Source organism: Endozoicomonas sp. SESOKO1 (assembly GCF_024606265.1).
Lineage (GTDB): Bacteria > Pseudomonadota > Gammaproteobacteria > Pseudomonadales > Endozoicomonadaceae > Endozoicomonas.
The window spans coordinates 1-57671 of record NZ_JAHHPP010000055.1; the positions used below are offsets into that span (position 1 = coordinate 1).

The 57671-nt window shown below is 47.8% G+C and carries 48 protein-coding genes, 1 tRNA gene and 1 CRISPR repeat array (1 of these 50 running past the window's edge); of the genes, 16 read left to right on the plus strand and 33 right to left on the minus strand.

Annotated elements, in window-relative coordinates; all coding sequences use genetic code 11:
* The first annotated feature begins 9 nt into the window (after positions 1 to 9).
* Positions 10 to 4370: a CRISPR direct-repeat array (repeat unit 29 nt; unit sequence CGGTTCATCCCTGCGGGCGCAGGGAACAC).
* A gap of 94 nt (positions 4371 to 4464) precedes the next feature.
* From cas2e to cas3, 8 genes are read right to left on the minus strand one after another with little or no spacing between them, the layout of a single operon-like run.
* Entirely contained in the window at positions 4465 to 4755 is a 291-nt protein-coding gene (gene cas2e / locus KDK13_RS03250) for a type I-E CRISPR-associated endoribonuclease Cas2e (protein WP_257283435.1), read from the minus strand.
* A gap of 2 nt (positions 4756 to 4757) precedes the next feature.
* A complete protein-coding gene (gene cas1e, locus KDK13_RS03255; protein ID WP_257283437.1) occupies positions 4758 to 5678 on the minus strand; it encodes a type I-E CRISPR-associated endonuclease Cas1e in 921 nt (306 codons plus the stop codon).
* A 45-nt stretch (positions 5679 to 5723) separates the two neighbouring features.
* A complete protein-coding gene (gene cas6e / locus KDK13_RS03260) occupies positions 5724 to 6563 on the minus strand; it encodes a type I-E CRISPR-associated protein Cas6/Cse3/CasE (RefSeq protein WP_257283439.1) in 840 nt (279 codons plus the stop codon).
* Positions 6563 to 7354, minus strand: a complete 792-nt coding sequence (cas5e, locus tag KDK13_RS03265; protein WP_257283440.1) for a type I-E CRISPR-associated protein Cas5/CasD — start codon at positions 7352 to 7354, stop codon at positions 6563 to 6565. The genes cas6e and cas5e overlap by 1 nt, the downstream gene beginning before the upstream one ends.
* Positions 7355 to 7364: 10 nt before the next feature.
* Positions 7365 to 8531 (minus strand): type I-E CRISPR-associated protein Cas7/Cse4/CasC, encoded by a 1167-nt coding sequence (gene cas7e, locus KDK13_RS03270; RefSeq protein ID WP_257283441.1) that lies wholly within the window; start codon positions 8529 to 8531, stop codon positions 7365 to 7367.
* Between the two features lie 20 nt (positions 8532 to 8551).
* The gene (gene casB, locus KDK13_RS03275; protein ID WP_257283442.1) at positions 8552 to 9097 is read right to left on the minus strand and encodes a type I-E CRISPR-associated protein Cse2/CasB; all 546 of its coding nucleotides are present in this window, start codon (positions 9095 to 9097) and stop codon (positions 8552 to 8554) included.
* Positions 9097 to 10710, minus strand: a complete 1614-nt coding sequence (casA, locus tag KDK13_RS03280) for a type I-E CRISPR-associated protein Cse1/CasA (protein WP_257283443.1) — start codon at positions 10708 to 10710, stop codon at positions 9097 to 9099. Before casA ends, casB begins: the two co-directional genes overlap by 1 nt.
* Positions 10697 to 13399 carry a CRISPR-associated helicase Cas3' gene (gene cas3 / locus KDK13_RS03285; protein WP_257283445.1) on the minus strand — a complete coding sequence of 901 codons (2703 nt, stop codon included), beginning with the start codon at positions 13397 to 13399 and terminating at the stop codon, positions 10697 to 10699. The genes casA and cas3 overlap by 14 nt, the downstream gene beginning before the upstream one ends.
* A 208-nt stretch (positions 13400 to 13607) precedes the next feature.
* Between cas3 and KDK13_RS03290 the strand changes: the two genes are divergently transcribed.
* Entirely contained in the window at positions 13608 to 15761 is a 2154-nt protein-coding gene (locus tag KDK13_RS03290; protein WP_257283446.1) for an ankyrin repeat domain-containing protein, read from the plus strand.
* 4 nt (positions 15762 to 15765) lie between these two features.
* Positions 15766 to 16809, plus strand: a complete 1044-nt coding sequence (locus KDK13_RS03295; RefSeq protein ID WP_257283447.1) for an ankyrin repeat domain-containing protein — start codon at positions 15766 to 15768, stop codon at positions 16807 to 16809.
* Positions 16810 to 16931: 122 nt separating this feature from the next.
* Here KDK13_RS03295 and KDK13_RS03300 read toward each other — a convergent pair whose 3' ends face one another.
* Together KDK13_RS03300 and KDK13_RS03305 are read right to left on the minus strand one after the other, a co-directional pair.
* Entirely contained in the window at positions 16932 to 17642 is a 711-nt protein-coding gene (locus tag KDK13_RS03300) for a hypothetical protein (RefSeq protein ID WP_257283448.1), read from the minus strand.
* A gap of 138 nt (positions 17643 to 17780) precedes the next feature.
* Positions 17781 to 19301: a fumarate hydratase gene (locus KDK13_RS03305; protein ID WP_257283449.1), complete on the minus strand. Its 1521-nt coding sequence runs from the start codon at positions 19299 to 19301 to the stop codon at positions 17781 to 17783.
* A gap of 303 nt (positions 19302 to 19604) precedes the next feature.
* Between KDK13_RS03305 and KDK13_RS03310 the strand changes: the two genes are divergently transcribed.
* A complete protein-coding gene (locus KDK13_RS03310; RefSeq protein ID WP_257283450.1) occupies positions 19605 to 20147 on the plus strand; it encodes a 2Fe-2S iron-sulfur cluster-binding protein in 543 nt (180 codons plus the stop codon).
* A 1-nt stretch (position 20148) separates the two neighbouring features.
* Here the strand turns inward: KDK13_RS03310 and KDK13_RS03315 are convergent, their stop codons facing one another.
* Positions 20149 to 21783, minus strand: coding sequence for a hypothetical protein (locus KDK13_RS03315; protein WP_257283451.1), 1635 nt, complete (start codon positions 21781 to 21783; stop codon positions 20149 to 20151).
* A 242-nt stretch (positions 21784 to 22025) separates the two neighbouring features.
* Between KDK13_RS03315 and KDK13_RS03320 the strand changes: the two genes are divergently transcribed.
* On the plus strand, positions 22026 to 22340 hold the full coding sequence (locus KDK13_RS03320) for a BolA family transcriptional regulator (protein WP_257283453.1): 315 nt from the start codon (positions 22026 to 22028) through the stop codon (positions 22338 to 22340).
* Between the two features lie 27 nt (positions 22341 to 22367).
* Here the strand turns inward: KDK13_RS03320 and KDK13_RS03325 are convergent, their stop codons facing one another.
* Both KDK13_RS03325 and rlmKL read right to left on the minus strand, forming a co-directional pair.
* Complete coding sequence (locus KDK13_RS03325) at positions 22368 to 22991, minus strand: phosphoadenosine phosphosulfate reductase family protein (protein WP_257283454.1); 624 nt, start codon at positions 22989 to 22991, stop codon at positions 22368 to 22370.
* 131 nt (positions 22992 to 23122) lie between these two features.
* Entirely contained in the window at positions 23123 to 25294 is a 2172-nt protein-coding gene (rlmKL, locus tag KDK13_RS03330; RefSeq protein ID WP_257283456.1) for a bifunctional 23S rRNA (guanine(2069)-N(7))-methyltransferase RlmK/23S rRNA (guanine(2445)-N(2))-methyltransferase RlmL, read from the minus strand.
* Positions 25295 to 25569: 275 nt separating this feature from the next.
* Between rlmKL and rmf the strand changes: the two genes are divergently transcribed.
* On the plus strand, positions 25570 to 25803 hold the full coding sequence (rmf, locus tag KDK13_RS03335; RefSeq protein WP_373692200.1) for a ribosome modulation factor: 234 nt from the start codon (positions 25570 to 25572) through the stop codon (positions 25801 to 25803).
* A gap of 104 nt (positions 25804 to 25907) precedes the next feature.
* Here the strand turns inward: rmf and KDK13_RS03340 are convergent, their stop codons facing one another.
* Complete coding sequence (locus KDK13_RS03340; protein ID WP_257283457.1) at positions 25908 to 26930, minus strand: quinone-dependent dihydroorotate dehydrogenase; 1023 nt, start codon at positions 26928 to 26930, stop codon at positions 25908 to 25910.
* A 275-nt stretch (positions 26931 to 27205) separates the two neighbouring features.
* Between KDK13_RS03340 and KDK13_RS03345 the strand changes: the two genes are divergently transcribed.
* Complete coding sequence (locus KDK13_RS03345) at positions 27206 to 31570, plus strand: hypothetical protein (RefSeq protein WP_257283459.1); 4365 nt, start codon at positions 27206 to 27208, stop codon at positions 31568 to 31570.
* Here the strand turns inward: KDK13_RS03345 and sstT are convergent.
* Positions 31456 to 32700, minus strand: a complete 1245-nt coding sequence (gene sstT / locus KDK13_RS03350; protein WP_257283461.1) for a serine/threonine transporter SstT — start codon at positions 32698 to 32700, stop codon at positions 31456 to 31458. The genes KDK13_RS03345 and sstT overlap by 115 nt on opposite strands.
* A 1248-nt stretch (positions 32701 to 33948) precedes the next feature.
* Between sstT and KDK13_RS03355 the strand changes: the two genes are divergently transcribed.
* On the plus strand, positions 33949 to 34362 hold the full coding sequence (locus KDK13_RS03355; protein ID WP_257283462.1) for a hypothetical protein: 414 nt from the start codon (positions 33949 to 33951) through the stop codon (positions 34360 to 34362).
* Between the two features lie 838 nt (positions 34363 to 35200).
* Here KDK13_RS03355 and KDK13_RS03360 read toward each other — a convergent pair.
* The 10 genes from KDK13_RS03360 to KDK13_RS03400 form a co-directional block, all read right to left on the minus strand.
* On the minus strand, positions 35201 to 37726 hold the full coding sequence (locus tag KDK13_RS03360; RefSeq protein ID WP_257283463.1) for a hypothetical protein: 2526 nt from the start codon (positions 37724 to 37726) through the stop codon (positions 35201 to 35203).
* A gap of 12 nt (positions 37727 to 37738) precedes the next feature.
* On the minus strand, positions 37739 to 38863 hold the full coding sequence (locus tag KDK13_RS03365; protein WP_257283465.1) for a hypothetical protein: 1125 nt from the start codon (positions 38861 to 38863) through the stop codon (positions 37739 to 37741).
* 925 nt (positions 38864 to 39788) lie between these two features.
* Positions 39789 to 40280 (minus strand): hypothetical protein, encoded by a 492-nt coding sequence (locus KDK13_RS03370; RefSeq protein ID WP_257283467.1) that lies wholly within the window; start codon positions 40278 to 40280, stop codon positions 39789 to 39791.
* Positions 40281 to 40452: 172 nt separating this feature from the next.
* A complete protein-coding gene (locus tag KDK13_RS03375; protein ID WP_257283468.1) occupies positions 40453 to 40725 on the minus strand; it encodes a hypothetical protein in 273 nt (90 codons plus the stop codon).
* Positions 40718 to 41308, minus strand: coding sequence for a hypothetical protein (locus tag KDK13_RS03380; RefSeq protein ID WP_257283469.1), 591 nt, complete (start codon positions 41306 to 41308; stop codon positions 40718 to 40720). Before KDK13_RS03380 ends, KDK13_RS03375 begins: the two co-directional genes overlap by 8 nt.
* Entirely contained in the window at positions 41308 to 41640 is a 333-nt protein-coding gene (locus KDK13_RS03385; RefSeq protein ID WP_257283470.1) for a hypothetical protein, read from the minus strand. The genes KDK13_RS03380 and KDK13_RS03385 overlap by 1 nt, the downstream gene beginning before the upstream one ends.
* A 194-nt stretch (positions 41641 to 41834) precedes the next feature.
* Positions 41835 to 41981 (minus strand): helix-turn-helix domain-containing protein, encoded by a 147-nt coding sequence (locus tag KDK13_RS19120; RefSeq protein ID WP_373692201.1) that lies wholly within the window; start codon positions 41979 to 41981, stop codon positions 41835 to 41837.
* A gap of 121 nt (positions 41982 to 42102) precedes the next feature.
* Positions 42103 to 42363, minus strand: a complete 261-nt coding sequence (locus KDK13_RS03390) for a hypothetical protein (protein WP_257283472.1) — start codon at positions 42361 to 42363, stop codon at positions 42103 to 42105.
* 71 nt (positions 42364 to 42434) lie between these two features.
* On the minus strand, positions 42435 to 43457 hold the full coding sequence (locus KDK13_RS03395) for a Rha family transcriptional regulator (protein WP_257283473.1): 1023 nt from the start codon (positions 43455 to 43457) through the stop codon (positions 42435 to 42437).
* Between the two features lie 82 nt (positions 43458 to 43539).
* Positions 43540 to 44079: a hypothetical protein gene (locus KDK13_RS03400; protein WP_257283475.1), complete on the minus strand. Its 540-nt coding sequence runs from the start codon at positions 44077 to 44079 to the stop codon at positions 43540 to 43542.
* A gap of 1846 nt (positions 44080 to 45925) precedes the next feature.
* On the opposite strand from KDK13_RS03400, the gene KDK13_RS03405 reads away from it, so the two are divergent.
* From KDK13_RS03405 to KDK13_RS03420, 4 genes are all read left to right on the plus strand, one after another.
* Positions 45926 to 46369 carry a hypothetical protein gene (locus KDK13_RS03405; protein ID WP_257283477.1) on the plus strand — a complete coding sequence of 148 codons (444 nt, stop codon included), beginning with the start codon at positions 45926 to 45928 and terminating at the stop codon, positions 46367 to 46369.
* The gene (locus KDK13_RS03410; RefSeq protein WP_257283479.1) at positions 46366 to 46587 is read left to right on the plus strand and encodes a hypothetical protein; all 222 of its coding nucleotides are present in this window, start codon (positions 46366 to 46368) and stop codon (positions 46585 to 46587) included. The genes KDK13_RS03405 and KDK13_RS03410 overlap by 4 nt, the downstream gene beginning before the upstream one ends.
* Positions 46588 to 46602: 15 nt before the next feature.
* On the plus strand, positions 46603 to 46941 hold the full coding sequence (locus tag KDK13_RS03415) for a hypothetical protein (RefSeq protein WP_257283481.1): 339 nt from the start codon (positions 46603 to 46605) through the stop codon (positions 46939 to 46941).
* A gap of 267 nt (positions 46942 to 47208) precedes the next feature.
* On the plus strand, positions 47209 to 47382 hold the full coding sequence (locus KDK13_RS03420; protein WP_257283482.1) for a hypothetical protein: 174 nt from the start codon (positions 47209 to 47211) through the stop codon (positions 47380 to 47382).
* A 28-nt stretch (positions 47383 to 47410) separates the two neighbouring features.
* Here the strand turns inward: KDK13_RS03420 and KDK13_RS03425 are convergent, their stop codons facing one another.
* The 7 genes from KDK13_RS03425 to KDK13_RS03455 all read right to left on the minus strand — a co-directional run bounded on the left by KDK13_RS03425 (position 47411) and on the right by KDK13_RS03455 (position 52300).
* Positions 47411 to 48370 carry a site-specific integrase gene (locus KDK13_RS03425; RefSeq protein WP_257283483.1) on the minus strand — a complete coding sequence of 320 codons (960 nt, stop codon included), beginning with the start codon at positions 48368 to 48370 and terminating at the stop codon, positions 47411 to 47413.
* Positions 48371 to 48441: 71 nt separating this feature from the next.
* A tRNA-Arg gene (locus KDK13_RS03430) sits at positions 48442 to 48518 on the minus strand.
* A gap of 123 nt (positions 48519 to 48641) precedes the next feature.
* Positions 48642 to 48854 (minus strand): flagellar biosynthesis anti-sigma factor FlgM, encoded by a 213-nt coding sequence (locus KDK13_RS03435; protein ID WP_257283484.1) that lies wholly within the window; start codon positions 48852 to 48854, stop codon positions 48642 to 48644.
* A gap of 255 nt (positions 48855 to 49109) precedes the next feature.
* Positions 49110 to 49532 (minus strand): hypothetical protein, encoded by a 423-nt coding sequence (locus KDK13_RS03440; RefSeq protein ID WP_257283485.1) that lies wholly within the window; start codon positions 49530 to 49532, stop codon positions 49110 to 49112.
* A gap of 349 nt (positions 49533 to 49881) precedes the next feature.
* Complete coding sequence (locus tag KDK13_RS03445) at positions 49882 to 51045, minus strand: ABC transporter permease (RefSeq protein ID WP_257283486.1); 1164 nt, start codon at positions 51043 to 51045, stop codon at positions 49882 to 49884.
* Positions 51033 to 51752 carry an ATP-binding cassette domain-containing protein gene (locus KDK13_RS03450; RefSeq protein WP_257283487.1) on the minus strand — a complete coding sequence of 240 codons (720 nt, stop codon included), beginning with the start codon at positions 51750 to 51752 and terminating at the stop codon, positions 51033 to 51035. The genes KDK13_RS03445 and KDK13_RS03450 overlap by 13 nt, the downstream gene beginning before the upstream one ends.
* Positions 51749 to 52300 (minus strand): DUF2796 domain-containing protein, encoded by a 552-nt coding sequence (locus KDK13_RS03455; RefSeq protein WP_257283488.1) that lies wholly within the window; start codon positions 52298 to 52300, stop codon positions 51749 to 51751. Before KDK13_RS03455 ends, KDK13_RS03450 begins: the two co-directional genes overlap by 4 nt.
* Positions 52301 to 52670: 370 nt before the next feature.
* Here KDK13_RS03455 and KDK13_RS03460 point away from each other — a divergent pair, with 370 nt between their 5' ends.
* From KDK13_RS03460 to KDK13_RS03470, 3 genes are all read left to right on the plus strand, one after another.
* Positions 52671 to 53600, plus strand: coding sequence for an OmpA family protein (locus tag KDK13_RS03460; RefSeq protein ID WP_306670987.1), 930 nt, complete (start codon positions 52671 to 52673; stop codon positions 53598 to 53600).
* A gap of 415 nt (positions 53601 to 54015) precedes the next feature.
* Positions 54016 to 54897 (plus strand): DMT family transporter, encoded by an 882-nt coding sequence (locus KDK13_RS03465; protein ID WP_257283489.1) that lies wholly within the window; start codon positions 54016 to 54018, stop codon positions 54895 to 54897.
* 5 nt (positions 54898 to 54902) lie between these two features.
* Positions 54903 to 55640, plus strand: a complete 738-nt coding sequence (locus KDK13_RS03470; protein WP_257283491.1) for a tRNA1(Val) (adenine(37)-N6)-methyltransferase — start codon at positions 54903 to 54905, stop codon at positions 55638 to 55640.
* Between the two features lie 23 nt (positions 55641 to 55663).
* Here KDK13_RS03470 and KDK13_RS03475 read toward each other — a convergent pair whose 3' ends face one another.
* Positions 55664 to 56740, minus strand: a complete 1077-nt coding sequence (locus KDK13_RS03475; protein ID WP_257283493.1) for a class I SAM-dependent methyltransferase — start codon at positions 56738 to 56740, stop codon at positions 55664 to 55666.
* A 180-nt stretch (positions 56741 to 56920) separates the two neighbouring features.
* Here KDK13_RS03475 and yciA point away from each other — a divergent pair, with 180 nt between their 5' ends.
* Together yciA and udk are read left to right on the plus strand one after the other, a co-directional pair.
* Positions 56921 to 57304 carry an acyl-CoA thioester hydrolase YciA gene (gene yciA / locus KDK13_RS03480; protein ID WP_257283494.1) on the plus strand — a complete coding sequence of 128 codons (384 nt, stop codon included), beginning with the start codon at positions 56921 to 56923 and terminating at the stop codon, positions 57302 to 57304.
* A gap of 16 nt (positions 57305 to 57320) precedes the next feature.
* Positions 57321 to 57671, plus strand: partial view of a uridine kinase gene (udk, locus tag KDK13_RS03485; protein WP_257283496.1) — the 5' portion only. It continues 270 nt past the right edge of the window; the window shows 351 of its 621 coding nt (coding positions 1-351); it begins with the start codon at positions 57321 to 57323; its stop codon lies beyond the right edge, outside the window.

Below are 57671 nucleotides of genomic sequence, written 5' to 3' on the forward strand. Positions count from 1 at the left end.
CTCGGTAACTTAGTGTTCCCTGCGGGCGCAGGGAACACGCAACCAGCCAGCCAGCGCAATTATGGCCTCTCGGTTCATCCCTGCGGGCGCAGGGAACACGATGAACCGCTGTCCGGGGATATTGATTCCATCGGTTCATCCCTGCGGGCGCAGGGAACACAGGTATGGAACCATGCGAGTGCTAGACGACTACGGTTCATCCCTGCGGGCGCAGGGAACACAATATTATCCGGCAGGTCATAACGGTCATCCGCGGTTCATCCCTGCGGGCGCAGGGAACACTTAGGGTATTTACGGCTAATGCTGGTGACCTGCGGTTCATCCCTGCGGGCGCAGGGAACACTAAGTTACCGAGCAACTGGGCAACGCCTGACTCGGTTCATCCCTGCGGGCGCAGGGAACACGTACTGGAAAGACCCGCTCATCAATCAGTGAACGGTTCATCCCTGCGGGCGCAGGGAACACTGGATAAGATGCTGAGTGCTGATAAAGTACTGCGGTTCATCCCTGCGGGCGCAGGGAACACTCAGGCCTGAGAAGAACTGGTTTGAATATACCCGGTTCATCCCTGCGGGCGCAGGGAACACTAAACAGCGATGCTACCAGTTACAGAAGCAGGCGGTTCATCCCTGCGGGCGCAGGGAACACAGCAAAGTTCAGGCTCAGGAGCTGATGGATTACGGTTCATCCCTGCGGGCGCAGGGAACACTCAACTTCAGACAGTTTTTCGAACTCTTCCAGCGGTTCATCCCTGCGGGCGCAGGGAACACGGCCGACAATACAGGCCAGCTCACCATCTACCCGGTTCATCCCTGCGGGCGCAGGGAACACTCTTTAAAGTTCTCTGAAGAACCTCTCTCATGCGGTTCATCCCTGCGGGCGCAGGGAACACCTGCTCATACAGTCTTTGAATCGTGCTGAAAACGGTTCATCCCTGCGGGCGCAGGGAACACTCATCCCTCAATGTTAAGTTCTAGCCGATAGACGGTTCATCCCTGCGGGCGCAGGGAACACAGACCAGAAAGCCCCGGTGATCAAAACCGGTTCGGTTCATCCCTGCGGGCGCAGGGAACACGATTATGCAGAACCTGGAAGATGAAGAGCTGGCGGTTCATCCCTGCGGGCGCAGGGAACACCTCAACACCTCTATGCCACCACCAGGCACGCGCGGTTCATCCCTGCGGGCGCAGGGAACACTTCATTGATGGCGGTCAGGTGCAGCGCGGTTTCGGTTCATCCCTGCGGGCGCAGGGAACACTATGACGATGTGGACCTGACGCCACAGGATGTCGGTTCATCCCTGCGGGCGCAGGGAACACTTTTCTCAGGGTTTTGTGGTACTGCTCTCTGTCGGTTCATCCCTGCGGGCGCAGGGAACACGGAAAGGTATTTAAAGCCCCGTTTGGTGATGGCGGTTCATCCCTGCGGGCGCAGGGAACACTGGCCAGCCACTTCATGGCCTCAGCCTGAGCCCGGTTCATCCCTGCGGGCGCAGGGAACACATAGCGAGCAGTCCGATAGGACTGGAAAAAAACGGTTCATCCCTGCGGGCGCAGGGAACACAGAAAGCCCACAGGCAACGGGCAATGGAAGCACGGTTCATCCCTGCGGGCGCAGGGAACACGACTGACAGACCGCAGCTGGGATGATGGGTTTGCGGTTCATCCCTGCGGGCGCAGGGAACACATTGAGTCGGCGCTGGTATTCCAGGGCATTCTCGGTTCATCCCTGCGGGCGCAGGGAACACTTTAATCACTGTCAATATTGAGCCGGAGTACCCGGTTCATCCCTGCGGGCGCAGGGAACACGACGCCGTTCACCAATACGCCGACGACGTGCTCGGTTCATCCCTGCGGGCGCAGGGAACACACGGCGACGGCGTTAACAAGCCTAAAGGTTTCCGGTTCATCCCTGCGGGCGCAGGGAACACGCTGGTGGTGTTGCGGGATAAGATGGGCATACCGGTTCATCCCTGCGGGCGCAGGGAACACTCGGCAAAGTAGCCCATGGCTGCAACGATGACCGGTTCATCCCTGCGGGCGCAGGGAACACTTGAAACCAACGGGGATTATCAACCTGATAGCCGGTTCATCCCTGCGGGCGCAGGGAACACCGGCATGGCAATCACGGTATCCAGTGCCTTATCGGTTCATCCCTGCGGGCGCAGGGAACACTTCAAATCCCACAAGCGTTACCCAGGCATCGGCGGTTCATCCCTGCGGGCGCAGGGAACACACCACCAATTGATTCAGCGGCAATCATAAATGCGGTTCATCCCTGCGGGCGCAGGGAACACTGGCCTCTATTGCCGAACAGGTTAATTCCATTCGGTTCATCCCTGCGGGCGCAGGGAACACCACAATGGCAAAGGCCAGCTTTCCTATGATTGCGGTTCATCCCTGCGGGCGCAGGGAACACGGTCCCGCCTTCCGGGCAAACCTGAACGATTGCGGTTCATCCCTGCGGGCGCAGGGAACACGATCTGGAAGTTTACGACGTTCAGGAGGTTTGCGGTTCATCCCTGCGGGCGCAGGGAACACGGTTACTGAATGCATTTTGCTCTCTGTCAATCCGGTTCATCCCTGCGGGCGCAGGGAACACGGCGGTGAGTTTGTAATTGACGACACTGATGCCGGTTCATCCCTGCGGGCGCAGGGAACACTCTATGCCGGGTGTCCTATCTCATATAAAACCCGGTTCATCCCTGCGGGCGCAGGGAACACTACCGTATGGGGATTCTGATAAGGGAGATTGTCGGTTCATCCCTGCGGGCGCAGGGAACACGCCGTAATAAACCAGGGTGAGCGTAAACTCTACGGTTCATCCCTGCGGGCGCAGGGAACACGCGCTAATGAACGGCGGTGGCCTGCTATTAACCGGTTCATCCCTGCGGGCGCAGGGAACACTGATTCCTGAAGTTGTTATTTATGACCAATATCGGTTCATCCCTGCGGGCGCAGGGAACACGATAAGGCCATTAAACCGAAAAAGGTGAAAGCCGGTTCATCCCTGCGGGCGCAGGGAACACTCCCACATGATCAACGATCTGGAAAAGGCCACCGGTTCATCCCTGCGGGCGCAGGGAACACAAACCTCAATCATGTGAGCTCCTGGTAATCGTCGGTTCATCCCTGCGGGCGCAGGGAACACACTTTTTATGGTAAATGACGACGAAATAAAACCGGTTCATCCCTGCGGGCGCAGGGAACACCTTCACAAATTCCCGCATATACTCCCTCAAAACGGTTCATCCCTGCGGGCGCAGGGAACACTTACGGGGAACCGCCACAGTGGACTCATAATCCGGTTCATCCCTGCGGGCGCAGGGAACACGATGGTTTTCTGCACCCACTGGTACTCGGTTGCGGTTCATCCCTGCGGGCGCAGGGAACACTGTACTCGCGCTGTTGTCATTGTTATTTCCCTCGGTTCATCCCTGCGGGCGCAGGGAACACTGCTTTGGTGAGGACTTTGGCCGCTCTGGTGACGGTTCATCCCTGCGGGCGCAGGGAACACCAGTTCCTGGTGCCATTGTTCGTTGATGTACGCGGTTCATCCCTGCGGGCGCAGGGAACACCGGGAGATGTGGCAGCAGGAGCACCAGGTGGCCGGTTCATCCCTGCGGGCGCAGGGAACACTGGCAACCGTTGGTAATTGTGTCGATGGATCACGGTTCATCCCTGCGGGCGCAGGGAACACGGGGGAATATTCGAGGGTCCTCCATTGGTTGCCGGTTCATCCCTGCGGGCGCAGGGAACACTGAAGAAACTGGCAGGAAAAATCACTGAAAAGCGGTTCATCCCTGCGGGCGCAGGGAACACCAACCCAAACACTGTTTCTCCCGGGATAAAAACGGTTCATCCCTGCGGGCGCAGGGAACACAACCACTGCGTAAAGGTGAAGAATTGTTAATCCGGTTCATCCCTGCGGGCGCAGGGAACACGTTCATCTAATACGCCGAGAATCTCTGACCAGCGGTTCATCCCTGCGGGCGCAGGGAACACTCAATAGGTAGAGTCTGACCGTCTTTTGTTTGCGGTTCATCCCTGCGGGCGCAGGGAACACTACCCATTCTCCATCGACCCCAGAACGAAATCCGGTTCATCCCTGCGGGCGCAGGGAACACTTGAGTTGGTCAACGATGTTCATTCTGTTCACCGGTTCATCCCTGCGGGCGCAGGGAACACCTCGGGGCAGAGATTGAAGCTCTGACTAACAACGGTTCATCCCTGCGGGCGCAGGGAACACGGTTTTTTGTTTTTGTCTAATACAAATGCTCGCGGTTCATCCCTGCGGGCGCAGGGAACACGCAACAGCATTTGCTATTAATCCAATTTTTAGCGGTTCATCCCTGCGGGCGCAGGGAACACTCTTAAAAAACAATCTTATATATCAACAAATTACCAACGTCAAAAATTCCACCAGATTTCTGTTGTTACATTTCTCCTTGTTAAAGAACCAGAATCAGGCATCTTCCGGCTGAAAAAGCACCAGCCTGAGACCATCGTCATCAATCGGGATACGGCGATTTTTTCCATAGGTCTGAAAATCAAAACCGGATTCATTATTGATGGCCCAGGCCATGGCCACATTGCCCTGTCCTGCCAATGCGTTGACCTGTTCCCAGATCATTTCCCGAATTCGTTGGGAAACATTGCCCACATAAACCCCGGCACGGATTTCCAGCAACCAAACCGCCAGGCGTCCGCGTAAACGGGGTGGAACGTTTTCCGTCACCACTACCAGCATACTCATGATCAGGCACTCCTGTGTCCTTCATCCCCAACCGATAGTGGCTCAGGAATGGCTGGCGGTTGGGCATCTTCCGGCGGTGGCGGTGGCTCAATCTCACCGGCCGCCAGAATCTCTTCAATGGTGGGAATAATCTTTTTCAATAACCGGGTTTGCCGGAAACTGTCACGACAAGCTATGCGAACATCCCGGTCGGGCTGAGCAGTACCTTTGGCCGCTATCTGAAAAGCCACCGGTACCACTGTTTCAAACTTAAACAGATCGGCAATGTCGTATACAAAGGCCAGTGGTTTGCCGGAATGGATAAAACCAATGGCCGGTGCATAACCCGCCGCCAGCACCGCTGCCTCAGTCACACCGTAAAGGCAGGCCGTGGCAGCACTCAGGCATTGGTTGATGGTATCCCCCGCTGCCCAGTCCTTCGGGTCATATTTACGACCATGCCACTCTACCCCATACTGCTTTGCCATCAATTGATAGGTCTTGCGCACCCGGGCACCTTCAATGCCCCGCAACTGATCCACTGAACGGCGGGACGGTGCCGGTTCACCAAAGCGAAACTCAAACATCTTGCGCACGACTTTCAGTCGCAACTCCTCATCCAGTGCCAGTTTGGCCTGGTAAAGCAGTTTGTCGGAACGGGCCCCGCCCGGTTGCCCGGCGGAATAGAGCCGGACGCCTGACTCCCCTACCCAGATCAGCAGGGTTCCGGTCACCGCCGCCAATTTGACGGCTGCATGGGAAACCCGGGTACCGGGCTCCAGCATAATGCAGACAACAGACCCCACCGGTATATGCTTGCGATCTCCCTTCACGTCATCCACAACCACAAAAGCACCGTCCTTGACGTCTATGCGCCCCATGGCTACAAATACCATGGATACCCGGTCTTTGATGGGAATGGGTTTTAACGGGATAAACGACATATTTATTCCTTATGGCCACCCGGGCAGATAACGGTATCAAACCAGCTAAATACGGCGAATCATCAGCAAGCCACAACCAAAGCCTTTGGAAGGCCCCAGACCACTGGCCAGAACATTGAGGAAATCAGTGGTATTGGTAACCGTCAGTACCCCTTCATAGTCCATGGCACTGAAACCTGAATTGCGATGGTTACCCGGTTTCATCAGGGCATGCCACTGATACCCCGTGGCCTGAACAGCGTCAATGGCATAACCATGGTGCTCCCCCCGCTTGATCAGCCAGTTTTCCGCCGCTTCGGCAACAGATTGTTCCTGCTCCCGGAAAAACCGGTGCTTCGCTTCAGCCAATCCACCCGGGTCTTTTTCCGATAATCTGGCAAACAGTTTTTCAACCAGGTATTTTTTCTCAAACCGCTTTTTCACCGTCTTCCGGTTGTGCTGATCAGCACTGAATACATCCGATTCCTGCAGCACACCTTCCACCAGGCAGGCATTTAACAGGTGCTGGTATTTGGCATCCATCACCACATCATGGCGACTGGCGTTTTTCCGGCCTTCTTCGCGACGTGATACCGTTGGATTGGCTCTTAGTCGAAACGCCAATTTGTCCCCGACCTGCAATTGTGGGGAAAAAGGCTTGCTCTCAACGGTAAACAGTGTTGAATCCTGCTTTGGCCGCTGGCTGGACAGTACATAATACAGGGGCAGGCTTCGTCGAGTGCCCAGTTGCTCCCGGCTGTTTTCTTCCCGAAACAGGTGACGGGAGCCCTGGTCAAACAGTTTCCACAATAGCTGGTGAACACCATAACTGTTTTTCCGAAGCAGGCCCGCCAGCTCCGGTTCAGCGGCAAAAGCACCAGTCAGCTGAATACGCGACAGATACATTACACCTTCTCCTTATCACTCAATTCAGCCAACGGCCTGAGCCACAGATTTTCCTGCCGTGGTTGGAACTGCCAGCGGGTACGGGACAGGGGCTGGTCATGACGAACCAGCTGCTGCACAGCCTGTGGTGGTATCTGTAGCGACTGGCCGGTGAATTCAGCGAGGGAACCCTGCCAGTAGAAATGACATACGGCATCCGGTTTCAGGTAACGCTGTTCACTTACCCAGTCAGGCTGACCGATCAGTAACGGTTTGGGCTGATAGTTATTGAGCGCCGTGTAGAAACCATCACCAGCGATAATTTCCGCCTGCAGGGGAGCCGCCAGTGGGCAGGCCTTACGGCCAAGGTAAAGCTGATACTTTGGCCGTTGCAGTGCCTCCTGCAGTTGGCCTAAAGACCAGCAGGCCCCGGCCCTGGCGGATACCGCAACGATGGCCTGGGCATCGGTGCGGTATGCCCGGCTGGATACGACTGCATCCAGTTGCTCCCAGCCGACAACCAGCTCATCCCGCCGAGAGCGGAAACGAAATTTCACCTTGGAGTTTGGAACCTGTGTCGTATGATAATCTTTCAACAGGCTACCGCATGACACTGTTTTGATCGCAATGGCATAATAATCAAACAGATCCTGCTGAGATTCTTCATCTTCACGAGAAATTCCTAATGCCGCTCCCAGCAATCCAAGCAATGCCGATTTACTGGGATAGCGGGCCGTATGTCTGTTTACGCCCACAGCAATTTCCCCCCAGCTTGCCATGGGGCCATAAAGACGAAAGACCAGATATTCCATGGTCTGCTCCTTATTTACTGGCAAAAGCCAGCAGTTCTTTCAGGCTGCCCTCGCCAGTAACGGCATTGATGGCATAACGGGCATCAGCACAGTCTCCGTAAACCTGATCAAAGTTTTGCTGCTGCCGGTTCAGCATTTCAATGGCCGCTGTCTGATAGTCGTCGATTTGTCGGCCAACCGGCTTCAGGAAGGCCACCGATAATGAACGGGGCTGCTGGTCTCCTGCTTCTGCCAGTACATAAGAGGCATAGGCCCGGGAAGCAAAGCTGTTTTGCTTGCCCTCCGGAGCCACTTTGGCGGCCGCCTCTACCAGTGCGGCGATCGCCCGGCTGGCCAAAGTCTTGTCACCATTGAGGTTCTCAACCAGCAATTCCTTGTTGATACAGATGTAGGAATAGAAGAGTCCGGCGGCAAAACCGGTTTCACCGATATGGGCTGCGCCCGCATCTTCATGGCCGCTGTTCAGGTCATCGACGGCAGTAAAGTAGTCATCTTCAATAGTTATCGGGTGGACGGAAATGGCATGGGCTACCTGACAGGCTGCCTCAATATTTTTACTGGGATGATCTGCCAGCATCCGTCCAAACAGCGCCACATCTACCGCTGAGGTTGTATCGCACAGAATGTCCAGCTTCTCTCCCAACTCTCCACCTGACGCAACTAAATCAACCAGCTCAAACACCTTCTGTTTTTCTTCGGGGCTGACAAAGGCTAATTGGGATATTTCAATTTTTTGCAATTCATTCAATTGCTCCAGAGAGTATTCAGCAATGCCAAGATTCTGCTGGTTCCAGCCTCGCCATTTTTTCTGTAATTTTGCATACAGTGCCTGCTTTTCCGGGTCTTTTTTCTTTTTCAAATCATCAGGTGCTTCATTTTTGCCAAAAACACCTGCCAGCTTTCCCGCTGTATCAACCGCCATTTTAAAATCAACATGTTTTTCTATCAGGCTTAGAAACAGCTGCACTCCCAGTAGTTTTGTTCTCTCTCCCATAGCGCCTTGCAGAGCACTCTGGAATAAATCGGATGTTCGCCAGGCACGTTTCAGGCTCTGGGAAGAAACCCGTAAACGATCACTGCCGCCCATTTTGGCGGTTTTAGGCCGGCCAAGATCATCACGGTTCAGGTTAGCGGGCGGATAAGAGGTCAGCAGATGCAGTTGCAGAAAGCGGCTCATGGTTTTATTCCCTTTAATTGTCAATCTTTAAACGTGTGGTAATAATCAGAAGCCCAGCGCACCATCAAGCGGTCCAGGGGCTTCGATGCGGGGCCATAACGGAATTCATAAAGCCAGTGCAAGCAATCATCGGCCAGTGAGGCAATATTGGCCTTACCCTCGGCCAGGGCCAGTGCACGGCAGATACGGGTAAAAAACTCCTCTGGGCTACGGCTCTTCTGCAACTGCTGAAACCGCAGCTCACTCATCACAGCCTTGCCTCCGGGTTCCTTTGGCAGGGCCATTGTTCTGGCAAAGCTGTTTTTTTCTTCTGTTTTTTTCACCCTGGCCAGCACCGCCGCTACAAACGCTGCATCACTGATACTGATACCCTGACGACCCGGCGCTACGCCCCAGTATCCCGGCATACTCTGCAGGAACTGAGAAAAAGCAGGAGTCATCAGGATATCATCAGGCTGGCTGGCCCGGCGCAGTTGGGCCCGGTCGCCGCGATGTTCATCCAAAGTTGCCCACCAGGCTTTCAACCTCTGGGCATCCTCGGGCTTGAGCTTTCTATATTTATCCATCAACCTACCTCTTCCTGGTAATCAGGGGCTGTTGCCATATCAGCAATGGTGACGATGCGTTTTAATGCCTTGCTTTTGTACAGACCATCATCCAGAGAACGACGGGCACGAATAATCCGCTTCATATCCATATTTTCCGGCTCACCTTCAAGTACCCAGTAGTCAAACAGGTTGGCAGCAGTATTGCGCAGTTTGTCCACCCATTGTCGGGCAACAGCTGGAGGCATTGAGCTGGTGCTTTCCGGCTGTAAGGCCAAAATCTGCAGTAGTTCGTAAAAGGGGGGTTCAGTGGCTTCCCAGAAAGAGGCATCAATAACCTTCAGCTTCTTTTCATCCTTAATATCCCATGCTGCTTTTATTTGTTTACGCAGCAACCTGACAACCTCTTTGGCGGACTCTATCAGGTCGGTGACCAAATCAATAAAGACTTCTCTGTAGGGTTCCTGCATTTTGATTACCGGCAACTGATGCTCGTACCAACAAAGAGCCTTAAAACCGTCCATGTCATAACCAAAACACCATAGCCTGAAGCCTGTTTTGGACAATTCCGGGAAGTCACAAGCTCGTATTTGAAAATGCGCAATAACCTCTGCAGCCCTGCAACCATTACCTTTATCCTGGAAATTAAGGCCAAGCCAGTGCTGGTAACCCAAGCCACCTTCCTTACCCTTAATACTTAACGGTAGTGATTGCTGTTTTCGATCAAAACGATAAGGCGTGAGTGGGTGTAACCAGGGGCCTTCATAGTTAATGCCATACGTATCGGTTATAAAATGACTGATTTTTTCGCCATTTTTATTCCCACATAAGGCACAAGAACTATCAGTATTGGTTGCCACCTGTAACAGAATACGTCGCGGCATGCCCCAATATCCATGAAGAGGGCTGACACTTTCAGGAAAAGTAGGAGATAGCTTTTTCTTAGACAATGCTGGAAAATCCAGCCAGGGAAATATTTTCTCAGAACAGGAATCAACTTTATCCCAACCCTTGCCCTCTTTAAACAAGACGTTAACCCACAGCTTTTGCCAAAGGGCGCTTGACTCAGCTACCGGAAGCAAAATTGTTGTTAAAGGACCTCCTCCCCTGATACCTGTCATATGGCCAGAACCGCCCTGAGGGCCATTTGTTTGCAAAGTGAAAAGAGCCGTTGCGGCACATGACTGACAAAAGACCGCATCATGCTGCCTCTTGATAAACAAATCCTTATTGCTTTCCTCCGTGTTTTTTCCAGGTGCACCAATAAGCAGCCTGCTAACTGGTTCTCCTTTTTTCAGCAATACTTGTTCTTGTAAATTTGAGTCCTGCAAAAACTTCGGCCCACCAGCATTAATCAATTCAAACGCTTCCGAAAAGCGGGCAAAAGCTATTTTTACAGAGTCGCTATCGGGCACACCCTCCCACCGCTCCAGCCACTCATCTTCATCCTCAGGAGCAAAAGACGTCTGCAGCAACCCGATCAAAAACTGGTACAACGCCCCCTGAAAATCAGGCCGTGGTGCGGCAATCTCAATCACCGGGTTGTCTGCTTCGGCTATTTGCCAGGGCGCGATAATATCTTTGCTGCCGTCTTCCCGGACTACGGGAATCCATGGATCGTTAATCAGATTCATTATCATTATTCCTTGCCAGGTCCCAGCCACTCTCTGACTGATAGAGATGCCCGGTTTCAGCCACCAGGGGCAAAATTTCAAGCCACTTAAGGCTGAGTCGCCGTTGTTTCAATTCCGTAATGGGTGTTTGCCATTGGGGTGGGATCAGTGCTTCTGCCTTGCGCCACTCCCCTTCCGGCAGACGAATCTGGCTCAGCGCCCAGGCATGGTCCGGGTTTTCATTCGCAACCCAGGGCTGCAGGTCACCGTTGCCATCTACTTTAGCGAGTACAACCGTCACGGTTTCAATGTCATTCAAACGGGTGGGAATCCGGGTATCCTCATCCCAGCCATTGGCCGCCCCGCCACTGCCCCAGGTGTAACCCTGCTGCAAATCAAGACAGTTAAAATGCCCCATACTGGTTCTGGCCCGGTCATTGGCTACCGCTACTGAGGAAGCCTGCTGCAAAACCTCCGGTATACACTCCTGAACATCTTTGCCATAAACACTCTCTATCAAGTGCCGTGCATCTTCCGGCATGGAGAATCCCTGGTCTTGCAGCATAACCCCGGCCGTTAACCAAAGCTGGCCCACATTAGCGTAAACAGCCTGACTACCCGGCAACAGGGTCCTTAACCAGTGTTCACTGTCTATCTTGTCGGGGTCAGGGGATAACAGATAGAGCACCGGTGCAGGCCGCTGATCCTTTACACCGGCAACACTGCCGCTGGCGTTACGAATATGCCGTTGCAACCGTCCGGCTCGCTGGATCAGCAAATCCACCGGCGCCAGATCTGAAATCATCACGTCAAAATCCAGGTCCAGACTCTGTTCGACTACCTGAGTGGCTATCAATATCTGTCCTGTGCGCTGTTCACCTTCTGAATATTTGCCAAACCGGTTAAGAACATCGCTTTCAATAACCTGACGGTCATAAACGGTAAAACGACTATGGAACAGGCTTAACCGATCGCTTGTCAGAGATTTCTCTTGCTGCAACTGGTTATAGGCACTCCTGGCATCCCGGACAGTATTGCGAATCCAGCAGATGGATTGTCCGGCCTGTGCCGTTTTCCTGATAAGTTCAAGGGCTTCTGCTTCACTGGCCAGACGTTTGACCTTTACGGTACGTTTGACACTGGACCTGGTGGCTATCACCTTTTCCTGCAACCCCTGGTCACAGCAATAAGTAGCCAGAGGGTAGCCCTCCTCCTGCAAAGCGGGCGCAGCAAAGCCCCGGCCTTTTAGATAAGCCGCTACCAGTTCAGAACGAAATTCCAGGGGTAGGGTTGCCGACAGCAGAACTATGCTTCCGCCCTGGGCAGCATGAGCCTGCAGTAAACTGATGAGAAGTTGTCGCATATAGGGATCGTAGGCATGCACCTCGTCTACCAGCAGGACTTTATTCCCCAGCCCCAGCATTCTCAGGGACTGATGTCGTGCAGGCAAAACCGCCAGTAACGCCTGGTCAATGGTACCGACACCCACATCGGCTAGCAGCGCTTTCTTGCGGCTATCTGCCAGCCACTGATGGCAATAGGCGCTGGCGGATAAATCATCCGGCTGATAACTTTTATCCGGTTTGTGCTGATCAATCCCGATGGATGACTGGAAAGCCCCTGATAATTGACTGGCACCATGAGCCAGTACCAGCGAGGGTTTAGCCCCCTTCTGAAACAGAGCTTGATAGCTATTGGCCAACCGCTGATACATACCATTGGCAGTGGCCATGGTAGGCAGACCAACATACAAGCCATCCGCCAGGCCCGCCGCCATCAAACGATGAACCAGCACCATGGCCGCTTCGGTTTTCCCCGCCCCGGTTACATCCTCAAGAATAAATAGATGAGGGCTGTCGCCCAGATCAATGACCTCAGCAAATTCCTGCAGGGGGGTGGCCTCATGGATAAAATCAAATTGCTGTCTGATGGATGTAAAGGGATTTACCATTCCGGGTTGCAAGGCAGAGCCAGATACCACTTTTTCCGCAGCAGGCAAGGCATAACTCTGCCAATAATCCTGCAAAGGCATCGGTCGTTCTTGATAGCCAAATACCGATTGATCAGACCCCAGCCAGTCTGCAAGCACCGCAACACCAGCCAATTGCCAGGACACTTTTTTAAAGACCTTTTTATCAATGGAAGTTAACGGTGAAAAATCCGGTTGCCAATAGCTGACAATGTTCCGGACGAATGCTTCTGCAGCGGGGATATCCTCCTCAGGGTTCAGGCAGGTTCTGACAATTCGGTCTTTGCGTGGAGGCTGGCCATGATGGCCACAAACGACTTCCAGCCAGGGGCTGATCGCCCTTGGTATTTTTCTATCGGGAAACAGATCAGCCAGGCGCGTGGATAATTCTTTCTGCCACAGTAAGTAACCCAGGGAATCATGGCGGGTATCGTATTTGCGCTGGGGTTCTGCAGGCACCAGGTCGAGGGAAAGGTTGGGTGCCAGGTTCTGGAACCCCCGGCAGAATTTGCCGATATCATGAAGCATCAGGCAGAAACAGAAAAATGTCTGTAACCACTGCGGCTGAACCGATAGCTGCCGGGCCAGTTGTCGGCATAATGGCTTGCCCGGGTTTAGCAATAACCAGCCTGTAGCGGCCACATCAAGCGAGTGATATGCCAGCAGATGGTAAGTTTTTCTCGCAAGACTACCGGCAGTTTCAGTACCGCGAGCCTTCCCCCAGTAACGAAAGAAATCCATTCCTCCAAACCTTATAAGACTATAACTGGTTAGCTGAGTATATTGAGATGCCGGGGAAATAATATGACCAGAATCAACAAATGATTATCCCCGATTCTGTCTTCAATTATTCCGTTACCGTGTTATTTCGAGGCGGATAGCCGGAACCTTTTTCCGGGGTGATTGCTCTAAGAACTTTGGGACATATTGAGACTGATGGTAAGTTACCATGCAACCACTTAATGCCAGGGGTTATCCTGGCTTGCCGCCAGCCGGTGCTGTTGAAATCCCGGGGACTTCTAATGCAGTGGACGACACTGCTCCATCGACGTATACAAAACAGATTCCCTGTAACTCTGCCCCTGACGATCTGGTAACAGCCGATAGCACTGGATTCCCGCCGTCCAATGGTCGCAAACGGTCTGTAGCGGTGCAATCCGTAGTCAGGACCGACGGTCTGGCTGATACCAGCAACAATAATGGCGTGGGCGAACACGGTACCGGCGCTGCCAGCGTCCCCTCACTGAATTGCGCAGTTGAGTGGGGGAATATCAAGATGGTGGCGTGGCTGCTGGAAAATGGTGCCGAGGTTAATGGCAGCAACGAAAGATTGCCCAAGCGGCCTGCCTGCCAGTCCACCGCCACTCAGGGGCTTACGCCATTGAGCCGGGCAGCCGTAGGTGGGTCAGTTGACATGGCGAGGTTGCTGTTGGAGTCCGGGGCACATGTTGACCACTGCGGTTCCGGGGGCTTGACGCCACTGGCTACGGCTGCTGGCCGGGGTAACATCAAACTGATGCAGCTGTTGCTTGATTACCGGGCAAACGTGAATGGCAATACCATTGGCTTGCGAACTCCCCTGACCCAGGCTGCCAGGTGGGGACAGGTTGGGGCGATAAGCCTGCTGCTGGAATATGGCGCGGATATTCACCCCCATGCCCGCAAAGGGAAAATACTGCGGCCCAGGGCTGGCTGGCAGCGATATGACGCGTATATATACTACTATGCCCACGCAGCGGAATCACCACTGTCCCAGGCTGCCAAGCAAGGGCAGGTTGAGTCAATAAGGGTGTTGCTGGCCCATGGCGCGGATATTCACAGCAATGCCCGGGGGGGGGAAACACCACTGTCTCAGGCTGCCCGGCGGGGACAGATTGACGCGATAAGCCTGTTGCTGGCCCATGGCGCGGATATTCACAGCCATGCCCATGGACTGGAAACGCCCCTGACTCAGGCGGCAAAATATGGGCAGGTTGAAGCGATAAGCCTGTTGCTGGAGCACGGTGCGGATATTCACAGCCATGCCCGCGGAAAAGAAACACCCCTGACTCAGGCAGCAAAATATGGGCAGGTTAAAGCAATAAGCCTGTTATTGAAGCATGGTGCGGATATTCACAGCCATGCCCGCGGAGAGGAAACGCCCCTGACTCAGGCGGCAGAGTATGGACAGGTTGGGGCGATAAGACTGCTGCTGAATGGGGGAGCCGAGGTTAATAGCCATACGTCCGGAAAGGGGACTCCACTGTGGCAGGCTGCGGTCAGGGGATATACTGAGATTGCCCGGCTGCTGCTGAGTTATGGAGCCAACATTCACAGCTGTGACAAAAGCTATTTCCAATGGAATTCCCTGAGCAAAGCGGTCATGCATGGGCATGTTCACGTTGTCAAGCTGTTGTTGGAACATGGTGCACAATGGCAAGGCCCCCGGGAAGGTCTGCTGAGATTGGCTGTTGAAGAAGGCTGCATCGAGATCGTGAAATTGCTGTTGAAGCATAATGCAGGTGACGTAAACCGCCTTAACGACCGAATATTTCCACCACTGTCAGGGGCCGTCGCCAAGTGTGATATTGTGTTAGTGAAACTTCTGTTGCAATCGGGAGCTGATCCTGATGGCAGTACTTTTGATGGCAGTCACCTCACTCCTCTGGCCATTGCGGCCCAATACGGGCAAATTGAAATTGTCGAACTGCTGTTGCAATCGGGGGCCGATGTTCACGGCAAGAAAGCCGGGCAGCTTACGCCCTTGACGCAGGCGGCAACAGAAGGGCATGACCAGGTGGTGGAGTTATTGTTGCGGCATGAGGCAGATGTTCATAGCCGTGACACTGGTAAAGGTACCCCCCTGTTCTGGGCCAACAAATGCGGGTTTTATGAAGCTGCTGCTGTACTGCTCTACCACGGCGGCTGTCCTCAAAGGAGCCTGGCACCGGATATTATTCGCACAGTCACTCAGGAATTAGGCTTCAACCCTCTGAAAAAGCCTCTGGAAAAGCCTCTCAGGCTGCAAATTTTGTGCAAGAGGAGGCTGAAGGATGTGTTTGATAAACAAACAATGTCTTCTTTCGACTTGCCTTATTTGTTGAAAAATGAACTTCTGAAATAAACGTATGAATGGTATCAGCAATACGCCAGCAATCAGTATTAATAATCCCGCCAGCCATAGCCCTTTACCCGGCACTAGCCCCACCCCTGACCGGACAGAGCTGGATGACAGTCCCTGTAACCAGACCGTAAAAGGGAAGCGTAAAATTACCGTTAGGGACAAACTGAACCTGGTCATGGCTGCCAGATCCGGACACTTTAAAGATGTAGCGCAGCTACTGCACAAAGGCGTGGACATTCACAAAGAATGCTATTTGCGATATCAGGATTCCCCGTTGAAAGTGGCTGTGAAACATCGGCGTTTCAAGATCATGGAGTTGTTGCTGGAGCATGGGGCAAACCCTGACGATCATGCCGCTGGTGCCAAAACGCCGTTGAGATCTGTCTTTCGGAAAAGGCCCATCAGTAACAAGATTATTGAGATGCTACTTAAATTCGGAGCGCATCCTGACGCTCGGGTCTGCGGATGCGCCACCCCGTTGTATGTGGCTGCCTCGGGTGGACATCTCAATGCGATAAAGCTATTGCTGCAGTACGGGGCAGACGTTAACGGCAACAACTCGGGCATGCAAACACCACTGTACATCGCGGTGAGAAATGGAAGGATCAGGATCGCGAAGTTGTTGCTGGAATGCGGGGCGGACGTTAACGGCAAGTCACTCGGTTTATCCACCCCACTGTCTATTGCTGTGCAATCCGGGTGTTTAAGAAGGGTGAAATTGTTGTTGGATCACCATGCGGATGTTAACAGCATTGATGCCCGCCAGGTGACCACGCTTGAGTTAGCTGCCTGGCAAAATCGGGTCGATATGGCCTTTGAATTGCTCAGGCGTGGTGCCCTCGCGCATAACGACCAGACCAGGAAGCTGGTCAAAAAAGTTATCCGTAAATATAAGATAAACCCGGAAACTACACCGCTGTCGCTTAAAGGTTCAAGTCTGCGGGTGATTGGGAAACATCTCAATGGCCGCAATCCGAAAAACCTGCCTTTGCCTGAGTGCAGTCTGCGGGAGCTGAGATTACAGAACCAGGGCAAGATATTCCCGTGAATCCGCCCTGACTATTCTTTCTTCTAAAAGCTCCTCTCCAACACAAACAATTCAATACAGATATGACAAGTGCTTTCCGGGCACTTTGTAACCATTTGAAAGACGACGGGTATAGACTGGCTCTACACTAACCGACACCAGGATGGAGGCGGAGGGCGTTTGGCGGCCGAATATTTTTTATTTTTTTCCAGCATGTTTTTCCAATATGGTACATCAGCCTTCAGCCAGTTGCCTTCTTCATGGGAAGGGGTTCTTAGCTCAATGCCCACTGCGGCCATCGTATCAAGCTTCATGTGCCAGAGTTCGGGGTAGTGTCTTGCGGGTGCACAGATACCGATCCATGGATCAATAATTACGGCCTGGTCATTCCAATCGTTAAAATTATCAGGGAACAACCCCTCTACGCTGGGCTCCTGGTCCATTACCACAAAGCAATGACTATTCGGCCAGAGGGAAACACGGTAGTAAATCAGTGGACCGGGTTGTTGTGACAGAAAATAACGAACAAGATTGCTTTTTTCGCCACAGTTACCCACCTTAACTTTTTTAACTTCTGAGATATATTCTTCGAAGTTGTATTTTTTTCTTTTCTGTCGTGATGCATGGATGATGTCATCGACCTCATCTGCATCAGGCAGGCTGGGTGTCCAGGGTTTTATAGCACGTAAATGACCAACCCCAATATTACCAGAGCCTAAAGATGTATGGGCATTGGCAAAACGCAGAGCGGCTTGCGCAATGCCTGGTTGTTGAGGAGCTGCTCCGCTGACCCGCTCATGAACGTACTGGGATTGTACGAGGTTCTGGAGAGAAGCGGAACGCTGTATGGGCATGAAAACGACTCCTGGTTTTAGGGCCTGCAAGAAACAGGGCTGAAAAGCCACTCTCTACACACAATCGGACTTTCAAGCAGGCACCTCGTTCCCACGCGACCCACAGGGCCTGAAAGCGTGGGAACGTGGCTGTATGGCCTATTTAACCTCCAGCACCTGCTCCTCGATTTTCTTTTTCCAGATCTGCGGGCCGCTCTGGTGAACCGATTCGCCACGACAGTCTACGGCTACGGTCACCGGCATATCTTCCACTTCAAATTCGTAGATCGCTTCCATGCCCAGTTCAGGAAAGGCCAGTACTTCCGCCTTTTTCACCGCCTGGGAGACCAGGTAAGCGGCACCACCGACGGCGATCAGGTAGACAGACTCATTATCTTTGATGGCTTCAATGGCTGCCGGACCACGCTCTGCCTTACCGATCATACCGGCAAGGCCGGTGCTCTCCAGCATGGTGCGGGTAAACTTGTCCATACGGGTTGAGGTGGTTGGGCCAGCCGGGCCAACCGCTTCATCACGCACAGGGTCAACGGGACCTACGTAATAGATAAAGCGCCCTTTCAGGTCAACCGGCAGTTCTTCGCCTTTTGCGATCATATCCACCATGCGTTTATGGGCGGCATCCCGACCGGTCAGAATCTTGCCAGACAGTAGAACGGTATCCCCTGGCTGCCAGCTTTTGATCTCATCATGGGTCAGATTGTCCACATTGACCTTGCGTACCCCTTCGCCCATATCCAGGCTGACTTCCGGGTAGTCATCAATATTCGGTGCTTTCTGGAATACCGGGCCATTGCCGTTCAAGGTAAAGTGGGCATGGCGGGTGGCGGCACAGTTGGGGATCATGGCCACAGGCAGGGAAGCCGCATGGGTTGGGTAATCCTTGATCTTGATATCCAGCACGGTGGTCAGACCACCCAGGCCCTGGGCACCAATGCCCAGTTTGTTCACTTCATCCATAATCTCCAGGCGCAACTCTTCCACCCGGTTCTGTGGGCCACGCTCACGAAGCTCATGAATATCGATGGGTTCCATCAGGGCTTCCTTGGCCATCAGCATGGCTTTTTCAGCGGTGCCACCAATACCGATACCCAACATGCCCGGAGGACACCAGCCGGCACCCATGGTCGGTACGGTCTTTTTCACCCACTCAACAATGCTGTCGGATGGGTTGAGCATGACCATTTTGGATTTGTTTTCCGAGCCACCGCCTTTGGCCGCCAGCTCCACTTCAACGGTGTCGCCCGGCACCAGGGTCATATGGATAACCGCTGGCGTATTGTCTTTGGTGTTTATACGGGCACCGGCAGGATCGGCAAGGACGGAAGCACGCAGTACGTTGTCCGGATGGGTATAGGCCCGGCGAACGCCTTCGTTGATCAAGTCTTCAATGGATCGATCTGTATCAAAACGTACGTTCATGCCGACGCGGACAAAGACCGTAACGATACCGGTATCCTGACAGATAGGACGCTTGCCCATCGCGCACATTCTGGAGTTCACCAGAATCTGGGCCATGGCATCTTTCGCCGCCTTCGACTCTTCTTTCTGGTAGGCTTGATAGACCGCATCAATAAAATCAATGGGATGATAGTAAGAAATAAACTGCAGTGCGTCCGCCACACTCAGAATTAAATCATCTTCCCGAATAACAACACTCATTGGTTTTTCACCCCTTGTCCTACAATTTTATTTCGCAATCTGAACTTGCCGGTTTGAAGCTGTTCAATAAGCTGAGAGCATCACTCTTATTGGCACAATCATTAACAGCAGCTAAAGTCAATCCTCATTATTGGGCGGGAATTATACCAATGCCCAAAGCCAATAACATTGATAAACCTCATCAGGGGTCAAGTTTTCGCAAAAAGATCAGGGTTCAACTTTGGCTCAACTGGTAATATCAAGTGCAGGTTATAAACTTGCACAGCAACTTCACTGAGCATAACAACGGACAGGAGTTTTTCCGTGCCGAAGATTCAGTTTCAGGGCAACAGTTACCCGATGGATGAGAACGAGAACCTTCTGGATGGATTACTGCGCCAGAACGCCAAGGCACCCTATTCCTGTCGGGCCGGAGTGTGTCACTCCTGCATGCTTCGGGTGACGGCAGGATCCACACCTGCACAAGCCCAGTCATTACTAACCACAGAGCAAATCAATAGAGGGTATATTCTCGCCTGTCAGACCAGGGTAACCGGTGATCTCAGCCTGGCATTGCCTACCCGGGATGAAGTGCCCGGTATTCTTACCGAACTGGTATCACTCAGCTCAACGGAAGTCATCATCAAATTATCCACCCGCCTGCCCTTCGACGTTGCTATTGGCGAGCATATTACTCTGGTATCGAACGAAGGCCTTGAGGCTACTTATCCAGTTTCCGGCATTGACAGTGATTCACAGACACTGGAGTGCACGATTGTTCGTTCCGCAGGCGGCAGCCCATTCTGTGTCTGGATTCATTCCGAGGCAAGGGCAGGCGACCGCCTGATGGTGATCAAGAATGGGTGACCTACTCTTTGACCGGTAAAGCATATAGGGTTTTGTCATGCCCCATCCTTTCAGGGTCCACATGGCTCCTTGAGAATATATCGCGGGACATACAGCCGGTTTCTACATTAACCAGGCTGAAGGAAGGCTGACGTACTACCTCCTGAAAGGCAATGGTTCCATCTGGCATAACAACAGAGTGGGCAAGATAGGCATCCACCAGCCCATGGGTGTGATCAATACCTTCTGTCTCAAAGCCCTTCAGTACCATGACTTCACCAGCCTTACATCCCTGCATGATTTCATCACCGGGTAGCGTACTTTTAATGATGGCTGGATGACGACTACCCAGGGGGAACTGAATACTGCCATAATAGTAATTATCACCGTTGTCCCGGGACTCAACCAGCACATCCCAGAAGGCCATCACATTCATAAACTCCCGTCCACGATGATCCTTGACGATATTATTGCCGTGTTCACCCTTATCCAGAAATGAGCCTGCCACCTTGAAACGGCGGGTAATGGCCTGATCAAAATTGACGATTTTGTGATCCTGTTCTGAGGCAATCTGATAGGCAACCGGTCGGCTGGGTAGAATATTGGCCGTGGCCTGTTTGAGCAGCTCTGCGTCTGTTACCTGTTTCACTGACCGGGCAGCATCTTCCTTTTTATCTTTGTTAAGAAGACGTTCTTTCTCTCTCTCCTGGTGGCTGCGTTCCTGCGCTGTTCCTGCTTTGGCTTTTCCTTCGCCCTTATGTTTCACTTCAGCCATTCGTAATTCTTCAGCCTTGGCTTTTCTCGTAGCCCCGGGCTTCTCCTCAGCTAACCTGAGCAGTTCCGTTCTGGCTTTATCACCGGCTTCGCGCCGCTCTTCCAGCTGTTTATGCTCTTCAGCTTTCTGTTTTGCCTGCTCCCTTGCCAGACGGGCCTCCCTGCCCCGGGCTATTCTCGCCCGTTCCTTTTCTTTATCCACTACTGGCTTTTCTTCATTTCCCTTTTGAAAACTCCTTGAACGTGGCTCTTGCGATTCCCTCCTGTTGTCAAGCTTTCGGGGTTTGGTAATGTTTGATGACTCCTCCTTATCTTTAGACGTTTTTGTACCGACCGGTGTTTGACGAACAGCGACAGCCTCTTTTTCCACCTCAGGTTTCAAGGCGCTTTGCTGCCCTGACTGCTCAGTAATGACGGCTGCCTGCTCATCCGGAACTGCCATTTCCGGTACTTTGATTTCCGATAATTGGATTTCCGACTCATTTTCGCCGACCAGCACCACCTCTTCATTCAGCTCCTTCTCTGCCAACCGGATATCCATGAACTTCAGAAAGGTTTCGGCCTGCACCGGATCAGTCAGGTCAAGGGATGCAACCTGCTTATAGAATTTAAAATCCCTGGACACACTGAGATCCTGCGGATTGCGGTTCACTCTTCTGTATTTATGTTTGTACTTTCCCCGGGACTCCCCATCAGCCAGCTCTGTGTAGGGAGGCACAATGCTATTGTCGATGTTGTCGATATTGCCGCTGTCCTTATCGGTGGCTTCTGTCTTGACCGCATAAGCAATGGTGGAAGAGGCCGCGATAATCAATGCGACAGACAGAACGGTCATGGCTGACTTCACTGTCCTGCCAGCAAAACCTTTTTCCGGATTTCCCATGAGACCTGTACCTTATATCACGTAAAAGGAGAACGTTGCCGTATAGCCTGAGAACACTTAAGCAGAGGGCTTCTGCAGTAAGGTGGTTTGAGCATAGACCATGAAAAAAAATCATCCATAAACCTGAGCAAGGTATTGGAAATATGTGATTTCACAGGGCCAGCTACTTATAATGTTCCAGAAAGCGCTTGCCAGGTCAGACAAATTCCTTGTCGCCCGGGCCAGGACAGAAGAGGTGATGTATGGGAATGAGAGAAAATATCATCGATAAGCTGAAGGAGTCCCTGGAGAATGACTTTATCGATATAACCAATGAGAGCCATCTGCACAATACGCCACCGGGATCAGAGTCTCACTTCAAGGTGATCATTGTCAGTGAAGCATTTCAGGGGAAAATGCCGGTCAAGCGTCACCAGATGATTTACGCACTGCTGGCTGACGAGCTGCGGGAGCAGATTCATGCGCTGGCGCTGCACACCTACACACCGGCCGAGTGGCAGGCAAGAAACCAGACCGCCCCGGCGACGCCCGATTGCCGTGGCGGCAGCAAAAAATAATGATGAACTTTCAGCTGCCCGTATGCACTAACCCGCTACTGAGGTGTGCAACCCACACTCACGATGTCCGTATACTTTCGTCGGGTCGTAGTAATCTTCCTCTATGGGCAGGTCGTGAGTGACCAGGTACTCCTCAACATCCAGTTCAGTCCAGTTAAGAAGCGGCGCCACCCGGTAATAGCCATTATTGGTCAGGCTGACCACCTCAAGGTTCTGCCGGAATTCAGTCTGATCCTTGCGGATGGCGGTCAGCCAGTAATCCGGTGCTGATGCGTTCATGGCACGGGCAAACGGCTCCAGTTTTACCTGACGGGTAAACTCATCATGTTCCGGGGTATCTACCTCCGGTACACCACCGTAAATGGCATCACGAAAACCACGACTGTATTGTGGGTGAAAGACCTGAATATTGAGTTTCAAACGCTGAATCAGCTGGTCAGCAAAGCGGTAGGTCGCTTTAGTACCATAACCCGAATCGATCCAGACCACCGGAACATCGGGCCTGACCCGGGTGGCCATATGGATTATGGCCGCTTCATGGGGTCCGAAGTTGGTGGTAAGCACAGTTTTTTCAGCACGCTGGACAGCCCACTGGATAATAGCCTGCGGGCTCAGAGTCGACAGCTCCTGATTGATCATCTCCAGATTCATTATTTCCCCCATCAATCCATAACTTAACAGCATGCACTATAAGAGCGGGGGTTTATAACCACAAAGATTAATATGGACTATAAATATTACTGAATTACCTGCTCAGGCCCTGTTGACCCTGTCTTCAATACTCAGCGCTGAATACACCAGCAACGATGAATACCCGGTCTCCGCTGGAAGTCCCGGTCAATGGTAGCAGCCGTGATCTCCTCAACGCGGAACTTCTGCTCCAGCTCTTTAGCCAGATGGAAACGTCGGAAGTTGTTGGAGAAATAGAGCACCCCACCCGGTTTCAGCCTGGCCATTGCCCGCTCGATCAACTCAACATGGGCTTCCTGCACATCAAATACCCCGCGCAGCCGCTTGGAGTTTGAGAAGGTAGGGGGATCCATAAAAATCAGATCATAGTTCCGTGTCTCCTGTTTCAGCCACTGCAGGCAGTCCGCCTGCTCCAGCCGGTGTTTGCGATCCACCAGGCCATTGAGCGCCAGATTCTTTCTGGCCCAGCCAAGGTAGGTATTCGACAGATCGACACTGGTGGTACTCGCCGCACCGGCCACGGCGGCATGAACGGTCGCCGTTCCGGTGTAGCAGAACAGGTTCAGGAAATCTTTGCCGGCGGCCTCCCTGGCAATGCGCAGGCGCATTTTCCGGTGATCAAGAAACAGTCCGGTATCCAGGTAGTCCCTCAGGTTAACCAGTAAACGACAATCCCCTTCTTTTACCTCAAGCATATCACCGGACTGCTCAAGCTTTTCGTACTGCCGCTTGCCAGACTGACGCTCACGACGCTTGAATACCACATGACTGTCCGGAATACCCAGTACGCCGGGAATCACCTCCAGCGCTTCCAGCAGACGCTGGTGAGCCTTAGTCTCATCAATGCTTTTCGGTGCCGCGTATTCCTGCACATGAACCCAATCCCTGTAGAGATCCACGGCAACGGCATATTCCGGCATGTCAGCATCATAAAGACGATAGCAGTCAATATTCGCGTTCCTGGCCCACTTACCCAGCTGCTTCAGATTTTTCTTCAACCGGTTGGCAAACATTTCACCACCAGCTGTGCTGGCCTTGAATGAGGTATTCGCCACACTTTCCTGACGGTTTTGTCCGAAAGTCGGCTGGCCTGCCTGTCGTTCACGAACATCATAGAGAAACAGCTTGCAGGACAGTGCACCATTAAACAGGGTATAGCTTTTCTTTGGCCCCATACCCAGACTTCTGGCCAGTGCCTGTGAAGCGGTAAAGATAGCCGCCTGCCAACCCGGCGTCTGCTGTTTGATTTTTTCGCCAAGGTGTTTGTAGAGATAAACCAGGCTGGCCTCATCGCCCATACGCTCACCATAGGGCGGGTTGGCAATCACCAGTCCCGGTTGCAGGTCCGGATCCACCTTCAGGCTGGCCAGCTCCTGCGGCTTGACGGTAATCAGCTTAGCCAGTCCGGCGCGCTGGATATTGGCCCTGGCTCTCCCGACAATTTTGGGCAGACCTTCATAACCGACGATGGTCGCCTGCATCGCAGCCAGGCCAGCCGTGCGACGGGCACGGGCTTGTTCAAGTACCGCCAGCCAGATTTTGGGAATATGCCCCATCCACTTATCAAAGCCAAAGCGTGCCCTGAGCAATCCGGGTGCGATGTCAGCCGCCATCATGGCACCTTCGATCAAAAAAGTTCCGGAACCACACATAGGGTCCAGCAGGGTACTGCCCTGTTTCGCCAGTTCAGGCCAGCGGGCCCGGTACAAAATTGCCGCAGCCAGGTTCTCTTTCAAGGGTGCCTCACCAGCTTCCAGACGGTAACCGCGCTCATGCAGGCTCTGGCCTGACAGGTCAATGGCAATAAAGGCCCTGCCGTTTCTGGCATGCACATTGACCCGCAGGTCCGGCTTGCTGTTATCAACAGATGGGCGCCAGCCATAACGATCACGCAGCTGATCAACAATGGCATCTTTGACAAACTGGGAGCCAAAGCGGGTATGGGTGATATCCGGTGTGGAACCATTGAAATCAACCCGAAAGCTGGAGCCCTGATCCAGATGCTCGTCCCAGTCAAAAGACTGTACACCCTGATACAGCGCCTGCTTGTCGCCAGCGTCCACTTCGCCAAGGCGCAGCAGAATGCGACTGGCCAGACGAGACCACAGGCAAGCCTTGTAGGCCAGCTCCAGTTTACCGGCAAAGCTGACTCCGGCAACGGTCTCCGCCACGTCACTGGCTCCCAGTTCCTTCAGCTCTTGTGCCAGCAGGGATTCTACTCCCCTGGGACAACTGGCAAACAGAGTCAGCATCGTTGTACTCATAACGTTATATTCCTGATAAAGCTAAACAACAGCTTTTATTAACTAAAAATTCTTAATGTTTTCTCAACAAAAGCGCCAGATTTGGATAAAACTTAGATCATTGACTTTCCTTGGGTGAATACCTTATTCAGTCAACTTTTTACCCATACCGTCTTTTGGGGACAGGCTTCTGGTTACCCCCACCACTGGGTGAAGTCAACTGTGCGGTAATTCTCAAAGCAAACCCGAGGCGCCAGGGAGGCCGTCAATAACCAAATCAGCAAGAGGCAGCGACTATGTTGAAAAGACACAAAAGGGATAAATCGGATAGAGCCTTTAATAAAGGATACCAAATTGGCCTGTCTGGCCGCTCCAGGGACATCTGCCCCCATCAGGAGCCAGATTTACGCCAGTCGTGGTTAAGTGGCTGGCGGGAAGGTCGCGTTGATAACTGGGAAGGAATGACGGGCATTTCGGGGTTACACCGAATGTATAATTTCTCTCACACCTATTCAGCCGACCTGCGCTGATCAAAAGCCCCTTCCGGGGCTTTCAGAAATCACCCGCTGCTCTCGCTGTAGAAAGTAGAAAAATGCACCTTTTTATGCATCGATCTTCTTGTACATCAGCTTTTTTAAACGTCCACAGAGTAAACGGCTTCAGTAGCCTCTCGAATCAACTCCGGCCCTTTATAAATAAAGCCCGAGTATATCTGCACCAGGCTGGCTCCTGCCCTGATCTTATCAGCGGCCGTCTGTGCATCCATAATACCGCCAACACCAATAATCGGAAGTTTACCTGACAGCTCGCTGGCCAGCAGTTGAATCACTGCCGTGGACTTATCACTCAGTGGTGCGCCACTGAGTCCTCCCGCTTCCTCGGCTGTCGCAAAGCCACTGACCTTCTCTCGATCCAGTGTCGTATTGGTGGCAATTACACCATCCAGTTCATAGGAAACCAGCTCAGCAGCAACCGCAGCTATTTCATCGTCGGCCATATCGGGGGCAATCTTGATGGCCAGAGGCACCCGGCGACCATACTCTTTAGCCAGCGACGCCTGTTCTTCCTTCAGCGCTGAAAGCAGGCTTTTCAAGGCATCACCATACTGGAGCTTTCTTAACCCCGGGGTATTGGGAGAAGACAGGTTAACGGCAACGTAGTCGGCATGGGGATATACTTTACGCAGGCAGGTCAGATAATCCCGATTGGCGTCTTCAACAGCCGTGGTCAGGTTCTTGCCAATATTAATACCGATAACGCCTTGGTATTTGCTTTTCTGTACATTCGCGACAAGTTGATCAACACCATGATTATTAAATCCCATGCGGTTGATCAGCGCTTCTCGCTCAGGGATACGGAACATTCGTGGCTTTGGGTTACCAGGTTGCCCAACCGGTGTCACGGTTCCCAGTTCCAGAAAGCCAAATCCCAGACTGCCAAGACCATCAATACACTCGCCATTTTTATCAAGCCCTGCGGCCAACCCAACCGGATTGTTAAAGGTCAACCCCATGACTTCTCTGGGTTTGGATGGGACTGAAGGTGCCATCAGCCGAATAAGGCCAAGACGTTCCCCCGCGCTGATCATTTCCATGGCAAAATCATGGGCGGTTTCAGCAGAGAGGCAAAACAGGGCACTTCGTGTCAATTTATACATAGGAGCGATCGGTCAGTATGCGGCAGACAAAATTCGAAGGATTATACATCCAGCAACCCCCTTTTGTCTCTATGGGTTCATCACAATAGCCCATCATTGACAAAGAGTACAAACGCCGATTAAACCCGTGATAAAAGACTAGCTCCGCATAAATACCTGACCACTCAACAATAAAGGAGAAACTACCAAAATATTTACAATAGGCAGATGAAACCATCACCTTGCAACAGGGTCTGAACCGTTGGTTAAAATTTTTCAACGTTCAGGGCCAAATAATGCAGTCGATACTTGCATCGTCGTATTTCCCCCTAAACACCCCCACCAACACCTACTCACACCGGCAGCATCATAAAACGGCAAAGAATAGCCAATGCCCGGATTTCAACAACACCTCTATTCACCATCGCCAAACACGACCAGTTCAGTACGATAAGCTCAACGTTTTTTTTGATTCATCCCGGAACGACCGGGAGATATTCTCTTCAGACAGAGAAACACCGTCAGAGGTTCTGGAGCATATCAATCTTGATATGCCATGCTTCAGAGAAAAACATGAGGACGATCACTGCATTGAGTTACCCATCGATGTTGATGCCATCGACAGTGACCTGAATAGCAAAGGGCAAGCTGACAAAGCTCAACCTGAAAAGGTTCCCCACCAACTAGAGTGTTCCAGCACTTCTTATGAATCGGAAGAAAATGACGGTAAAACGGCAGCCACTTCCCGGACAAAACACGTCGACATCAGAAAACATCACACGCCATCAGAACTTCAGAAAATCTACCAACAGCCACTGCCCATTGTGGGACTCGCTCCGCACGCCGACGGCACCCCCGGCAGTCTTTTAATCGATACAGAAGATGACCAGCCTGAGTTGCTTATTGCTCTTTATCCCCATGGCATCTTACAGGCCCTTCTCATTTTATTTCCCGAAACTGCCATTGAGATTCTCGAAAGACGGCTTGAAAAGTTGGGCAGCACATCAATGGATACCTTTGAAAAACTCCATAAATCCCGGATACAAAACCGTACCGGGTTCAGAGACACCCTGACAACAAACCTGGCAACGCTCAGAGAAAACTTCAACGATCTCAAAAGTAATCTGCACAGCGCCAGGTTCCAGCTGGCGATGCTGAAGAATCTGAGAGAATTTGAGCATCAATACCATGTGTACTCCCTGGAATCCAAAATGGATGCCGACTTCCTGGTACAAAAAGGAAGAATCTCTTCGAAACAGTTGGCAACCTCCCTTGACAACGTCGAGAGCAATCAACTCAAAGATCCAAAACCCCTTAGACCCACCACCTGGCTGAGACAGTTTGGCTACCAGTGCAAAGAGCGTGAATATATCTTAAGGGGAGCCATGTGGAGCCTGGCAAAATGCCACATGGAAAAGTCGGCTCAAGCCGTTCTCACCGGACTTATTCATCAACCACCGGTCAGGGTACCGATTTCCGGGACAGATAACGGTAAGAGAAATGCCGTTAATCACTACATCCGGGAACAACCTGAAACCATTATAAAAGTGCTGACTTACCTGGTTTGCCTGAACGTAAAACGGTATCGATGCATAAGGCATATAAAGGCAGCAAAACTTGTCCTGACAACCGGGCGGCAAGCGCATACTGCAGAAAGCGTTCAGACATTGCTAAGTCAATTGACCCGGCAGAATCTTGTGCCGGAAATAGCAACCCAACTGGACAACGAGATTGGCTGGCTCCATGCCAAACGCCTTGACCATGAGCTTGAATCGTCCCGTGCCGAAGCCACTCTGCCAGACTTGATAGATCGACGACAGCATATCCTTAATCTCAGGTTGCTTAACCCTGAAAAAACCAGGCCGACCTCTGATAAAACACCAGGACGCCTGGTCAGTGAAGAACGGACAGTTTCTGCCCGGTTAATTCACCATTTCCTGGCTACTCAATCATCCTCTGGCGAACCCGGGCTGTTTCCACACTGGTTTTTTTTAACGCTACCCGATTCTGATCGTATATTCAGTTTGTTGTCACAAAACAGCAACAGCCCCGAGAAGTCTTTTTATCTGGCCACATTGCAATTTATTGATGCGATGAAACGCTCTGAACAGGATGACAGCTACGACAGTTGCTTACTCTGGATGCAGCGCTACCACGACATGACGTATTCTCAACAACAGCTTCTGACCCACCTGATCGACAGGGGTGAGCCTGACAGCTTACTACCCGGTGAGCATTTCGAGCAGAATATTGACGTTCTCTGGCAATTGGCAAGATCAAGAAAGAGCATGGGCCTGCGACCACTGAACCCTGATTCCTATGCACACTATCTCAGCTGTCTGAATTTTGTCCGGGAAGAAGAAGAAAACATCGAGGATAGCATTGCCGAGTTGTATCGAAAGCGATATTTAAAATTACTTGATTATGATCCTTATCAAGAGTTTAAAGCGCTCTTTGGCGATGTATTCAACTGGGGGTCACAGGCAAGCAGGAATATTTGCCAGAAAGCCAGCGAACTGATGCAGGGGTTAAAGGCATCAGGACTGCCAAACGCACTGGGCTTTCTCTATAAAGAAGGCAAAGGATTGATAACGTCATTATTCTCTTCTGACAACCCAATCCACGCCTTAATCACAGACACGCTGGGCACCGTACTTAAGGTAGCACAACAAAATCCAAAGTTTTTCCGGGTGATGTGGGGGGATTTTGCCCTCTTGATGCCTCAGTTAAAAAGCCTGCTTGGGCAGGAAACATCGGTAACAGGGCTGCTTGAACGTATCGAGATCTGTATGCGCGGCCATGCCCTGGCTTCTCTGTTTTCAGGTGACAAACCGCAACCACTGGATGTTAATCCGTTAGAAAATCCGCAAATAGCTTCTGTCATCAAACGGTTCCAACTGCTGCGGGACATGATTACCGCGTTTCATACCGGGCTGCCAGTGATCGAAATATTTTTAAGCAATAGTCTGGATACCCTGATCAACAAGGCAAAAAAAGTCGCACAAAACGTATTATCCACCTACTTTGCCAGACAATGCCTCAAGCATATGAAGCCTGCGATTTCCCGGTTATTGAATAACCTGTGCCGCGCCCGGGATTTAATGCCCAGCCTGACCCTGGGGCTGACATCCGATTTTCTCGCTTCCATGGTCCCGGAGACAACCGTCAGACTGGCACATCATATTGGTCGACGCACCAGTATCGTTGGCAGGGCTTTGAGCTTTATTCTGGATCCGCTGATCCTGCGCTTTGATAAATACCAGGAGAAAATAAACAATGTAATAGCCAATCCATCCAGTATTGAAGCTCGCAGCGAGTTATCAGCAGAGCGAAAAAAGGTTGCTGGCATTCTGGGCGTGTCATCCGTGTTTGCCACGACAGCCATTCTGTTGGTTAATGCCTTTAAAATTGTTCTTCTTTTTGGTACTCCCTGGTTAACAACAGCCTGTATCGGGATCATGACTTTTTTTGGCAGCAGTTGCTTTGTCGCCCGACACTATAACGAATGGGATGAAGTCTGGACATCGCTATCTGAAACCATTACAGAACAGATGAAAAGGACCTTTGCCAAAGACAGCCCAAAGGCTATAGAGGCAAAAAGGCGAGTCCGCCAGATCAGTAAAGATACCCTGATAAAAATGTCAGAAGCCAAAGAACAGACGCACAGCGGCTGGAAGGATTGGAAACAAAACCAGTTGCTGAGAGAGTTAAGCAAGTATTGGAACCAGTTTTATTATCAAATTTATTATAGAGAAGAGATACTTCAACGCATCAAATCAACGATCCGGGAACAGTGTCAATCTGATGTTCAAAGGGACGCTCAACACATACTCAATTTCGTGAAAGCAAAAGCCCTGGTTGAAAACGCCATCAGAAATCCGAACAATCTGTCGTCCAACCCGGACCACCTTGCTGACTTCAACCAACAGTTAGCCTGCCTGTATTTCCCCCCCCTGGAAGCCGCACTCGTTCCTTACCAGCTAATCAACCTTGAACAGGAAATCAATGCATTTTTAGAGCATTCCTGTGGTACCGACCGTCCCGGCGACGACATCAGGACGATCATGGATACCGTTGAAAACTATAACATTGAACTTCACAAAGGTGAGTTCCTGTTCAGATTACTGCATATGCGACATCTTCAGTCTTTATCGCGGGGGACAGACAGGGCTGTCGATCAGCAATCTTATCAAGAGCTTCACTGCAGCGTAACAAACGAAACACCCTTTGAGCACTTACAAGATCAGCTAACAGCAAAAGCCATAATTAAAAAAACTGAGCAACAGTGCGAAGAACAACAGCTGAAAAAGGAGGAAAAGATCCGGGAAGCAAGAATGAAAATGGTAACCAGGCGGGCACTACATGACTGCCTCAAAGGCGAAACAACGTATTCAGCCAGCAGCATCCCCGATTTTAACAACGACCCATTATTCAAAACCCACCTTGAGCTGCAAATCAGAGAGCTGGAAAAAGCCAGCCTGCCCTGGTCTACAGCCTTCTCACCGGCCAGAACCAGGGACTCTGATCAGCCTCCCCCCGGATGCACTTATAAAGCACTGGAAGCAGGCAGAGACACCTCTTGCCGTTCAGCAGCCATGCATGCTGCAGCGGTAAAGACGACATCGGTAGAACTGTTCAACGCCGTTTCCAGAGAGTCCTGAATCACACCAATAATAAAACCGACGGCAACGACCTGCATGGCAATATCATTAGAGATACCAAACAGACTACAGGCCAGCGGGATCAGCAACAATGAACCACCTGCCACACCGGAAGCGCCACAGGCAGAAACGGAAGCAACGACGCTGAGCATCAAAGCGGTTGGCAAGTCAACGGGAATATCCAGTGTATGCACCGCTGCCAGCGTCATTACGGTGATAGTAATGGCCGCGCCCGCCATATTGATGGTAGCGCCCAGGGGAATGGATACTGAGTAAGTATCTTCATGGAGGTCCAGGTTTTTACACAGCTGCATATTCACAGGAATATTGGCTGCAGAACTGCGGGTAAAGAAAGCCGTTACACCACTTTCACGGATACAACGCAGCACCAGGGGGAATGGGTTTTGACGAATCTTCAGATAAACGATCAACGGGTTAATGATAAACCCAATAATCAACATGCTGCTGACCAGTACCGCCAGTAACTTGCTGTAACCCACCAGCACCCCGAAACCGGTCTGCGCAATCGTATTGGCAACCAACCCGAAAACACCGATGGGAGCCAGCTGGATAACAAAACGCACGATAGCAGAAACCGCCATTGACAGGTCATGCACCATAACCCGCGTAGACTCACTGCCATGGCGCAATGCCAGGCCCAAACCGATAGCCCAGGCAAGAATACCAATGAAGTTGCCGGTCAACAGTGCTTCAACAGGATTCTGAACGATCTGAAACAGGAGTGTATGGAGAACCTCCATAATACCTTCCGGAGGCAGGGCGCCACCGCTGTTGGTAACCAGCGTCAATGTCACCGGAAAGAGAAAACTCATGGATACTGCGACAAAAGCAGCCGCCAGTGTGCCAAGAATATAGAGGAAAACAATCGGCCGCATATTCGTGTGCTGCCCCTGTTTCTGGTTGGCAATGGAAGAGGCTACCAGAACAAATACCAGCACAGGGGCTACCGCTTTCAGAGCCCCGACAAACAGGGAACCCAGGAAAGAGATTGCCACTGCGGTATCCGGCGAAACAACCGCCAGGCCAGACCCCAGGATAATACCAATAATAATCCTGAGAACCAGGCTGGTGTTTGCCATTCGTTCATAAAATGATTGGGCTTGACTCATGATTTACCTGCTGCACTACATTCAAGTTTTTATCAGTCAAAACTGCAGGGGCTGGAAACCGTCCCAAATACATCCTTCAGTTCCATACGGCCTGCATTCATGGAATTTCGGCTACACACGTCTTTATGGCTCTATAACTGGTTGCTGTGACTCAGCACAAACCAGATTTTATAAAGCACGGAGCATTCACCGAAAAATTATAATCTCTACAACAGCGATACCTGGCTAGTTTCAGACCGTGACCGAACTCTGACAAACTGTCAGCCAGAGAGATCTTCCTTCTCATAACGCACTCATACCTTTTGAAATCAACGGGAACACGGTAAGCGCTGAAAAGCACCTGTTACCTGATTAACGAGGCCAGAGTTATGGGATGAGCGGGATGCCGAAGCTTCAGAAAACCAACCTATTCATGAAATTCCTGAACATGAAAGTACCACTGATTTGTTAGGATTACGTAAAGATAGTATCACAGTACCGAGGATAAGGAATCCCATGTGACACACTATGACAACCTTTTTTGACAGGATATTTATTTGAAAAGAAACATCAATCAGAATAAAAATTTTATTTTTTAACTAAAAAAAGAAATATCCCCCAAACCACTCCAAGTTATACTCGCAATACCCTGCCCTATCCTCATAAGGCAGATCATTTAGTCAAGTAACACTGTCCCCTCCAACTGCACCGCACCTCCCTCAGGCCTGAGCCGAATGAAAAGCCAATACAGAGCAGCGGCAACAAACATCAGAAATACCGACGGCATCCAGGACAAGGGCATATAAAGCCCAGCAAAAAACGCTACTGGAATCAGAAGACAGGTAAAGGGATGAAAGGTCTTAAAAATCAGAACCGATTCGGAACATGATGGTAATTTTTATCCAGGAAGAATTGAGAATCGGACTGCAGGTATCGATTTTTTGGCGCTCCCAGGAGGATTCGAACCTCCGACCTGCCCCTTAGGAGTCAGAACTACAGCACCAATAAATTATCTATAAGCCTTTGTAACCTTTGTGTAATAAGGTCTACAGCCTAACTGTATAGTGAACTACTCCTTTATGTATTAGAGTCATTACACACTTCAGCACAGTTGACTGCATGACTGTAACTCTACTGCTTACACACAAGAGGAACCAATAGAGATAAGCAATAGAGTAGCAATGTTCTATAGCTTCAATTAATTCTTACTTGGTTCTACCTTCTAAGGTTCTGTTATACACTCAGACTTTAATGAAAGGAGTTACTACAATGTCAGAAGGTAAACTTACCCTCAAAGCACATGCATTGATGGCAGTACTTGAACCAAAGAAGCAACACATACAAGCATACTTTAAGAAGAATGACTTTAACGGTAAGACAGCACTCAGTAAGTCTGAAGTAGAGACTCTAATCAAAAGTATTGAGCATGAGGATAGTTCCCCATACATACAGCACTACAACCAAGTGTTTAGACGCTGGAATCTGTTAGACACTCCTGTTAAGTCTGTTAAGTCCAGTACTTCTGATGATGTGTCTATTAAGTATGAGATACTGATGAACATTATTACTGATGAACAGAAACAAGAGATGGAGAAGCAATACAAGCTACAGGATAAATTACAGAAGCTTAAGGATACTGGCATCTCTAAGACTGACTTAGAACAGTTGATGAAGATGATGTAACTGTATTGAGGATAGTATTACTGTCCTCTACTTCTGCCTGATGTGTTTATGGGGGTATGGTATCTATTCTGGTTCATATCTGAAGGAGGGGGGGGACTGTAGATGCTAATTGGTTGTAGAAGCACATATTACACCTGTAAATCACTGAGATAAAAATGAAGTATACTCTGTATAAATAATATACGACAGATATATTCATGTTGTGAATAGTAGTATTAGATTAGTGAATATCTTTCCTGTGAACCATAGATTAACAGTATCAATAGGCTTTAGTCTGTACACCCTAAAATATTGAAATTCAGGAGTAGTTAGACTTCAGTGAAAGTCTACAATATTGAGAAATCTCTTAAGAGGACTGTTACCTTTAGTATATCTTTAGTTTCTTGGTTCATCTTTCTGAGTGTTTAGTATTCAATCAATAAATATAAATAAGTATTCCGTAGGCAGACAGGAGGATTAAGTAATACCTATAGGAGCTAATATAAGCCTGTCTGAGAGTCTTTAAGACATGGGTCATTAGAATGTATAGGGTAAAAAGAAAGCCTCCTATAGAGGCTTAGAACTGGTAAGTCATAGGTATACTAACATAGCTCTGTTATTGGTGATGTTTTAATAGTCTTACCCAGAACATAGAACCTATTCACTGAACCAGTGAGAATATTATTCCTAACTCTTAGTGGTATCTCTTCTGGTTCTGCCTTGAGCCAATAACCATCCCCATCAGACTTATAGCACTCAGCCTTATTCCTATTAACAGCAAAGGCAAAGGTAGAGTCATAGATGAGATGACTGTATACAGGTTTAGACATATCCATCAGATCTAGTGTTGATATAAGCATTAGAAGTCCTCTACTGTGAATGGTTCATGTGTATAGTTCTGTCTTGCTCTATCTTCATTAGTATTAGAACTAATGTTACTTGATGCTATTGAACCAGTCCTTATAGTATCTGTAATACCTTCAGCAGTAATATTAAGCTCATCAGCTAACTTCCTACTGAACTCTACTACTTTGTATTTTGGCACTGCATCAAAGTTACCTTGTAAGAGGTTATCTACCTCATCAGCATTAAGACCTAACCTGAATAAGTCTTTCTGTGCTTCCCTTGCTAACTTCTTATTAGTGAGCCTACCAGCTTGAGCCTGACCCAATCTATTAGATACCAGACCAAACATAACAGCATTAGGGTTAGTTATTGCTGTATATATGGCAGCCATACTTGCACCATCTTGAGCCAACTGTCTAAAGTTATTGCGTAGGTTCCCTACTAATCCTCTTGGAGTTAGGTTAGCCAGATTAGCAGTCCTATTAGCAATCTCATCAGCATCTAATAATCTGGTTAAAGGACTATGATCTGAAGGAGTAGCTACACCCTCTGCAATCCTTTCTAAATTTGCTTCCTCTGCATCAGTTAATAGTCTTCCTGATTGTGGTCTAGGTCTTTGTTCTACCCTGTTACGTAGAACTGTACCTCCTCCTATACCTTGCTGATTAGCTGTAGTTCTTGGATCTTGTGCTGACAGTGATCTTATTAGCCTGTCTCTGTCTGGTGTAATGCCCCCATCACTTCCATAAACCCGATCAGCATAATCACCAAGCACCTGTGATCTTACTGGATCATCTAACTGTAAGCTCTCATCAGCTAATGACTGTGCTTCATTTCTGATACGTCTACCAGAATCAATACCAGCTTCAGTAGCAGCTATACCCCTATTAATATTTGATGCTATCTGTCTTGGTTCCTGTCCTAAACGTCTAGCAGTGGTAATAGGATTAACCATATCATTAGGAGATAGACCTATACGGTCTAATACTTCAACTGAAGCTATATCACCTGCTCTAACATCTGGGGAATACTGTTCACTAAGATCAGCAAACATATCCCTTACTTCCTCTAGCTCTCTTACCTTGGATCTATTGGGAGCATCAGTAGCTAACTCTTTAGCTATATCAGAATCAATCTGTTGTTTACCCTTCTCCAATGTGTATACAGGTGAATCTCTATGAACCTTACCATTAAGAACACTGGTTCTAGCTTGGTTCCAATATCTATTGAATGCAGGAGTAGAGTTTCTAAGTCTCTTAATCTCTTGTCTCTGAGTCTGAGTAGACCTTGGAGTAGAAGTATTAGCTACATCATAGAATGGTTTAGCTCTCTGATTAGCTTCCTTTCTGAGCCTATTAGTGAACTTCTCTGGATCTAATACCTTAGTATCTGGAACCAAGTCAGAATCAACAATAGTCTCACCTAATAGCCTATCTCCTGCTTGCATTGGGGATGATAGAGTATCTTTAACTGCATTCTCTGTAGCTGTCACTCTATTATTTAGAGTATTAACTGTTGCTGTATCTGGTGCTGTAAGTCTGCCTATCTGTTCTGTGATATCAGTCAACTGTTCTAAGTCTGCTAGTGTAGCCTGATCTCCTAATCCTGATATCTGGTTCTTTAACTGTGCAGCATAATCAGCATTACTAATATCAGCAGGTTTAGCATCTAAGAGTACTTCTTGAATTAGCTCTTTACCGTTAGGCTTATGAAGTAAATTCCTTACTCCACCAATACCGATATCAAGAGCTTCACCTACAGTTCCAAATATCCCACCTAAAACAGCACCAGTAGCAGTATCAACAGCTAATCCTGTTCCTGTATCTGATTCACTGGTTCCTACTCCTGCTAATGCTCCCTCTGCGGTTGCTCCTGCTATCTGTAAGCCTCTCGTAGCCTTTGTACCAAGGTTTAATGTATTAGCTACCTTACTAACCGCACCTGTTACACCGGCTGCGGGAACCAATGTACCAGCAACATTACCTGCAGTAGCAGCAATAGGACTTCTCTCTGTCGCAGCATACTGTTCTGCTCTGGCTTCATCTCTACCCCTGACATAAGCATTACTTAAAGACTCATCAGTAAAGATTGAACCAAGTGCAGTACCTATTCCCTGTAGCTCATCACTAAAGCCTAATGAAATACCTTCATTAAACCCTGTTAAAGCATCATCCAGTGTCTCAGAACCAGTACTATTAGCTATGCGAGATATCTCTCTCCAAGTTAGGGAATCAGTATTATTAGGAGCTTTATCTCTAATACCAGACTGTACTTGCTTCTGTCTGATCTTATTGTTGATAGCAGCATCTTCTTGAGTACGTATTAATTGTTGATAGCTATTAAGTAGATTATTTCTGGACTGAACCACTGAAGCATTGGCTCTATCTACTTCAGTATCCTGTGTTGATGGCTGTTGGTTCTGTTGGAAATCTTCTTCAGAGGCTAAACCTGAAGAGATAGCTTTTCTCATAATATCCTGTTTGGAAGTGCCATCTGGCACTCCCTGCAGTACTGTTCCATTAGGTAATCTGATATCCATGCCCACTACTCCTTATAAGTCATTCCAATTAACAACATTGGATTGTTGGTTCTGTTGATTATTAGGTCTAGCCAGATAAGCAGGTGTACCATCTGGCAGGTTTTGAGGCTGTGATACACCAGATAAACCAGTAGGAACTACACCAATTCTTTCAGCTTCAGGAGGGACAGCACCAGAATTAGAATTAAGACCTAAATCATTATTAATCCTATCAACCATCTGTTGTTTGAATTGGTCACTGTTAGAATGTTCTTTCCATGCACCTGACAGACCTCTACGACTACCCTTAGCATCTAGATAGCTAGTAGCAAACTCATTGTAAGCATTAGCATGAGACTGTAACTTAGCTGCACCAGTTAGATACTGCTGAAGCTGTTCTTTACTTGCAAATTCATCAGGCACACCCTTGAGAACCAATTCAATATCTTTATCTGATGCAACACCCGGAGGAAGATTATTAATAGCACTGGATACCCTCAGATTATTAATATCAGTCCTCCACTGTGATAGTTGATCCTGTGAACCAAAGAAACCTGTTAGCTGTGCTTGAGTCCAACCTTTAGCACCAGAAGGAATAGATAGATTCTTAGACCTATTGTAGAGACTGATAGCATTATTATACTTACCTTGACCACTATTAAGATCAGCTAGAAAGGTATCATAAGCCTTACCATCATCATTAGTAGCAAAGCCTTTAGGAGCACTATTAGCAGCATTCAACTTACCCTGTAATTCTGCAATCTGTTTATTAGTAGCCTGTTGACCAGCTAATCTAGCTGCTTCATTACGTAGTTGTCCTGCCCTGTATTCAGCTTGATTCTGGTAGTTATCTACCTGAGCCTTTAATAAAGTATCTGCCCTCTTATCTGCTGCTGTATCTCTTCCTCTCTGATACTGTAATGCTTCAGCTTCTAAAGCTGCTTTAGCATCAGATACTTTCTGTGCTTCTGTTCTAGCTGAAGGTGCTGTTAATGCACCTGTAAAGCCAGATATACCAGTACTGATTAATTCATAAGGATTAGAAGCTACAGGAGTTCTACCTGTACCAGCATCATATAAAGCTCTTGCTAACAGTTCTCTCTGACTAGCCTGATTACTTAGATTATTACCTACTATTGTCTGTGCTACATCAACCATAACTACATACCTCTACCAATTAGTGCAAGGTAGTAGTTTAAGGTAACAGAGATTTTATTGATAGGAAGGTAGATACATAAAAACCTGAGCAACACTACTTGGTTCAGGTTAGAGGCATTCTGTTTTATGGAACCAAGTCAGATAGAGGATCAGTCTACTCTGTTACTGGTTCCTACTCTGATTTCCTATACGCCTATAGTCCATCAGTCACATTATCCAATCCTTCTGTGTTGCGAATATTTCAGGACTATCTAATGCTAAGGATTATTCAGACCTTACACTAATACGCCTATTAGCTTCTGATAACCTCATATATGTTCACTCTGACATTGACCTTTGACAGTATGACTATCAGCTACTTACATACTTAGTTCATCTGTTACCTATTCACCCCATAGTAGACGTTGCGAAGATCTAACTAATCAGCTTGGTTCAGATAATACAGGAGTAGCCTACATACAGCAAATAAGAGCCGATCCAATAGGTGTAGGTAGAGAGATTAGATCTGACTGGTCTGTTTATGTAGGCATATCTAAAAACCTCTCAGAAGGCTTTAAATTAGCTCTGAGAGATACCTACCTAAAAGACTGAACCAAGGAATATTAGATATCCACCACTAGACATATAATACACCTATCTCTGAGAGCTAAAATAAAGCGATCTGAGAGGGTTTTAGATATAGACGATAAATGTATCATCTAAGATTATAACTCTATAGATAGGTATGGTTCTGTGCTTTGAGTAAAGGATATGGCTGGTTACCTACGGTATGGAACCAAGAAACATCAATAGGTATTCACCAGATGAAATATATAGAGGTAATAAAAAACCTCCAACACAAGAGGGATAGTGAAGGAGGTTCTTAGACAAGTGTTCATATTGGAGTTTGAACAGTAGTAATAGTATCAATACTGAATACTGTAGTCTACATTCCCTGTATTTTTCTACTGTTAGCTTGAATGTCATCCCTATACTGGACTGCTTCATCAAACTGGGCTTGGTTCAAGGCTAATTGATCTTGTGCTAACTGCTGTTGTTGGCGTAGGGCATCATACCCCAATCCAAACTGAAGCAATGAACCAGCACCACTAATAAGATCTGAACCAGTAAAATCTATACCACCTACAGATACTTTACCGTCATCAGTAATACCAAAGAAATTATCACTTTGTGGATTGAGTGTGTCCTGTAGTGAATTACTCTGGCTCTGTAGCTGTTGTCCATATGCAGCACCTTGAGTATATGCAGGCATACCTGCTGCTTGTGCTGTAGCTATTGATGTAGGAACAGGAGTAATAGAGTATGGAGCATTAGAACTAGCTGTAGATACTCCTGCTGTCTGAGGTTGTCCATTATTAAGATCAAACCCAAAGCTTAAGAACTGATTACTGAAGGGATTAAGTGTATTCCAAACCATTATTAGTTACCTCTAGTTAGTTTGAGGTATCAGTATATTGATATGGAACCAAGAACAGAAGGCATAAAAAAAGAGAGCTACACAGTCTAGGTAGCTCTCTATCTTAAACGCTAGAGGTAATGAAGTAGGCATTGACAGTATACACCTTGTTTATACTCTAACAAGACTAACCTTACTTAGCTGTGTCAATTATTAGCTCTAGTCTTCCTTCCCATGCTTGTTGTCTCTTATCAATACGGTCTAAAGCCTCTCTCATGTACTTGAGATTAACCTTAAGCAGTTCAATCTCTGTTGAGTGTTTAGCCTGAATAACTATATTAGAATCTCTATTGGCTAACTCTATCTCTACCTGATCAAGTCTATAAGCATTAACTTGGTATGAACCAAAAGCAGCAAATAGGGCTATCACAATAGTAAATACATGAGGCTTAATAGCATCAATCATAACTACCTCCTAGATACTTAGCTAATGCATCCTTAGCTTTAATACCCATATCTCCATCTGACTTAAGAGCATCCATAACCTCATCTACGTCATGGTAGTACTCACCTCTCATACTGGAACCAGTGAAGAAGTCACTACCACTACTGTAGTTAGGTGCTGCTTCATTAATAACAGTGAGTAGCTTAGATTGCTCCTTCGGGGATAACTTAGATACTTTATGCCTTAGTGCTGTGTCTCCTTCAATGTAGCCTGTTAGAGTTCTTTGATCTCTCCAAGGATTACTATTACGTCTATCTAGATAGTCCTGTAACTCTTCTCTACTGAGACTATTAAGATCCACATCTTCGTCTATTTCAGACTTAGCAGAGTAGTATCTCTCTAATACATCTGGTTCATCTTTAGGCATAAGCTTCTTAGACTGACTACGTAGATACTTCTCTGCTCTCTCTACCCTCTGGTTATCCTCGAACCAAGAATCATCAACAGTCTCCATACTCATCTGTTCTGGTTCAGTACCCGAGTCTTTATTGATGTGCTTAGAGAAGTCACTATCACTCATACCAAGGAAGTCTAATCCAGCCATTACTTCACACCTCCCTTAAAGAAGTCTATTACTACCTGCTTCTTTGGTTCAGGCATATCACTCAAGAACTCAATGAGAGCATCAATACTATTAATCATCTCTGCTTTGTTAGGTGTAAGACCTTCCTTAACCTTAGCGAGTAACTTCTTCTCAGACTCTTTATCCTTAATCCGTTTAAGCTTCATCTTAAGATCAATGATGCTATTCACTGGTGCTGATATCTTCTTTGTAGTCTCTATACAAGCAATACCATCATCATCTGACTCTGGTTCCATATCATCAAAGCCTTCATACATACCCTTAAGGAAGTCATCATCATACTTATGCTTCATCGTTAATACCTCTTGTAGTGCTTAATATGGTTCTGAGTAGCTTACTAATCTGTAGTATCAGCTTACTCTTATCTTCTGGATTGTTGGAGGGAGTATCTGACTTACCTCTAACTCTAAAAGTGTATTGGGGGTATAACTCAGAGAGTGAACCAAGCAATGTATTACATTGACTCTTAGTTAATAGAATAACTGTTCTAATCATATACACCTCCTGTATTAGCTCTAACCCTGTAGACTGTTGCTGTACTTATGCCTAACAACTTAGCAATCACTTCAGCAGTCTTACCTTGCTTAGTGAATAGCTTAATCTTCCTAACTTTATCCTCTGATATACGTTGCATAGTAGTAATCCCATCTGATCCATAGGAGTAATATACAGTTAATCAATACTGATTGATAGGAAGGTAGCTACTACGTAGTGGAACCAAGGAAAGTAATACCACCTCTAGAACAATAGAATACCTATCTCCTTCTCTGTCTCATCAAGTCTGTATAGACTTCAGTGAACTCACTATTAGTCTCTACTGGCTCCTTGAGTAGATACTTCTGTTCATAGTAAGAGAGATCCATACCCAATAACATAGAAGCCTCTGCTGCTCTATTAAGTATTTCAATAGGTACACTGTATTCTTCTGCTAATGACTGAGCCTTCTTCCATAAGAACTTACTCTGTATATCCTTCTCACTCAGTATCTTTATTGATGATGCATTGTAGTCTGTCATTGTGTACTCCCTAAGAGTTGAACCAGATAAAAGAAAGGGAACCAGTAATACTAATTCCCTTTGAGTACTAGTTAGTTAGCTTCAAGTTCTGTTAATTTATTCTCTGCTAGTGTCTTTGCCTGTCTTGCTAACTTCCTTTCGTATTTAGTGATAATTACCTCTGCTGCATCAATCTCTGCCATTACCTTAAGTGCTTTGGCTCTATCTCTACTGCACTCCATAAACTTTTTATCGTAGATCTTGGTTAGTGTGTTCCTAAGACTCTCTGCAAACCTTACCCTATCATCATAGTTAGCATTAGGATTGTTGTAAGATGCATCAATAAACTCTTGAGCAATGTCATCCAATGGCTTATCAGGGTGTGACTCAACGAGTTTAGCAATACGCTTTGAAGGTCTGGATAGAGCCATAACATCATGTACTGAACCAGTAAGACCAGCTTGAGCAATAGCCTTAACATCTTCCTCACTACTAACTTCAGCAATAGTAGTCAGTGCTGTATGTTGAGCTACAGTCTTTTGGATAATACCCATACGAGATTGCTTACCCTTAGAAGTATGTGCAGATAATACTGCTTCTGCTGCTGAGTGTGGTTTGTAGATGTAAACCTTTGCACGATTACCTGAACTTTCCATGCATACATCAGTGTGTGCATGAAATTCTGAAGCCAGCATAGTAGTAAAGTCCTTATCTTCTTCAAAGTGATTCTGCTCATTTATCCTCTTAAGGCAGGAAGTCCAATTACGATCAGTGTATGAGATACCCATAGCATCAAGTAGTGCTTTACCTTCTACATATTCAATCTTGGTTCCAAAGGTTTCTCCCCAATCAATGTAGTTACTAATAAGTCCTAACTCTTCAAGCATAGAAGTAGCTTGGTCAATGGTAGCAACAGCAGTTGAGTTATTCATGGAGTCTAAATAGATGCCAGCAAATTTGCTGAGATCTCCTAACTGACCTAATTGAGATTTAATGTCTCTCATAACATCAGCATGATTCTTACCTGTAAGTTCAGTAATCTCTCTGCTGCTCATAGTCTCTACAGCATTGGATACAGTAGTAGTAGTTGGTTCAAAAGGATTAATAGAGTTCATATAGATACCTCAATAAAAGTTAATTGGTTCAGATACTTTTAAGAGGTTTTAGGAAGGGTAAGTAGTGGAGGGATTAAGTAGCTTAGAGTAGACCTTCTTTAGTTAGCTGTTCAGAAATCTCGAATACTTGCTCTGGATTACAGGCATTAATCGACTTAAGACCTAACTCAGCTACTAATTCATCTCTACGCTTCAACATAGGCTGCATTGCAGTGAACTCTTCAGCAGTCTTAACCTTAGAGCAAGCTTCCTTACCAATATAGAACACTGTTACCTTCGCTTTAGTAGTAGGCTGAGTAAACTTAATCTTCTTCATCCAACCGGCTTTAACCAGAGCAAGTCTATTGTTGAGAACTTTCTTCTTTCCCCAACCTAAAGCCTCAGCAGTAGCTTCATCGTTCCAGAAGTCAAACTTCACAGACTTGATCTTACGTAAGTAGAATGTCATCAGCGTTACAGCAGCATCAGATACATCGTTGCTGAGTTCAGCCATCTCTTCAATGCTCAAGTAGTGGTAAGTGGAACCCATAGGACGAGCCTTAGGGATAGCATTAACCTGTCGATCATCATTGAAATTGAAATCCATCAGTGCATCACGTACTGGGTTAGCTTCTTGGTTCATGGCACATCTCCTAAATATTGAATTATTTCCTAGATCGGAGAACATATAATACCATTTTTTCCCCAATAGAGGAACAAAGACATGAATATTATTCCAAATTATTTTTTACCCAATATGGGAAATACTGATATAAATTTCCCTTAAATGGGGAAATGTTTTTAAACTTTTTCCCCAAAATGGGAAGTATTTTTTTGGACTCTAGCCTTAGTCTCCCAAGGGTTACAGCCGATTTATCCTCGGAAATCTCAGCCTATATACTAATATATGCTCCCTACTGGAACTTTTTTCCACTATACTAAAGCCTAACTAATTTACTACAGCCCAGTAATGACGGGATATACAGAGAATTCATGGGAAAAAGTTAGACTTTAGTTAGGGTAGTAATATATATAATAACTACACCCCTACCACCTAAGATCTACTATTAAACTACTATTGAACACTAATAAAGTAGTGGGACATTTTTGCTGAGCTAGGCTTTAGTCTGCTTAGAAAAGAATAATAAACAAGAAGGTAATGAGCTAACTTACAGATATCTAAAATGCACTTTTACACTTTTTTATCCATTTTCCCTTTATATAAGAAAAGGAATATCTACTCAATGAACCAACTAATAGCATACCCCTGTGGACAAGTCTGAACCGGCTCGGTGGCACACCGGACGGAAGCTAAGCGTGAAGTCCACGTTAGGGGTATGCGTCTTAAGGTATTATATATATATATATATATATATATATACATTTACTTAATTACTTAATATATATACAATCGGTTTCACCCCGCCGGAGGCAATCAGTAATATATATATATATTTCTTTATTCACCTTAGCTACCGAAGGTAGCTAGCCTAGTAATATATACATACTTTGACGCTACAGGCTACCTGCGGTAGCCAAGCTATTACTTAGTATTATTTATATATATATTTATACGACCTTAACCTTACAGAACTATCGGCACTCCACCCTTCGGGTGATTCACCTCTGTTCTGACAGTTAAGGTCTATTAGTATTATTTATATATTATTAGGAGGTATCTATACCTCTCACTGGTTAATATATCCTTCCTTGGTTCATATTGTAGATACTCTGTCATATACACCCTATATTTTAGATTCTAGAGCTATTACCCACCTAAGACGATAAATCACACCAGTTAGATTAAACACCTCTCAGAGAGGCTTAAATTAGCTCTGAGAGCATGTATATATATTTAGTACTGAACCAGTGAACCATGAGAGATTTATCTAGTTCTACCTGTAGTATTATCTTTCTTGGTTCATACGTTAGATACATCAATTCCTACCCACTAAATATTAGCTCTCAGAAGACTTCTCACTGTAGAGATTAAAACATACTACCTATATCTATCGTCTCTCAGAGAGGCTTAAATTAGCTCTCAAGCTATGTATAAATAATAGACAGACACTCTAGTCCTATTCAGGTATGGATATTCGATTAGACAGATGGGATACTCATCTGCGTATTGATATGCATAAAGAGGGATAATAATGAAAATCAAGTTCACCTTAGCACTAGTACTTAAGTACATTTTGATGGTTATATTCCCCCCTTACTTGCTTTACATACTGATAAAATCAATGTTCTTTGTGAACAGGAGTGGAACACCAGTTAAGGGTGAAAATCACTCTGACGAGTGGCTAAATAAGTGAGTTAATTTCTATATCGAACACAGAACCAAGAGGTATCAAGCAGTAACCTCTAACATCAATAACTACAATGGAGTACTTACAGTGAAACCCATACTTATTATTCTACTGTCTGCACTGGTTCTATCTGGCTGTGCTACTAATCCAGCCCCTAACTATGTGAATGGTAGGTACTATATGGCTGGTGATGCTAACTGTGCTAAACACTATGGCACCAACTATAATAGCCAGCTTGTATGTGCTGACAAAGATGGTAATAGAACTGGTGTAAGGAATCCTATGTCAGACTATGAAGTACAGCAGTGGAACCATAAACAACAACTAAACAGACAAGAAACTTCTGCTGCAATCAATAGCTTTAGTAATTCATTAAGCAGCATGGGTAACAGTATGCTTCAACAGAGTCAGAGTATGGACAATAACAACTACTCTAACCCATACACACCATACTCTACAGCTTCTGGTTCTATGACTATTGATCCTAATGGCAACTATAACTACTTCCAACAGAAGAGTTATGATGGTTCAACAGGCATAGGGACATATCAATACGGTAATAAGATATTTTCCTGCAAGACACTACCCAACGGTTCACTTAAATGCTGGCAGGTAAGACAATGAACATAAAACATAGAGCAATTAATATTCTTACAGGCTTTGTAGTCACACCCATCCTATTAGTTATGATTGTAATTGGGATAGAAGAGCTAGGAAGCAGTTACTTTAATGATGTAGAAGCAGCTTTCTACATCATTTCAATGATAATGGTATCTCAGTCTACAGCAGGTATTAGTTACTTGTTAGGCATTGGTTATAAGTCATGGCACAGATCACAATAGAGAGGGAACCAAGGCATGAAGAATATATTTACTATTGTAATGGCAATCTTCTTAACTGGATGTATGAGTGGAGGCATCAGAGATATGACTGTTACTGGTACAACTGTAGGATATGAGCTTGGTAATACTATTCGCAGTCTAAACTATGCAACCAATTATGTGTCTGAGTGTGATCCTGACTATAAGCTATTACCTAAAGCACAAGAGCAGATGGCTAAGTATTATGAAGACTACTCAGAATATATTGATATGCAAAACTCTTTAACAACACCATTATTAGCTAGAGCATTCATTACTTGTGACACACAGAAAGCTGCTATAGCTAATTTACTCAAAGATATAGATATTAAGTAACAGTCTTACTGTAGAGCCTCCTATACTGGAGGCTTTTTATATCTACAGCATTTAAACACCAGTATTAAGAAGAGTATTAGAAGTAGGAATTATTTATCTTCCTTGGTTCAAGTCTTTAGACCTATCATATAGCCCCTAAATATTCGATCTGAGAGCTTTTCTATACCCTACCTGTTAAATCGTATCAGTCAGATTGATAGCTCTTAGAGAGACTTATACGAGCTTACAGGAGCAGGTATAATATTCTTAGTGAACCAAGGAAGCATTATGAGTAGTTATAGCAGACTGATAGTAGATCTGAACCAAGAAGAAATAGATATGCTAGAGGGCTTTACTGATCCTGCTGATAGTATTCCTATTGATGAAGTAGCTGAAGTATTAGAGTTGGAACCAGTAGCAATAGAGGCATACCAAAGACTGAGATATTACTACGAACTTTAGTATCTCTATCTCACTGGTTCACTGGCAGTTATCCCATCAATCCAGCCACATCATTAGCTGTTAGATTTACATATCTGGATAACTGGCTAAGAGTCTTATGACCACTAATAACTCTTAACTGTGCTGTAGATAATCCCTTCTTAGCGTATTTAGTGATGCTGGTATGCCTAAGGTCATGGAATCTTAAATCCTTTATACCTGCTCTTATACAGGCTCTATACATGGCTGTAGAGATACCTTCAGACTTAACATTGAATATTAGACCTTTATCCTTAATGCCTAACTGTTCAAAGATTGATATGGCTGTAGAAGATAATGGTACATCTCTACTGGCTCCATTCTTTGTTATCTCTTCAGGTAATACTAACCTCTTGTTACTGAGGTCTAACCATTCCCATCTGATAGAAGATAGTTCACTCCTCCTCATGGCAGTCTCAATAGCCACAATGAAGACAGGTCTCATCTTAGGAGTAATGTTATCAAGTATGAGCCTCTGTTCTTCTGGTGATGCTATTCTGTCTCTGGCTCTACCATTCTTTGTAAGCTGAACCAACTTCACAGGATTCTTAACATCAATATGGAGTCTTCTCTGTGCAAAGGTGTAGAGTCTGGATATGAATAGTAGATCCTTTCTGGCTGTAGACTCTGTAACACTCCTTAGTCTTTTCTGTTTATGAGCTTCTATTGCCGGTGGAGTGAGAGTAAAGAGTGTATGTCTTGATAGGAAAGATTTATTAATTCTCCATAAGCAATCTTCATTGTCTGGTCTTTTGAGTCTGGATCTACAGTCTTGTAGGTATAGTTCAATGAACTCTGAGAAAGGATAATCTGAACCAGATGTAACAGCTTGATCTATTGTGGACTCATACTCTTCAGACCACTGTATAGCCTCTGCTTTAGTATTGAATGCTTTAGTCTTCTGAGGGTATCCAGACTTACGAATAACAGCCTGATACTTTCCTGATGATAATTTTCTGTAGGTAGCCATATAGTGTGTAATAACTGTGTAATGGTTTTAGTAATTCTTATTACACAATGGCTCTAAGCTATTGAATTTATTGGCGCTCCCAGGAGGATTCGAACCTCCGACCTGCCCCTTAGGAGGGGGCTGCGCTATCCAGCTGTGCCATGGGAGCATGCGTGATCGGACTGATTGCCAAGGCATACACATCAACGTATGTGGCAGGAAGCGTACTTCATTCACAGTGGATGATCAAGCCTGGGCAGGTAAGAGATTTTTTAAGAGGTGTTAAACAGACTTAAGGGCTGTCTTTCTCGGGAAATACAATTTCAAGCTGTTGCTCAAAGGCAAGCATTTTTTCGGCGAGACGCTCACTATCAACCATCAGCGCCCCATCAAGATATGCCTGGCGCAGGCGGCTGACACGATCTTCCGTGGTATTGATAACAAAACTTAGTTTCTTCTCGGAGCCTTCCAAATTCGTACTTGACTCTCGATACCCTTTACCCATGCTCACTCCTTGAACGATAAAAAAGATTTCTTGGTGACTAGTCGGACATACTGTCACCTCCAGTTCAGGCTGTCTACCCATGATTCTTATTATTTTAGTAAGAGAGGTAACTGACTCAACAGCCAGACACCTCTCCAACACACTCACTTTACAAACCAGTTCCAGCAGAGCACCGTGCAGCAGATAGGCAGCATGCCAAGCCGAGATACACTCTTTTGACCTTAGCTATAAGCACAAAGAACCAGACATCATTGATTAACTTTCCTCCTTTTCCTCTTCTTTCTTATCACTTGCAGTAGTTTCTGCCGCCTCAGTTTCAGAACTTTCATCTACGTCTTTATCATCCCCGGCAGATTCAAAAGATTCACTCCTCGCCAGCTTGGGCGATTCTTCTGCAACTTCTTCTGCCTCTGCCTCTGCCTCTGAATCATCACTCGTTTGAATAGTCTGAACCTTATCAGTCACTGATTTAAGCGGTCCCCTTTCAGTAGCACCTTCTGAGCTTACTGCTGCTGCAGCGTCTTCCGAACCTGTTTTTTCTACATCATCTGCCCCCTTTTGACTCATTTGGGTGTCGGTTCTGGTTTCCTTAACGGTCTTTTCGCTTATTGAATCACCAGGTCCATCTTTTCCTGGCGCCCGGTCTGGCATTTCATTCCTGGTATCACCTGCAGCCACCGTTACGGTATCCGTTCCAGGGATTTTGGAAGCGACGGTTACTGGAGCACCACTTGAAGCCTCTGGATCTGCAGAGGTTATCGCTGGCTGAGTGGTGGCTGGCAATGATGACAAGCTATCCATAAATAAGAACCTCTTTTTTCTTTAGTAGGTACTCACAATAGACTTTGGCCATCTTTAATTGGTTTCAATGTTTTTTAGAGTATTTTACTTGTTAAATATCACAAATTATTACTATGAATTTTAAAAAGAAATCTCTACATTTATGGTGGCAGTATGGTAGCAGCATGGTGACAACTATGGTACCAGCCCCTTCCATAGTTGATCACTTGACGAGTTATAAACACTCCTAGGTTCTTCTGGAAAAACCATACATTCGCCATGCTGGCCAGCAGGCAACCAGAAAACCCAGTAAAAACAGTGACAGCAACCAAAGCAGCTGCTCCACAGGCAGCGCGATGCTGCTCAGAACAGGAATCCAGCCCCCCAGGAAAAGCGTCGAGACTTTATAGATAAGGACGCCAGAGCACAGAGCAAACAGAATCTGCAGCATCGGTTCTGCCAGTGTCAGTCCTGCCAGCTGCCAGGGTCTGACCCCTACCATTCGCAACAGTTCGACCTCCTGTTTTCGCTCGGCAAAACCGGCAGAAAGATTAAAATACATCATCATCAGGGAGAGCAGTCCGATGATAAAACTCATTGCCATAAACACATTGTTCAGCATACGTTGATAATGTCCAAGCTTTTCCAGTTCGAACGCAGGAATCACCACTTCAAGTGGTGTATTGAAGGTTGACTTCAACACTTTCTGCACCTTGAAGAGGGAGTGGCGATATCGCAGTTTTATCAAAATGAAATTTAGATAATCATTTTTTATTCCATGGGCTTTTCGATTTTTTCGCAGCCCTTCAATCGGAATTAAAATATTACTATCCAGCGAGGTTCCGGTTTCCATTAAAACCCCCTGAATAATAAATGGTGTTTGATACTCGTCTTTTAATGAGGGTGAAAATCCATTGGCTATCGTCAGGGTCTCTCCCGGTTGATAGTCTGCCGCCAGACTGGCACCAATAAATGCAGAACGATGATTTCTGAAGGCAGTGCCTGATCCGCTGGCACCAATAAAGTTAAGGGCTTTCAGCTGCAGGGTTTCCATATAACGTGAAGTACTTCCTGTCACTGTATATCCACGGTGGCTTTCATTGGTGGACACCGGCGCCGCCCACTCTACATCCTCCAGGGCGGCTATTTCTTTATAGATATTCCAGGGTATCACCGGGGGAGGGGGACCAATGCGAAAAAGACTGTAAAGGACAAGGTGTACCGGCTGTGAAGGTGCTCCGACAATCAGGTCTGCACCTGACGACACCTGCCTTGCATAAGACCTGACAGCTTCATGGATATGGCTGATCACCAGAAGAAGCGCAATGCTGCAGGCAAGTGCCAGAATTGAAATCGTTGAGCGCCCTGCTCTCTGACCAAGACTTTTGCGCATAATCGTCATAATGACCATCGGTTTTCGCGCTCCCTTGCCAGGTTCAGGGCATCCATATCCACATAACGGTCAAAACCATCAACGCCATTTTCATCATGGGTTGTACAGATCAGTGTGGCACCACTGGCACGGCATTCATCCTGCAAAAGCTGGTAAACGGCCTTCTTGCCCCGGCTGTCCATGGCTGAGGCCGGTTCATCCGCCAACACCATTTCAGGCTTGCCAATCAGTGCGCGGGCAATCGCAAAACGCTGCTGTTGACCCGCACTGTATTGCGCAGCATTTTTTGATAGCCGGGATGGGTCTTTTAAACTGAGCTTGCGAATCAGACGAATGGCATCCTCGGCTGCAGTCCCGGATTTTCTTTCTGCTTCACATCTTCTTTTTGGTGAGAAGTAACAGGGCAGCAGAATGTTATCAAAGGCACTGAGATAAGGAACCAGCCGATAATGCTGAAAAACAAATCCGATAGCGTCCGCACGAAATCTTTCCAGAGTGGAGGTGCCAATGGTTCTCATATCATTGCCCAGAACCAGCACCTCACCACTATCACTGCGTACAAGCCCCACCAGGGTTCTTAACAAGGTCGTTTTTCCAGAGCCATTCCCGCCTTGAATACACACCGTTTCACCCGCTTTGATTACCAGCTCTGGAATTCTTAAAACTTCAGTGTCACCAATACGCTGCTCAAGGTCTTGAATGGCAACGGCCTGAACATTGGTCATCTTAATATCCCCGACTTGATGGAGACCTGCCGTTTCTCAGGGTAGACAACGGTTTTGTTTTGCCAGTTTTCTGTGGTCAGCCAGACATCAATCGCTTGCAAGTCAGGCAAGGCTTCATAAAGTTTCACGTCAATGTATTTGAGTTGTCCGGGACTTTTGCAGTGGAATGTTTGATAGCCACTGATTTGATCCTCTTCCCGATTGACTTGAAGTGCAATGACCTGACAATGGGCAGCGGCGGGCGGTAAAGCAAAGTAGTGTATGCGTTGAAGCTGGCTATAGATCAGCTCCAGATCCATTTTTTTTTTAAGTACCGATAAAGACTCTTCACTGAGAGCAAAATAAAGCGTCAGATTCTCACCGGAAATACTGATATCCAGACCAATCCGGGCAGGCTCAACAGCCCTGTGCAGGATTATCCCAGCTCGACTTTCAACAGCCAGCAACGTAAGCAGATATACGGCGAACAGTTTCAATGTGACCTTTCCGGGCAAAGCCTGCCCTCTCACAATCAGTCGCTTTATCACTATTGGAATCTTGGTTTTCATGTTCATGATTATCGGTTGTCTGCCAATAAAAATAAGGCTCATTCCATATTGGAAGACTCTGGCAGCGAATATTTTGGCCTATACTCGAAGCTGCTGATCCTCCAATAAGTAGCCAGAAATATATGATTTCATATGGCTAGCTACTTAACCTATCTGCATTTCTGCAATCGGCTTCGGCCATAACTTATGCGTTGACAATCAGAGGGCTACAACGCTTCTCCAAACCTGCTTGAGATATTCTGTCAGCGCTCACTGTACACACTGTCGGCCATGGCATTCAGATTATGTGATGGGAAATTCTTACTCGATTAGACGTCAACACACCCCTGACTCGACACAACCCTGACTCGACACAACCGGAGTTTGATTCATGCACTTCACTACTCCCTTTAAAACGTTAACACTGTTCATGATCACCCTTTTTCTCGCTGGCTGCGCCAGTGATGGTCATATGAACCGGTGGAGCCAATGCGCCCTGATCGGGGCGGGAACCGGCGGTCTTGTTGGCGCTGCAGCCAACAGTAAGAGCTCATCCGACAGTGGTAAGTCTGCCGCTTATGGTGCTATTGGTGGTGCCCTGGTCGCTGCTGCAATCTGTTCACTGACAGGCAGTGACAGTGATCAGGATGGCGTTCCTGATAAAAAAGACCGCTGTGCACACACACCCAGGGGCATAACAGTCGATAACAGCGGCTGCCCTGTTGACTCAGATAATGATGGAGTTCCTGACCATATGGACAGGTGTGCCAATACCCCTCATGGCATAAAAGTGGATGCTCACGGCTGTCCCGATTCCGACGGCGATGGTGTTCCGGACAATATGGATCGCTGCCCCGACACCCCTGCCGGTGTATCTGTTGACCAGTCTGGCTGCCCTGTGGACAGTGATGGGGATGGTATTCCCAATACCATTGACAAGTGCCCAAATACGCCCACAGGCACTCCCGTCGATGCCGATGGCTGCCCACTCCAGAAAGAGCTGGGAATCGTTTATTTTGGCTTTGATAAAACGGACATTGATCCGGTGGGCCGTCAGGAGCTGGATCAAATCGCTGATGCTGCCAAAAAGCAGCCTGGCATCCGCCTGACTGCTGTTGGTTACACCGATTCAACCGGACCGCGGGAATACAATATGAAGCTCGCACTGCTCAGGGCCGAAAGTGTCAAAAAGTATCTGGAAGGGTGTGGTGTCGAGGGCATCCGCATCGAAGCGGTTGCCGGTGGCGTTCTGGAGGCCGGAGATCAAACCAGAGAAGGCCGCAGAGACAACCGTCATGTTACCATCACCATTGAAGGGTAAACTCCATTTCACGCTACTGGGTAGCATCAGGATTCAGAACATTTAAAAGGAAAAAGAAGCAGGGAAGCTCCATTTTAAACCACCTTAGGAGCTGTCCTGAAATAACTTCGACATTTCTACAGACGCTACACGCTACCCGCCGCCCGCTTCCCGAAAAGCTGGAACCACTTGTGCTTTTGCGGGCAGCGGGTGGCGGGAAGCGGGCGGCGGCATTTTCCCAGTCTGAATAAAATGATGAAGTTACTCCGGGACAATTCCTTAAATCACCAACACCCTTCAATGCTTTTGTCTGTTGCTTTTGAAACCTGTGGGATAAGATAGCGCCAACCTTTACCTATCAACGCCTCCAGGCAATATTCATCACAGACTTTTCATGACAAACCTTCCATAACAAACTTTTTATGACAAATTTTTTATGACAAATAGCAGCAAAGCCAATATCTACGCCCTGGCCACGGCCTTATTGTGGTCGACCATTGCCACCGCCTTTAAAATAGCCCTTAAACATCTTGACCCATGGCAGCTGGTATTCTGGTCCGTGGCAACCTCCACCATACTGCTGACCATCATTGTCATGATTCAGGGAAAGGCTGGCTTAATCGTTTCCCAATTCAAACAGACAAAAGGATTATTCATCGTCCTGGGACTGTTAAACCCTTTTCTCTATCATGTTGCCCTGTTCGGCGCTTATGACCTGCTTCCGGCACAACAGGCACAGGCATTAAACTACAGCTGGCCAATGGCGCTAACCCTGCTTGCGGTTCCCTTGCTGGGCAGAAAGCTGTCCCTGACCAGCCTGCTCTGCTGCCTGCTGGCCTACGCGGGTGTATTGATTATCTGTACCCGCGGGGCCTTTCAAAACCTTAATTTCTCCAGTCCAACGGGTGTTCTTCTGGCACTTTCAAGCACCATCATCTGGGCACTTTACTGGCTATTGAATACCCGGCGTGAAGGAGACCCTGTGGTTGGCCTGCTGATCTGCTTCCTATGTGGACTGCCCTGGATTATTGGTGCCACCGCCCTGTTCTCCGATTTCTGGCCCATTTCCTCTGAAGGCCTGGCAGCAGCAGCCTATGTTGGCCTGATTGAAATGGGCTTTGCTTATATCCTGTGGCTGAAAGCCCTCAAACTGGCGGACAATACGGCCATGGTCAGCAATATCAGCTATCTCAGTCCGTTTCTATCACTGATTTTCATCGCCAATATTCTTGGTGAGCCTATCTATCCTGCCACCTATGTTGGCTTGTTGATGATCATTGTTGCCGTGCTGGCTCAGCAGCATCCAGGCAGAAAGTAAATATCATGGCCAGAAACAGCTACTTTGCTTTTAAACAGTTCAGAATTGAACAGGGTGAATGCGCCATGAAAGTCACCACGGATGCCTGCATCTTTGGTGCCCTTCTGGCCGGGGCACACAGATTACAACATAGCCAATCCATTCTGGATATTGGCGCAGGCACCGGGTTGCTGAGCCTGATGGCAGCCCAGAACTGCAATGGGCAAATCACCGCCGTGGAGCTGGATAAAGAGGCGTCACAACAAGCGGTAAGGAACTTTGTCGCCAGCCCGTGGGCAGATCAGCTTCACCTGGTCAATAGCGCTATCCAGACATTCTCTGCCACCAGTCAGCAACGCTTTGACTGTATCATTTCGAATCCGCCTTTTTTTCAGCAATCCTTTAAAGGGTATGATCAACGACGAAACATGGCCCGCCATACCGACAGCCTGAGTTTCACTGATCTTGCCAGGGTGGTTTCACGACATCTGGCGAACACCGGAGAAGCCTGGATTCTGCTGCCCGTGGAATCCACACCACGCTTTTTGGGAGCCGCGGCCCTGGAAGGGCTGTGCCTGAAAAAAAAGATTGGGCTGCGCTCTTCCAGCGACCATCCGAACCACCGCTATATACTGGTCTTGAAACACCGGGTACAGGATAAACCTCAGGAAACTCAGGAGGAGACCGTCACTATATATACCCGGCCTCCTCACTACACAGAAGAAACCAGACAGTTGATGTCACCATACTATCTGGCCCTGTAACAGCGAATGGTCAGCAATGACATTCAGTGTCTGGCCCGATAAACCGAGAACCCATCTTTGCTGAGCAACGTCTCACAGTGGCCAAACGCCTTCTGAATGATTGGTGGATAACGCAGGAAGCTATTGGCCACAATACGAAGTTCGCCACCCGGGCGCAGCATCTGACGTGACTGGGCAAGAAACAGCTCTGTCACTTCATAGTGGGTTTTAACGCCCTGGTGAAACGGTGGGTTGGAGATAATCAGGTCAAACTGTCCACTCACTCCTGAGAGGCCATCGCTGGGAAGTACGGTAAAAGACTCACTTCCCATGGTGCTCATGGTTTTGTTACTGCTGGCCAGAGCCAGTGCATCACAGTCCACCAGGGTAAAATCATGCTCACCGGGCAGGGCATCGATATAAGCGGAGATCACTCCGGCACCACAGCCAAAATCCAGCACTTTGCCGGAAGGCACCACATCCAGTGTTTCCAGCAGAACCCGGGTTCCCTTATCCAGTCGACCTTGACTAAAAACACCGGGTAACGAGGTAATATCCATATTGACCGGGCCAACAGTGACAGAAAACGACTCAAACCATGACTCAAGGTTAAAATTATCCGGTTTTTTCAACGGTTCCGAAGCTTCCAGCAATACACAGTGACGGGCATTATCGATACTCTTGACATGGCCAAAACTGTTCTTCAACCGCTTTTTCCATGACTTGATCCCTTCATCATTCTCCCCCACCAGCCAAATGGGGGCACCTTCTGGCAAAAAGCTCAGCACCATCTCCAGCCAGAAGTCCATTAATGGTTTGCTTTTCTGGAGAAAGAGCAAAACACCCTCAACGGGATGGGCAAATTCAGTCGGCAGGATCGGCGCAAAACTGAGAGAAAAACGGTCTTCCAGCCGGGCCTTATGCGGCAACAGACGTTGATAAGCACTGAAATCACGGGTCAGTGCCGTGATATAGCCAATCCCATCACTCAACAAATGAGAAGCCAGATCATCAGCCGGCAATCCAACCACCACAAGATGTTCAAACTCAAAGAGCGCCTGGTTACGAACAATCAACTGGCCCGGATTGGATAAGTGCGGGGATAAAGGAAGGGATGTCATAGGTATCAACGCTGGTTACACTGCTCTCAAAGCGGGAACTTATACAGGAATAGCCCACTGTTTTCCATGCAAGCTTTGCATCAAAGCTTTCCATCAAAGCCTTCATGGAAATACGGATTTACAAGATGACTTCACCGGCATAGCATTCGCTGCCAGTTACGACCTGCATGGAGTTTTCTGATGAGTGAACCACAGGGCGACCTGGTTCTGCGCACACTGGCAATGCCAGCTGACACCAACCCGAATGGCGATATTTTTGGCGGCTGGATCATGTCCCAGATGGACATGGCCGGCGGCCTGGCAGCGAAAAATCGCTGCAATAGCCGGGTTTCCACCGTTGCCGTTGAATCCATGAGCTTTATCCATCCGGTTAAAGTTGGTGACGTGGTTTGCTGTTATGCTGATATCATTCGCGTCGGCAACACCTCCATGCGCATTAAACTCGAGGTGTGGATACTGTCCCACCCGTTCAAATCAGAAGAACGTCATAAGGTCACGGAAGGCTTCTTCACCTACGTTGCTATAAACGACAACGGAAAACCTGTCCCTGTAGACAGAAGCTGATAACCGGACTCATCCCATGAAACAGAAAACCATTCTCGTCGGCATTGCCGGCGCCTCCGCATCTGGCAAAAGCCTGCTGGCAGAAACACTGGTTGAAGAGCTCCAGTCAGAGCACCTGTGTGTTATTTCAGAAGACTCCTACTATAAAGACCAGACACATTTGAGCATGGAGGAGCGGGTTCGTACCAACTATGATCACCCGGAGTCCATGGATCATGACCTGATGCTGGAGCAGATGATCAAACTGAAAAATGGTCAGGAAATCGATGTTCCACTTTATGACTATACCCAGCACAATCGTCGTTCCGATACCCGCAAGGTCCACCCCGCTCGTGTGGTGATTTATGAAGGAATTCTCCTTTTTACC

Bases quoted from the DNA above. Each gene is read 5' to 3' on its own strand.
- cas2e (WP_257283435.1), bottom strand. From the start codon at position 4,755: ATGAGTATGCTGGTAGTGGTGACGGAAAACGTTCCACCCCGTTTACGC.
- cas1e (WP_257283437.1), bottom strand. From the start codon at position 5,678: ATGTCGTTTATCCCGTTAAAACCCATTCCCATCAAAGACCGGGTATCC.
- cas6e (WP_257283439.1), bottom strand. From the start codon at position 6,563: ATGTATCTGTCGCGTATTCAGCTGACTGGTGCTTTTGCCGCTGAACCG.
- cas5e (WP_257283440.1), bottom strand. From the start codon at position 7,354: ATGGAATATCTGGTCTTTCGTCTTTATGGCCCCATGGCAAGCTGGGGG.
- cas7e (WP_257283441.1), bottom strand. From the start codon at position 8,531: ATGAGCCGCTTTCTGCAACTGCATCTGCTGACCTCTTATCCGCCCGCT.
- casB (WP_257283442.1), bottom strand. From the start codon at position 9,097: ATGGATAAATATAGAAAGCTCAAGCCCGAGGATGCCCAGAGGTTGAAA.
- casA (WP_257283443.1), bottom strand. From the start codon at position 10,710: ATGAATCTGATTAACGATCCATGGATTCCCGTAGTCCGGGAAGACGGC.
- cas3 (WP_257283445.1), bottom strand. From the start codon at position 13,399: ATGGATTTCTTTCGTTACTGGGGGAAGGCTCGCGGTACTGAAACTGCC.
- KDK13_RS03290 (WP_257283446.1), top strand. From the start codon at position 13,608: ATGCAACCACTTAATGCCAGGGGTTATCCTGGCTTGCCGCCAGCCGGT.
- KDK13_RS03295 (WP_257283447.1), top strand. From the start codon at position 15,766: ATGAATGGTATCAGCAATACGCCAGCAATCAGTATTAATAATCCCGCC.
- KDK13_RS03300 (WP_257283448.1), bottom strand. From the start codon at position 17,642: ATGCCCATACAGCGTTCCGCTTCTCTCCAGAACCTCGTACAATCCCAG.
- KDK13_RS03305 (WP_257283449.1), bottom strand. From the start codon at position 19,301: ATGAGTGTTGTTATTCGGGAAGATGATTTAATTCTGAGTGTGGCGGAC.
- KDK13_RS03315 (WP_257283451.1), bottom strand. From the start codon at position 21,783: ATGGGAAATCCGGAAAAAGGTTTTGCTGGCAGGACAGTGAAGTCAGCC.
- KDK13_RS03320 (WP_257283453.1), top strand. From the start codon at position 22,026: ATGGGAATGAGAGAAAATATCATCGATAAGCTGAAGGAGTCCCTGGAG.
- KDK13_RS03325 (WP_257283454.1), bottom strand. From the start codon at position 22,991: ATGAATCTGGAGATGATCAATCAGGAGCTGTCGACTCTGAGCCCGCAG.
- rlmKL (WP_257283456.1), bottom strand. From the start codon at position 25,294: ATGAGTACAACGATGCTGACTCTGTTTGCCAGTTGTCCCAGGGGAGTA.
- rmf (WP_373692200.1), top strand. From the start codon at position 25,570: ATGTTGAAAAGACACAAAAGGGATAAATCGGATAGAGCCTTTAATAAA.
- KDK13_RS03340 (WP_257283457.1), bottom strand. From the start codon at position 26,930: ATGTATAAATTGACACGAAGTGCCCTGTTTTGCCTCTCTGCTGAAACC.
- KDK13_RS03345 (WP_257283459.1), top strand. From the start codon at position 27,206: ATGCAGTCGATACTTGCATCGTCGTATTTCCCCCTAAACACCCCCACC.
- sstT (WP_257283461.1), bottom strand. From the start codon at position 32,700: ATGAGTCAAGCCCAATCATTTTATGAACGAATGGCAAACACCAGCCTG.
- KDK13_RS03355 (WP_257283462.1), top strand. From the start codon at position 33,949: ATGTCAGAAGGTAAACTTACCCTCAAAGCACATGCATTGATGGCAGTA.
- KDK13_RS03360 (WP_257283463.1), bottom strand. From the start codon at position 37,726: ATGGATATCAGATTACCTAATGGAACAGTACTGCAGGGAGTGCCAGAT.
- KDK13_RS03365 (WP_257283465.1), bottom strand. From the start codon at position 38,863: ATGGTTGATGTAGCACAGACAATAGTAGGTAATAATCTAAGTAATCAG.
- KDK13_RS03370 (WP_257283467.1), bottom strand. From the start codon at position 40,280: ATGGTTTGGAATACACTTAATCCCTTCAGTAATCAGTTCTTAAGCTTT.
- KDK13_RS03375 (WP_257283468.1), bottom strand. From the start codon at position 40,725: ATGATTGATGCTATTAAGCCTCATGTATTTACTATTGTGATAGCCCTA.
- KDK13_RS03380 (WP_257283469.1), bottom strand. From the start codon at position 41,308: ATGGCTGGATTAGACTTCCTTGGTATGAGTGATAGTGACTTCTCTAAG.
- KDK13_RS03385 (WP_257283470.1), bottom strand. From the start codon at position 41,640: ATGAAGCATAAGTATGATGATGACTTCCTTAAGGGTATGTATGAAGGC.
- KDK13_RS19120 (WP_373692201.1), bottom strand. From the start codon at position 41,981: ATGCAACGTATATCAGAGGATAAAGTTAGGAAGATTAAGCTATTCACT.
- KDK13_RS03390 (WP_257283472.1), bottom strand. From the start codon at position 42,363: ATGACAGACTACAATGCATCATCAATAAAGATACTGAGTGAGAAGGAT.
- KDK13_RS03395 (WP_257283473.1), bottom strand. From the start codon at position 43,457: ATGAACTCTATTAATCCTTTTGAACCAACTACTACTACTGTATCCAAT.
- KDK13_RS03400 (WP_257283475.1), bottom strand. From the start codon at position 44,079: ATGAACCAAGAAGCTAACCCAGTACGTGATGCACTGATGGATTTCAAT.
- KDK13_RS03405 (WP_257283477.1), top strand. From the start codon at position 45,926: ATGGCTGGTGATGCTAACTGTGCTAAACACTATGGCACCAACTATAAT.
- KDK13_RS03410 (WP_257283479.1), top strand. From the start codon at position 46,366: ATGAACATAAAACATAGAGCAATTAATATTCTTACAGGCTTTGTAGTC.
- KDK13_RS03415 (WP_257283481.1), top strand. From the start codon at position 46,603: ATGAAGAATATATTTACTATTGTAATGGCAATCTTCTTAACTGGATGT.
- KDK13_RS03420 (WP_257283482.1), top strand. From the start codon at position 47,209: ATGAGTAGTTATAGCAGACTGATAGTAGATCTGAACCAAGAAGAAATA.
- KDK13_RS03425 (WP_257283483.1), bottom strand. From the start codon at position 48,370: ATGGCTACCTACAGAAAATTATCATCAGGAAAGTATCAGGCTGTTATT.
- KDK13_RS03435 (WP_257283484.1), bottom strand. From the start codon at position 48,854: ATGGGTAAAGGGTATCGAGAGTCAAGTACGAATTTGGAAGGCTCCGAG.
- KDK13_RS03445 (WP_257283486.1), bottom strand. From the start codon at position 51,045: ATGGTCATTATGACGATTATGCGCAAAAGTCTTGGTCAGAGAGCAGGG.
- KDK13_RS03450 (WP_257283487.1), bottom strand. From the start codon at position 51,752: ATGACCAATGTTCAGGCCGTTGCCATTCAAGACCTTGAGCAGCGTATT.
- KDK13_RS03455 (WP_257283488.1), bottom strand. From the start codon at position 52,300: ATGAAAACCAAGATTCCAATAGTGATAAAGCGACTGATTGTGAGAGGG.
- KDK13_RS03460 (WP_306670987.1), top strand. From the start codon at position 52,671: ATGCACTTCACTACTCCCTTTAAAACGTTAACACTGTTCATGATCACC.
- KDK13_RS03465 (WP_257283489.1), top strand. From the start codon at position 54,016: ATGACAAATAGCAGCAAAGCCAATATCTACGCCCTGGCCACGGCCTTA.
- KDK13_RS03470 (WP_257283491.1), top strand. From the start codon at position 54,903: ATGGCCAGAAACAGCTACTTTGCTTTTAAACAGTTCAGAATTGAACAG.
- KDK13_RS03475 (WP_257283493.1), bottom strand. From the start codon at position 56,740: ATGACATCCCTTCCTTTATCCCCGCACTTATCCAATCCGGGCCAGTTG.
- yciA (WP_257283494.1), top strand. From the start codon at position 56,921: ATGAGTGAACCACAGGGCGACCTGGTTCTGCGCACACTGGCAATGCCA.